Here is a 53,990-nt window from a genome sequence, read left to right on the forward strand (position 1 = left end):
CCGGTGCCATGCACCGCGCTGCCTGCTTCGCGGGTGAACCCGCTCCCACAGTATGAGGGGGGGGGTGGGCCTTGGTTTGTTCAGGCCCTGGCCTCTAACGGTGCAGCACGTACTGGCCGCTGAAAAGTACTGCGGCTTCATCACTCCCCACGTTGCTGACGGTCGTTTCCAGCGTCAGGCGCGCTCTGCCGCGGCGCTGGTAGAGCGTCAGGAACCGTGCCCAGGCTTTTTCATCCGGGGCCGCGCAGCGCGCTACCGCCGCGCCAGTTACCGGTAGCGGGTAGCTGATCTGGCCTTCCTGAATGACGATATGCCCGTCATCGATACCCAGCTCACGCAAACGCAGGTGCAGCCACCCCCAACCCGCCAACACCGCTGCGCAATAAAGGCTGCCACCGAACATGGTGCTCTTGTGGTTGACGTTGGCCGCCAGCGGCAATTGCAGCTGCAGCACCTGCTGCTGCCAGCCCACCACCTCCAGGCCCATCTCCTGCGTCAGCGGAATATCGCGGTGCAGCACCGCCTGCAGGTACTGGCTCTCGTTACTCATCAACGGGTTTCCTCATGGTCGTCATGGCCACCGCTGCCGCCTTCGAAATGCAGGCCATGCTTGCGCAGCTTGTCGTGCAGGGTTTTGCGCGGGATGCCCAAGGCTTCGGCCAGGCTGCGCATCGAGCTGTGGGGCTTGGCCAGCTCGGCAGTGATCAGCGAGCGCTCGAAGTGCTCCACCTGTTCACTCAGGTTACCCGTGACCACGCTGGGTGCAGCAGCGGCCGAAGGCGCGGCCTGGCCGTCCAGGGCCAATTCCAGGCCAAGGGCAAAGCGCTCGGCGGCATTCTGCAGTTCGCGCACGTTGCCCGGCCAGTCATGGCGTAGCAGCAAGGCGCGCTGTGCAGGTTGCAGTGCGTGTGGGCCCAGGCCGTGGCGCTGGGTAGCGGCGTCGGCGTAGTGCTGGAACAGCAACAGAATGTCGTCGCCCCGCTCGCGCAGTGGCGGAATGCGCAGCGGTGCCACATTCAGGCGGTAATACAGGTCGGCGCGGAAGCGGCCCTGGTCGGCAGCCTGGCGCAGGTCTTCCTTGGTGGCGGCGATGATGCGGATATCCAGCGGTATAAGCTGGTTGCCGCCCACGCGCTCTACCACCCGTTCCTGCAGCATGCGCAGCAGTTTCACCTGCACATCCAGGCTCATGCTCTCGATTTCGTCGAGGAACAGCGTGCCGCCATTGGCGAATTCGAACTTGCCGATACGGCGCTTCTGCGCGCCGGTGAAGGCGCCGGGCTCGTGGCCAAACAGCTCGCTCTCCACCACCGACTCCGCCAGTGCGCCGGCGTTGATGGCCACGAACGGGCCGTCCCGGCGGCTGGAAAGGTCGTGCAGTGCGCGGGCTACCACCTCCTTGCCAGCCCCGGTTTCGCCCAGGATCAGTACGTCTGCGCGGGTGGCGGCCAGCGCTGCGATCTGCTCGCGCAGGCGCAGCATGGAGGGGGACTGGCCCACCAGCCGGGTAGCCAGTTGCTGGCGATCGCTCAGGGCCAGGCGCAGGCTGCGGTTATCCAGCACCAGGCGGCGCAGCGCCAGGGCACGGCGCACGCTGTCCAGCAGGGCATCGCTGGCAAAGGGTTTTTCCAGAAAATCGTAGGCGCCGGCGCGCATGGCCTGCACCGCCAGCGGCACATCACCGTGGCCGGTGATCAGCAGCACCGGCAACTCGCTGTCCAGGCCGCGCAATTGCTCAAGCAGTTGCAGGCCATCGATACCGGGCATGCGGATGTCGCTGACCACCACGCCCGGCCAGTCGGCCTCGATACGCTCGGCCAGGCCCTGGGCCTCGGCCAGGGTCACCACCTTCAGCCCGGCCAGGTCGAGGGTCTGGCTCAGGGCCTGGCGCAGGTGCGGGTCATCATCGACCAGGATCACCTGAGCGTGGGTATCGATCTGTGTCTCGGGGCTCATGCCGAGGAATCCTCCGAATTGGGCAAGGTCGCGCCAGGTGGGGCTACACGCATTTCCAAAGTGAGCAGTGCGCCGCCTTCAGGGTGGTTGGCCAGCAGCAGTTCCCCACCCAGGGCGCGCATCAGGCTTTCGCAGATGGCAAGGCCCAGGCCCAGGCCCTGGGTGCGTGTCTTGGTGGTGAAGAACGGCTCCTTGGCGTGCTCCAGGGCCTGGCGGCTGAACCCCGGGCCGTTGTCGCGAATGTACAGGTAGACGCAGTCATCGTGCTGTTCGGCACTTATCCACAGCCGGCGCGGGTTGGCTTTTTCGGTCAGGGCATCCAGGGCATTGGCCAGCAGGTTGCTGAGCACCTGGCGCAGGCGGGTTTCGCCGGCCTGTACCCACAGGGTGGCTTCTGGCAGGTCGCGGACCAGCTCCACCGCCATGGCCCGGCGGCGCTTGGCCAGCAGGGCCAGGGCATCATCCAGCGCCGGCTGCAGGGCCACGCTTTCCGGGGCATGCCGGTCGCGCCGGGCGAACGCGCGCAGGTGGGCGATGATCGAGGCCATGCGCCCGGTCAGTTCGCCGATCAGCTTGAGGTTGCCACGGGCGTCCTCGATGCGTTGGTGGTCCAGCAAGATTTCGGCGTTTTCGGCGTAGCTGCGGATAGCCGCCAGGGGCTGGTTCAGCTCATGGCTGATGCTGGCCGACATGGTGCCCAGCACCGACAGCTTGCCGGCCTGCACCAGTTCATCCTGCGCACGCACCGCCTCCTGCTGGGCATTCTCGCGCTCCAGCACCGCACTTTTCAGCCGCGTGTTGAGGCCTTCCAGGTCGGCGGTACGCTCGGCTACGCGCTTTTCCAGCTGCTGGCGGCCATGCGCCTCGATGTCGATACGGTCGATGTAGTGGCGGCGGCGCTGCATCACCAGGCCGGTCAGCAGCATCACCACCAGTAGGGCGCCAGCGCCGATGGCGGTTACCGTTTGCACCGAGCGGTCCACCAGAATGCGTGGGGCGAGGATGCTGACCTGCCAGCCGGTTTGCGTGATGTCGCGGGTTTGCGTGATCCACGCATCAGGGTTGATCACCAACGGCTGTGGCGCCTGGGTGGGGTAGGGCTGGATGGCGATGATGGCCTGGCGTTCTGCTTCGGTCAGCGGCCGGGTGGCACGGAACCGCCAGTCGGGGCGCGAGGTGAGAATGACCACGCCGTTGTGGTCGGTTAGCAGCAGTTGCTCGGGGGTACGGCCCCAAAGGGTTTCGGTGTGGTCCAGGTCCACTTTCACCACCAGCACCCCAACGATGCGCTCGCCATCGCGCACGGCGGCGGCAAAGAAGTAGCCGCGTTTGGCCGAGGTGGTGCCCTGGCCGAAGAAGCGCCCCAGGTGCCCGGCCATGGCTTCGTTGAAGTACGGGCGGAAGGCGAAATTGCGGCCGACGAAGCTGTCTTGCTTGTCCCAGTTCGACGCCGCCAGGGTGTTGCCGCTCACGTCCATCAGGTACATCACTTCGGCGCCGGTCTGCTGCACGATGTTCTTCAGCAGCCGGTTGGCATTGGTGACGGCCTCCAGGCGGAACGGGTCGGCCAGCACGCCGCGCAGTGCGGGCAGGTCGCCGAGTATCTGCGGCAGGGTTTCGTAGCGGTGCAGGGTGCCCAGCAGGTTGGCCACGTACAGGTCCAGGGTCTGGCGGTTTTGCGATGCCAGCTCCTGCTGGTAGTACCGCTCGGCCAGGTGATGCAGGGGCCACAGCAGTGGCACCAGGCACAGGGCCAGCAGGGCCAGGCTGCGCCAGCGGGGACGACGAGGGGGCGTGGGCTTTGCAATCATCGGGTAAGTGCGCCAGATAAGTCTGACGCAATTATGCGCTACTTAAGGCAGCAGTTCCGCCTCGGTCAGCGACACCCCCAGCTTGTCCTTTTCGGAAAGCACCGGTGGTTGCTTCAAGCCCCAGTCGATGGCCAGGGTGGGGTCGTCCCAGCGGATGCAGCGGTCGGCGCCGGGGTTGTAGTAGTCGGTGGTCTTGTAAAGGAACTCCACCGACTCGCTCATCACCGCAAACCCATGGGCGAACCCTGCAGGTATCCAGAGCTGGCGATGGTTTTCGGCAGAAAGGTGCACGGCCACCCAGCGGCCGAAGGTAGGGGAGTGCTTGCGCACATCAACGGCTACGTCACGGATCTCCCCCTGCACCACGCGCACCAGCTTACCCTGGGTGTTCTGCACTTGGTAATGCAGGCCGCGCAGCACCCCGGCCACCGAGCGGGAATGGTTGTCCTGGACGAACTCGACGTTCGTGCCAGTGTGGCGGGCAAACTCGCGCGCGTTGAACGATTCGAAAAAAAAGCCGCGGCTGTCACCGAAGACCTTGGGCTCGATGATCAGTACCTCGGGGATTGCAGTGGGAATGATGTTCATCGGGGGCGCCCTGGCTGCTGTTCAGTAATGACCCTAGCTGGCGTGCGTGCTTTTTTCTCATGAAACAATCTTGGGTGGATGCCTGGGGGAGCCTTGTGCTAGATGTGATGGCTTGGACAGCACAGCGCTTACCGATTCTTATCGGTTATAGTGTTCGTTAAGGCGATGTAATGATCTATTTCCCGCTTCAATTATAGATATATATCGGTTATAAATTCCCCGACGCCCGCCTCGTTCGGTCAGGGCCATTGACAGAGGTCAACGATGAAAACCCTCAATTCCACGCCCCGTGCCGATGGTTTCCACATGCCCGCCGAATGGGCCCCGCAAACCCAGGTATGGATGGTTTGGCCAGAGCGCCCCGACAACTGGCGTTTGGGTGGCAAGCCTGTTCAGGCAGCCCATGTGACCTTGGCCAAGGCCATCGCCCGCTTCGAGCCCGTCACCGTTGCCGTGTCTGCCGGCCAGTACGAAAACGCCCGTCGCCAGCTGGACCAGCCGAACATCCGGGTCGTGGAAATGAGCAGCGATGACGCCTGGATGCGCGATACCGGCCCAACCTTCGTTATCAACGACCAGGGCGAAGTGCGGGGCGTGGACTGGGGCTTCAACGCCTGGGGCGGCTTCGACGGCGGCCTGTACGCGCCGTGGAACCGTGATGAAGAGCTGGCCACCAAGGTGCTTGAAATGGAGCGCTGCCAGCGCTACCGCACCGAAGGGTTCGTGCTGGAGGGTGGGTCTATTCACGTGGACGGTGAAGGCACCGTGATTACCACCGAAGAGTGCCTGCTCAACCGTAACCGCAACCCGCACCTGAACCGCGAGCAGGTCGAAGCGGTGCTGCGCGACAACCTGGCTGTCGACACCGTGGTATGGCTGCCGGATGGCCTGTACAACGATGAAACGGATGGCCACGTCGACAATTTCTGCTGTTACGTGCGGCCGGGTGAAGTGTTACTGGCCTGGACCGATGATTCCAACGACCCCAACTATGCACGTTGCCATGCCGCGCTGCAGGTGCTGCAAAACACCCGCGATGCCAAGGGCCGTGAATTCATCGTGCACAAGATGCCGATCCCGGGGCCGCTGTATGCCACCGCTGAAGAATGCGCAGGCGTCGACCAGGTGGCTGGCAGCCAGGAGCGCGACCCTTCGGTGCGCTTGGCGGGCTCGTACGTGAACTTCCTGATCGTCAACGGCGGCATCATTGCACCGAGTTTCGATGACCCGGCAGATGCCGAGGCCAAGGCCATTCTGGCGAAGATCTTCCCGGACCACGAAGTGGTGATGATCCCGGGCCGTGAATTGCTGCTGGGCGGGGGCAACATTCATTGCCTGACGCAGCAGCAGCCTGCGCCTCTGCACCGCTAGGGTTCTGCACCGCCCGACGCCCGGCGCGGTGGCTGGCATACGTTTTGTATTGTTTATCAAGCAGATAGCCCGGCTGGGTTGGGTTATCCGTTTGTAACAATACCTACGTAAGTTAGCTGCTCACGGGCCAGGAGTACGTGCAGACATGAATGCAGCAAGTGAGTCGGCTTTGCGCCCAATGGCAGTGGATCACTCAGCGCTGAAGGTGTTGGCGAGGTGGTTGAAACACCATGGAAGCATCAGGGTCAGGACGACCGACCCACGACGTCTACTTGCCGGGCGCTACCCCCAGGGGCTGATCAGCGATGCAGAGATGCAGGCGTTGATGGCGGTGTGGCACTGATCGTCAGCCTTTGAGGGCATGCGCCACCCCACCCCATATGCTCTGAATGCAGGGCTATGGGGTGGGGTTTTTCGCGGGTTAAACTGGGCAATTACAGCGGCCCCTTCAGAAACTGTAACTCCCTGTCACCACCAGGCTACGCGGGTCACCCACCTGAATCTGCGCAGCACTGGTTGCCGAACTGTAGTAGGTCTTGTCGGCAATGTTGCTCAACGCAGCGCGCACGTCCCAGTCATGGGTGCGATACCCCGCCAATGCATCCCAGCGGCCATACCCCGGCAATACCGTGGTGTTCTGGTTGTCTGCATCACGCTCGCCCACCAGCGTTAGGCCGGTTTCGGCGTACCAGCCCAGCTCCGGCTTCCAGGTGACGAACAGGCTGGCGTTGCGCTTGGCCACATCATTGATGCGGTTGCCTTCCAGGCCATTGTTGTCCTTGACCACGGTGGCGTCCTGCAGGCCGACACCCCCGCGCACGTACCAGTTGCCGATCACATTCCCCGTGGCAGTCAGCTCAATGCCCCGTGAACGCTGCAGGCCGCTGAGCAGGGTGATTTCCGGGTTGATCGGGTCGCGGGTGCGACGGTTGTACAGCTCCAGCTCATACACCGCCAGGGTGGTGGTCAGGCGCTGATCAAACCAGTCGCTTTTTACACCGATCTCTTTCTGCCGGGTCAGCTCCGGGCCGGTATCGTTGGTGTTGCCCGCCGCGCCTGGGGTAATGCCGATCAGCCCTCCACCCACAGGTGCAAACGTCTTGCTCCACGAGGCATAGAACGAGTGATCCCGCCACGGCGTGTACACCACGCCCAGGCGCGGGCTGGTGGTGCGGCTGTCCTGCTTCTCAGCCAGGTTGCGCACCTTGTTGGTGGTCTCCACTTCGAACTGGTCGAAGCGCACGCCGGCCAACACCTGCCATTGGTCATTTAGGCGAACCTGGTCCTGCAGGTACACCCCCCGGCTATCGACCACGGTGTGGTTGTTGCTCGACACCACCATGCGGCCGTTGTGCTGCCGGCTGCGATCCGGGTTGTTCAGGGACAGCGCCGGCACCGGCCTGCCGCCGGCAGACACCGCTGCGGCGGTGTACAGGGTGGGGTCGCGGCGCTGGTTGCCGAACTCCAGGCCCAGCAGCAATTTATGCTCCAGGCCCAGCGTGTCGAAGTCACCCTCGGCTTCCAGGTTGTTGAACAGGTTGCGGGTGTTCAGGTCCTGCTGCCAGCGCTGGCGGGTCACCGTTGCCGTGGTGGCGTTGTAGGCGGTGGGGTAGGTGTTGTCGAACTCGCTGTCCAGCTTGAACAGGCCCAGGGTGTGGCGCAGCTGCCAGGTTTCGTTCAGCTGGTAGTTGAGGCGCGAGCGCAGCGACTGGGCGCGGTCGTCAATGTAGTCACGTTGGGTATCGCCGTACGTGGTGCTGCGGTTCACATCGGCCGGGCGGCCGTTGACACCCGGGATGCCGCGGTCGGGGGTGCGGTTGAAGCGGCTGTATTCGTACTGCACCAGCCAGTTCAGGTCGGGGGTGACCTGCCAGCTTATCGAGGGCGCGAACAGCTGGCGGCTGCCATCGATGCCGTCTCGGAAGCTGTTGTTGTCCTGGTTACCCATGTTCAACCGCAGGCTCACGGTGTCGCTGGGGTCGGCGCTCAAGTCTGCATAGAGGCTGCGCAGGTCTTCGCTGCCGGCCTGCGCCTCGATGGTGGAGCGCCGGCCGGCCTCCGGTGCCTTGCTCACCCGGTTGACGATGCCGCCCTGGCTGCCGCGCCCGTACAGCACCGCCGCCGGCCCCTTCAGCACCTCGACCCGTTCGATATTGTGCAGGTCGCGGATGTACTGGCTGTCATCGCGAATGCCATCGAGGTAGAAGTCGTTGCTGGCCTCGAAACCGCGAATGCGCACGCTGTCGAAGCGCGTATCGGCGCCGCTGCTCACGTTGGGGATGCCTTCCAGTGCCTTGCCCAAGGTATTGCTGCCGTAATCCAGCACCTGCGCAGCCTTCACCGTATCGATCGCCTGGGGCACATAGCGCACGGGCGTAGCGGTACGGGTGGCCGTGCTCACCTCCTTCACACGGGGGTTGTCTTTTTCGCGCTCGCTGTCGGCGGTCACCGACAGCTCAGGCAGGGTGGTGGTCGCAGCGCTGGCAAAGCCTGCAGTGAACAGCAATGAGAGGGAAAGCGAGAGGGGAGACAGACGTTTGGGGGCAAGCATGGAGCGTATCCAGACCAGGCATTAATGGAGGTGCGAATGGTAATGCCTACCATTTGCTATTGCCTGGCTATTTGTAAAGAGTTCCCGTTACATATGTATCACTTTGTAACTAATCCATCCGTCTCACGGGCTCATAGAGAATTGTCCTAATGGTCAGGTTGGCTAATCCCCGCTTGAGATGGAATCACTGCCTATAGCCCAAACCCGTAGAAAAATGCCTCGTTCCAAACCTGCTTTTTGGTTATATCGACCTGCATTTCACGTTTTTTTGACATTCGCGCTCACCCACCGCTAGGATTCGGCCAACGCCTGCTGGCCAATCCCATTGGCCGTGCTGTTGCCTCAAGCCGCCGTGTACTTACCGGCATGGCTCCCAGGCTGGACCCGCATAGCGTCGAACCTACGAAGGGGCGTTGGTTCCTGGCGCCATATTGCAGAGCGTTCTTGATCTAGAAATAAGGAAAACAACATGTTGAATACCAGGATCAGCCTGGTCGCCCTGGCGATGATCGCCGCGACCCAGGCACAGGCCAATGACCAGGCCGCCAGCAAGGGCTTCATCGAGGACAGCCACGCCAACGTCCTTCTGCGCAACGCCTATATCAACCGCGACAAGAAGCACGGCACCGACGATCAGATCGAATGGGGCCAGGCTTTCATCGGTAACTTCTCCTCCGGCTTCACCCAAGGCACCGTGGGTGTCGGCGTGGACGCATTTGGCCTGTATGCCTTGCGCCTGGATGGCGGCAAAGGCCACAACGGTGGCGGTGGCGTGGACTTCTTCAAGCCACACGACACCACCAACGCCGATGGCAACGCCAGCTCGCCGCACAACCTGACCCGCGCCGGTGCCGCCGTTAAATTCCGCATCTCCAACACCGTGCTCAAGTACGGTGACCAGATGCCAGCCCTGCCCGTGCTGCAGTACGACGACGCGCGCCTGCTGCCAGAAAGCTTCACCGGCACCTTGATCACTTCCAAGGAAATCGAAGGCCTGGAGCTGAACGCCGGTCGCTTCACCCAGGAAGCCCGCAAGAGCGCCGAGCGCCGTGACGGCGGCGGCCTGAAGTCGATCAACGTGTTCGGCGGCAGCTACAAGTTCACCGACAACTTCACCGCGTCGCTGTACACCGCCGACAACGAAGACGTGATGAAGAAGCACTACCTGGGCCTGAACTACGTTCATGCCATCGCCAATGACCAGTCCCTGACCCTGGACTTCAACGGCTACAAGTCGAACATCGACAACAAGTACGTGCAGGCAGCCGGCCTTAACGGCGACTCCAACACCATCTGGAGCCTGGCCGCCACCTACGCCTATGGCGCCCACTCGTTCACCATCGCCCACCAGCGCAGCACTGGCAGCACCGGCTACAACTACGGCTGGTACCAGAACAAGGGCGGCGTGGGTGACGGTGGTTCCACCATCTTCCTGGCCAACTCCTACTGGTCGGACTTCAACGCCGAAGACGAGCGTTCGTGGCAGCTGGGCTACGGCCTGGACTTCAGCGCCTACGGCATCCCGGGCCTGACCTACAAGCTGGCCTACGTGGTGGGTGACAACATCAACACCCGCACCGTCGCCAACCCGCAAGGCTACGGCGAAGGCAAGGAGCGCGAGATCTTCAACCAGGTCCGTTACGTGGTGCAGGAAGGCCCGGCCAAGGACCTGTCGATCAAGCTGCGCAGCTCGTTCGTGCGTACCAACGACGCCGTGCGCCAGAACGGCTACAACGACGACGGCAACGAAGTGCGCGTGTTCGTCGAATACCCGATCAGCATCTTCTGATCCGCTGCTGAGCCGAAGGCTACCCCCCATGTCATTGGGGGTGCCTTGCGCAGCCAGGGTTGCCCGCCGTCAGGCCGGCAACCCGATACTCACCCGCAGCCCGCCCCCCTCGCGGTTTACCACCGTCAGCTCGCCCCCATGGCTGTTGGCGATGCGCTGGGCAATGCTCATGCCCAACCCATACCCGCCAGAGCCTTGGTTGCGCGAGCCTTCACCCCGCACGAACGGCTCGGTGATGGTTACCAGCAGTTCAGGCGCAATGCCAGGCCCCCGGTCATCCACCTGAATCACCACCCGTGATCCCACACGCTCCAGTGTGACGCTTACCCCATTGGCGTAACGCAGTGCATTCACCAGCAGGTTCTGCAGGCAACGCTGCAGCAGCAAGGCATCCACCTTCACACTGCCTACCTGGCCGTGCACCGGGAGAGGCTCCTCAACGGTGGCCAGCTCTGCGCACTGGCGTGCAACCAGCCGGTCGATGTCCACGTGTTGCAGGTTCAGCTGTTCACCCGCCCGCAGGTAGTCCAGTACCTGGCCGATCATGTCGTCCATCTGGGCGATGTTCTGCCGCAGCCGCTGGCGGTGTTCGTCGTCGGGCATGCGCTCCAGGCGCAGGCGCATGCGCGTCAGCGGAGTGCGCAGGTCGTGGGACACGGCGGCCAGAAAGTACGCCTTGTCGTTGACCATGGCGATCAGGCGCTGCTGCATGGCGTTGAAGGCCTGGGCCGCCTGGCGTACTTCTTCGGGCCCGTCCAGTGCCAGCGGTGGTTGCTCCAGGTTGCCACCCAACCCCCGCGCCGCATCGGCCAGGCGGCGCAGCGGGCGCAGGCACAGGCGTACGGCAATCAGGCACACCAGCAGCACGGCGACGATGCGCAGCGCATACACCCGCAGCAAATAGTCGCTGATCAGCAACCAGGCCGACTCGCCGCTCCAGCCCTGCAGTTCCTGGCCGTCGATGGTCAGCCAGTGCCCATCGGCCAGCGGCACTGCAAACTGGATATGCGCCTGGGCGGTACGCAGCCCGAACAGGCTGCGCCAGACGATGGGCCGCCCGAGTTCGTCGGTCAGTTGCACCTTCATCAGGCGCACGTTCGGCTCGCGCCCCAGCTCGTACTTCAGGGCCTGGTGCAGTAGCAGTTCCACGCGCTTGCGCCCGCGTCGTTCGTCCGCTTCCAGCGGCGGCAGCTGTTCTGCGCAGCGCAGTTGATAGTGGGCGGGTACCTTCACGGCACCGGCATGGCACTGCGCCTGGGCGATCAAGGGGGCGCTGCGGGCGGCAATCAGGCGCACCGGGGCTTCTAGCACCTGGGCGAAGCGCACGTCGAACCAGATGCTGCTGGACATCAACTGAATGGCCAGCGTGCCGCCCACCATGATCAGCAGCAGCTGGCCGAACAGCGTGCGCGGCCACAGCCGACGGGCCCAGCGCATCTCAGGCATCGGCCTGGGGGCTGGTAATGCTCAGCAGGTAGCCTTCGTTGCGGATGGTGAGTATCTGCGCAACGCCCCCCGGTGCATGGCGCAGGTGCTGGCGCAGGCGGCTGACGCACATGTCCACCGAGCGGTCGTCGGGCAGGTGATCGCGGCTGAAGGCACTGCGGGTGAGCTGGTCGCGCGACACCACACGGTTGTTGGCTTCCAGCAACTCACGCAGCACGCGGTAATCGGAGCGGGGCAGGGTGAGGGTTTCGCCATCGGGGCGGGTGAGCAGCCGTTTCACGTGCTCCAGGCGAAAGCCCGCAAAGGCATGGGCCTCCACCTGGGCAGGTTCCTGCACGGCGGTGTGCAGCCGGTGCGGCCTGCGCAGCACGGCCTTGATGCGGGCGATCAGTTCACGGGGTTCGAAGGGTTTGGCCAGGTAATCGTCGGCGCCCACCTCCAGGCCGATGATGCGGTCCAGCGCGCTGCCCTTGGCCGACAGCATGATCACTGCCAGCCCCGGGGTGGCTTGCAACTGGCGGCACAGGCTCAAGCCGTCTTCGCCGGGCAGCATCAGGTCCAGCACCACCAGTGCCACCTGATGGCGGGCCAGCTGTTCGCGCATCTGCTTGCCATCGGCGGCGGCCAGTACGGTGTAGCCAGCGTCCTTGAGGTAGTCGCAGAGAAGTTCGCGAATCTCGTCGTCATCGTCGACAACCAGCAGGGTTGTGCTCATGTGCAGGACACCTTTCAGGTGAGGGCCAGCGGCGCTCATTACGTTCAATTACAACCCCATACATGTCGGGTGTAGAGCCCGGAGGGCCGATCCCTAGAATCCTAACAAAAAATCATCTGCAAATACGAAGCCTTCCCAAATGAATCCCTTGAGCACACCGAAAACCTTCACCTCGTTCACCTGCGCCGGCACCCGCATTACCCCTGTCGCACTGCTGGTCGCCCTGGCCATCAGTGGCAGCGCCATGGCCGCCGACAGCGCCCCACTGGTGCTGGACGCCACCAACATCGAAGACAGCGCCATGCTGCCCGGCGATGAAGCGGGCCAGCTGGGTTACACCGTCGAGAGCACCCGCAGCTCCACCGGCCTGGACTTGACCCCGCGGCAGACCCCGCAATCGGTCACCACCATCACCCGCCAGCAAATGGATGACCGCGCCATCCACAGCATCGAGCAGGCACTGGAAACCACGCCCGGCGTTACCGCCAGCAAGCTTGAAGTGGGTGGCCGCACCGAATACCGCGCCCGTGGCTACGCCATCACCAACTGGAAAATCGACGGCCTGCAAACGCCCGGCGCCTCCGACTTCAGCGGCAGCGGCAACGCCCTGAACATGGACCTGTACGAGCGCATCGACATCGTGCGCGGCGCCAACGGCCTGCTGGGCGGCACCGGCGACCCCTCGGCCACGGTCAACCTGATCCGCAAGGCGCCCACCAAAACCTTTGGCGGCAGCGCCTACGCCACCTACGGCAGCTGGGACAAACGCCGCCTGGGCGCCGACCTGAACCTGCCGCTGTCGGAAGACGGCCGCTTGCGTTCACGCTTTGTGATGACTCAGCAGGACGCCAACTCGTTCCGCGACAACCAGTCCGAGCGCTCCCGCGCCGCCCTGGCCAATTTCGAGTTCGACCTGGACGACGCCACCACATTGGGTGCCGGCTACCAGTACGAGTACAACAAGGTGGTGGGTGGCGGCTGGGGCGCGAACATCCCTATCTGGTACCGCGACGGCAGCAAAACCGACCTGCCGCGCAGCAACAACCTGGTACCCAGCTGGAGCTTTGGCGAATACACCACCCGCACCGCGTTCGGCTCGCTGGCACACCGCTTCGACAACGACTGGGCGCTGGACCTGAAAGTTGCCCAGAGCACCACCGACGCCCTTAACCACCGCGGCCTGGGCAAGGTGAACTCTGCGGGGCGCGGCCGCTTTGGCGGCTACTGGGACCAGGACGGCAGCGGCGCAGTGCTCAACGGCCTGCACAGCTCCAGCGACACCACCCAGCAGTCTGCGCAGATCGACCTCTCTGGCCCGTTCCAGCTGTTTGGCCGCACCCACCAGGCCATGGTGGGCTACAACGACAGCCGCACCGTGGCCTGGTCGCCCGAGTACCGCTGCAACATGGTCGGCAACGGCCGAATCGGCGCCCCGGTGGTCGGCTGCCTGTTCCGCGCCAACAACGGCCTGCCGATCAGCGACTGGCGTAACGGCGTGAACGCCGACTACGACATGCTCGCCTCGCAAACCGGCCGCCACACCAAAACCACCACCCGCCTGCAGGGGCTGTACGCCGCCACCCGCCTGAGCATCACCGACCCCCTGTCGGTCATCGTCGGGGTGCGCACCACCGACTATTCGGCCATCACCCGCAGCGTCAACGGCGCCCGCACCAGCCAGGAAGAAAGCGGCATCGTCACCCCCTACCTGGGCGCGGTGTACGACCTGAACGAAAACTACTCGCTGTACGCCAGCTACACCGACGTCTTCACCCCGCAAACCCAGGAAACCAGCAGCGGAGCCAAGGTGGAGCCGATCCGTGGGCAAAGCTACGAGACGGGCATCAAGGGTGAGTGGTTCGACGGCCGCCTGAACGCCTCGGCGGCGTACTTCCGCAACAAGCAGGAAAACAAGGCAGTGCTTGATGGCGGCGTGTCCACGCCAACCGGCAACGACGCTTACAAGGCCGGCTCTGGCCAGGAAACCGACGGCATCGACCTTGAAATCGCCGGCGCGCTCACCCCGGACTGGAACGTGTATGCCGGCTACACCTACCTGCACTTCCGCCGCGTGGACAGCGACGGCCGCAGCGACCCGTCGCACCTGTTCAAGGCCTCCACCACCTACCACCTCAGCGGCCCACTCGACCGCCTGACCGTAGGTGCCGGCGTAACCGCGCAAACCAACATCCGCGCCATCTCCACCCCGGCCGGCCAGCCCGCCAACGGCGTAAGCACCGGCGCTACCGACGTTAACTGGTCGGGCTACGCCATCTGGAATGCCATGGCCAAGTACCAGGTTACCGATGACACCAGCGTCACGCTGAACGCGAACAACCTGTTCGACAAGCATTACTACACCCGCTACGGGTTCTACGCCGGTGCCATTTATGGCGACCCACGCAGCCTGTCACTGACCGTTAGCACCAACTTCTAACCCCGGCAGCCCGCTCCCATAGCCCCTGTGGGAGCGGGTTCACCCGCGAATGGGCTGCCCGGCAGCCTCATCTTCTTCCCCCTTCACCGCGTCCCAACTGTCCCAGTCCTCCCCGAACAGTTCCACCGGGTGCATGGTCCGGTCTGCGCCATTGCCGCAGGCGAGCGCCTTGGCCGGGCAGTACACATCACACCCCCAGCAGATACGCTCGGGGTGGCTTGGGTTCTTGGGAAATTTCTTGGCCATGGTGAGGGTCCTGGGTCCGGTTGGCAGACCTCAGCCTATGCCTGCCCATGGCCGACGCGTTGACCGGGGTCAAACTCAGGCTTTGGTGGCGTACCAGAGCGTCCACCTGTCTTGCTCTTCCATCGGCAAGGCATCACCCACTTGCGTGCTGATAAACCCGATCAGATCTGCCAGTTCCGCGTCGTTCAACTCGTGCAGAATGGAACGCCCGGTACGCTGCGCCAGGTCTTGTTGCAGGGCCTCGAGGTGGGTGTACGTTTTGCGTGTTTCCCAGAGTTGCATCGAACGGACATGGATAAAGCCCGCTCCCGTCAGGGCCCGCACTACCTCGTCGTGTCTCGGCCGGCGAGCCAGTTCGACTTCCAGTAAACGAGGGAAGCGTTCGAAGAAGTAGCCGCGAATATGCTCAGGTGAGCCGGCGAGTGTTACATCTTCAGGGGTACGGTCTTGAATCAATACGTGGCCGTTGTCTCGCAGAACCCTGAAGGCCTCGGCGAAGCAGGCGTCATAGGTGGGCAGGTGGTGAATGAGTGCCCGTTCGAAAACGATATCTACGCAGGCGTCTGGCAGGCCGGTGGCCGTCGCTTCGCCGGCCTGGAACGCGACTCCCTCCAGGCCTTCTGTATTACTGCGTGCTGCCTCCAGCATCTGTGCCGAGAAATCCACACCGGTGACGCGCTCGGCGCCTAGGCGGTGCCAGGCAACCGAATAGATCCCGCCCCCGCAGCCAATGTCGGCTACCCGCTTGTTTACCGGGTTGACGATAGCCTTTATAGCCGCAGCCCAGCCGCTATCGGCTTCACGGCTGGCGTAGGTGTTGCGGTTGTCTTCAGAATGAAAATCGATGGCCATATTTCCCCCAGATCCAACACCCGTAGGAGCGACCGAAGGTCGCGATGGGCTGCCCCGCAGCCCCAATAACCCCACACCCCTGCAACGCTAGATCACTTCGGTGAACATACAACCTGTATGGGTCAATCGATTGCTCGCTCAAACACCTCATAACCCTGCGGCCCGATTCCAGTAACCACGAACCCAGCTCTCGAATACATGAATCGTGCGGGGTTATCGGGCCTTACGCTCAGTCGCAGTCTTGCAAAGCGCAGTGATCTTGCGGTTGAGATGTAGGCATCTAACAGCGCAGAGCCCACACCGCTGCGCCTACGGGTTTCCAACACGTTAATGGTGCACAACTCTGCACAGTCACCGTCCGGCATCCACAGCGAATACCCCGCGAAATCTGTGCTTATGGTTGCGACAGTGAACTTGTCGAAATGAGTTACCCAACGGGTCAGATGACGGCTGAAATCTGCTCGCCAGGCTGCTTCGTGGGCGGGCTCCCAGGTGCGGATATAGTCTTGTTCGCCCAGGTAGATTGCTGGCAGGTCGGTAACTGATGCGCTTCTCAGATTGAGGTTCATGGGTGTCAGCCGGTGATTTGGTGAGCGGCCTTTATGGCAGTGTTGCTCAAGGGGGCTTGGTGTCCGCGTTGGTTGTGAGCTGTCCGATCATAGCTGGTGGAACACCATGGCATGGGAGCGGATACTGGATCTGGTGGCAATAGAAACATGGGTTACAGGGTCTAGCTACCGTGTACTTGCGAGATAACAATCTGCGGTAGGGCCCCAGCATCGTTCGAGGGCAAGACAAGGCTGATGCGGAAGCCGAGCTTGTCGAGCATATCCATCATGGCGTACAGCGTGAATTTCTCGATCTTGCCGTTTGCCAGCTCGGATACCCGGGACCGGGTCGCGTTGAGCAGGGCAGCAGCCTCGTGCTGCTTGAGGCCCATCTGCTTTATGCAGCCAGTGATGAAAATGGACAGGTCCATCTTCAAAGCCATCTTGCTGGCTGTGTCCTCATCGTAGGTGGTGTGGAGGGGCTCTCGTAGAATTGAAGGGCCATTGCTTCACCTCGGAAGGACTATCTGAGATTTACAATAAAACCGGACGCAGATCGCTTTGGGTTCAAGGCGTCTGGGACACGAACAAAAAAGGCCTACCTTTCGGTGAGCCTTTTTTGATCCTGGGTATGGTGCGGCACCAGGAGTCGAACTTGAAGAAAAATTCAGTGAAAACAGCAGTTTAAGCCTTTAGGTATTTTTTCTATCCCTATTGCTATCCTTAACGAATCACAGCGCGAAGTGTTAGTTTTCACCGTTTTCTGATGAAAAGTGATTGTCCGCGCTGCTAAGCGTGCTGAGTGCATGCTGGCACAATAATGATCTCAATAGTATCATTGTGCCGCTATTCAGTTGTAGTGCGGTCGGAAGCATGCTTATCCTCAATCAGAACGGCTGAGGGCTTGTATGGAGTCAGTGAACTCGACGTTGGGTGTGGGAAATGGAAGACTATGCTCGTGCTGTATTAACTTTAGATGATGCTCAGTTGGAGCTATTTGTTAGAGACTGGGTGTCTAACAAGTTGGGTGCTTATGTTGAGGTGTGCAGATTCTCAGGCGCGAAAGATCTCGGGCGAGATGTGGTAGGTTTTTTGACTGAAAGTAAGCATGAAGGTGATTGGGAAAACTATCAATGTAAGCAATATGCCAAGCGCCTGCCGACTGATACAGCAATTTGTGAACTTGGTAAGATTTTGTACTATTCTTGGAAGGGGGATTTCACGCCCCCGTCCAAGTATTTTTTTGTTGCACCAAAAGGCTTGAACAGAAATCTAGAAACGTTGATATTTAATCCGAGCAAGCTGAAATCAGCAGTTGTCGATGAGTGGGATAAATACTGCCGTTATAAAATTATTGAAAATGGCGACATTCCTCTTTCTGATGAGTTAAGGCGGGTGCTGGAACGCTTTAACTATTCAAGCGTAACGCGGATAGCTCTTGAAGATATGCTGTCTGATCCAGCAGCAAAGAAAGTGCTGTTCAAATACTTTGGTGCTGATCCGGGTATGTCGCCGAGAGGGATTGTGCCCCCGGCTATTTTAGATTCTGAATCGGAATACATAAGACAGCTTGTTGGTGTCTATGCAGAAAAAGAAAGTGTGATCATTAACAATCATGAAGAACTGGATGCATTCCCTCAGTACAAAAAAAATCTAACGCTTCAGCGAGAACGCTTTTTTGATGCTGATGCGTTCAAAAGATATTATCGAGACAATACCGATGCTGAAGTGATTGACGGCTTTGAGGAAGACATCTATCACGGTGTAGTGGATGTCTTTGAAATGGCCCATCCAAATGGCATGGATAAAGTTCAGTCTGTTATGACTCAGGCTGCTGCTATTCAAACTTCTGGAACCACTGCAAAATATGCGAGAGTGCCAGTAAAGCAAGGGATCTGTCACCACTTTGTGAATGATGGGAAGTTCAAATGGATAAGTTGAATGACTCTGGCACGCGCTCGTTGTTTAATGGGCCAATAGAGACTGGTGTTCGGACTGTTGTGATCCTGAATGCCTCCTATCCTTCCGCTTATGATATAAATGAGTTGGTTTGGCTTGACCACCTTATTGTCCACAGTGCTGATGTAGGAGGCCCACCAAGCTTGCATCCAAAACTTCCCCAGCGAAGTGGCGAGATACTCGTTCGTCGGGAATTAGTAAAAAATGGCTTAGGCTTGATGCAACAGTTCGGGCTTGTTTCGGTTGTGCCTTCAGCTAGTGGCTTCTGTTATCAAGCTACAGAAACTGCCTATCCGTTGGTTCAGTTGTTATCTTCAGAGTATTCGATGAGTCTCAAAAGTAGAGCTGAGTGGCTTGCCGAAATGATAGGTGGCATGTCTAGGCTCCAACTGCAAGATTTGATTACGTCTAAGATAGGCAATTGGACAGTAGAATTCCAGAATGATTTTTCGGATTTGAGTGATAATGGAATATAAAGGCATAAAAATTCGGACGCTTGAGTTCATAGGGCCTCAGGTTGAGCCAATCAAACTTGAGTTCGGTAGCGGCTTAAACCTGGTTTATGGTGCGTCTAACACAGGAAAATCATTTGCATTGAAGGCAATTGATTTCATGCTTGGTGGAGAAAATACCCTACCTGATCTCCCCGAACGGAAAGGGTTTGATACGGTATTGATGGGGTTCGATTTAATTGGTTCCGGCGTACATACAGTTCAGCGCTCACTTTCTGGTGGCGCTTACAAATTTTATGATGGCCTGTACGAGTTTGCACAGCTTCCACAGGAGAATAGAGTTCTCCAACCTAGTCAGAGATCTAAAAGTAAAGAAAGTCTCCCAGGGCTATTGTTAGATTATCTAGAGTTGTCCGGTAGGCAATTAGCTAAAAATCAATCTGGTGAAAAAGAAAATTTTAGTTTTAGGGAGTTGATCCCATATGTCCTCGTCGACGAGACAAGCATCCAAGCTGAACGGTCCCCTGTAGAGAGTGACCTAGGACCCGTAGCCAGGCCAAAAGAGCGTAGCGTTTTTAGATCCTTGTTAACCGGTTTGGATGACAAGTCTATTATTCCTGTCCTTGATTCGAAAAAATTCCAGGCATCCAAAGCTGTAAAAATTGAAGTTATTCAGAGCCTGCTTGGCGATGTCGAGTCGGAATTAGAGTCAGAGTACACAGATACATCGGACTTGTATGCGCAAAAGGAAAGGTTGGACGCTAGTTTAGAGAAAATCCGATTGCAGTTGCAGTCATATAGATCGCTATCATCAGATTTGATTTCTGAGAAAAGAGTTGTTTCTCAGGATTTATCCCAGTCACTAGAACGTGCAGAGGATATACGCCTACACCTTCAAAGATTCTATCAGTTGAATAGCATATATGATTCTGATATCGCGAGGCTTGCGTCTATAGAAGAGGCGAGTTTTTTGCTTTCACTAGAGGATGCTGATTGCTCTGTTTGTGGTGCTCCTGCTGAAGCGCAAAGTATAAAAAATCAGATGGATAAGGTAAGAGATGAGCAGTATTCGGCGTTGGTTGAGATTGAAAAAGTAAAGACACTTCAGTCTGAGTTAGAGGATACAATTGGTTCTTTGCGTGTTGAGCTATATAAGATTGAAGAGACAATTCCTACATTGGAGGAGCGGATTGTCGAAATAGAGAAAATCTTAGAGGCTCAAGTGCCAGAAAAGGATGAGCGTCAATTATCACTTGATGAGATTCTTCTCAAGAAAGATCACGTGCTAAGAGGAGTTTCTCTTCTGGATCGGAGGGAAAGTTATCTCAGAAAAATTAAAGAGTATGAAGAGTTAAAGGCCCCTAGTAAATCGGACCGACCCGATCTAACTGTGCCAGGAGACGTAATTCACGAATTTTGCAAGGTCGTTACCTATGTTTTAAATGAGTGGGGCTTCCCTGGGGAGAAAGTAGTCTCTTTTGATAAGGATAAGTACGAGGTTGTAATTGACGGAAAATTGCGCATCGATAATGGTAAAGGGGTTCGGGCAATAACTCATGCGGCATTTAAGGTTGCATTGCTGATTTATTGCCGACAGCAGAATCTTCCACATCCAGGATTTATCATCCTTGACTCACCGTTATTAACATATCGAGATCCCCTAAAGAATCCTCGGCAAGGTGCACTTACCGAAGATGAAATTAAGCTGGCGAAGACATCTGTTAAGGTGAATTTTTTCGATCATCTGTCAAAAATTAGTAATCTAGGTCAATTCATAGTCCTGGAGAATATTGATCCTCCTGCGGGTATACAGGATATTGCGCATGTTGAGGTGTTTTATGGAAGTTCCGGGGGTGGTCGTTACGGGCTATTTCCGATGATCCCTTCTATAGAAACTCAATAAAAGAAGGCTGATTTGTGATGTTCGCTGTTGCTGTATATTAATTGGTTCTTGGCCGCAACTTCGAATTTCATGTAAAAAATCAGAGTGGAAGTCTTTGCTGTTAGGGGGATAGTTTCAGGCCGCGATAATCACGACCTGAAACTATTAAATCAGACTATAGCTTAGATTTATTGGGTCTATCTGCTTTTCTTGGTCTTGGCAAGCGACTTCTTAATTCGGTATTTTTTTTCTTTTATGAAAATGTCACTTTCCTTCAAGACTTCACTAAGGAAATTTTCAACATCGGAGTAGTAGGCTCTTAATGATGGCAACATTACATCTCTACCAAATTCTTCAAAGGACTTGTTTCCATGCGCAAGGGCGTTACGCCCATTTTTTACGGCTAGTAGTTTCGAGCCATAGGATTCGGAAATCGTAATTCCGTATTTGCTCATGACCTTTCGTATGATTTTTGCATCTAAGTTTCCACTATAAAGCTGATAGCTCTCAGTCATCTCTTCATAGTCTACAGAGAAGTAGCCCTTTCCTCTTAAAAGGTCTACTGTATGATGCAGTACATCTAGCGAGTCGTGAATGCTTGCTCTTTTTTCCTTGTGCTTGTAGAAATAAACTAAGGCAAGGTCTTTTAGGTTTTTGTTTAGGTTGTTGTAGTTTACTTTGCTTGTGTTTATTTCGTCGTGCAATCTGGTTAGCGTCTGAGTGATAGTCGCTTCAACGATGTTGTATAGTGATAGTATAACGGTTGCCCTCAAGGCGGGAGTATTGATTCTCCTAGGGCTTGTTATGTGGCCATCTTCTATGGATGAAATAAGATTCAATAGGTCTGTCGTTTCCGACAGCCTTAGGTTCATGTCTTGCTTTATCGAGTACATATGTCAAGCCTCGATAAGCATGTCGCGGATATAATTTACACGGTCTGTAAGTTTCTGCTTTCTGTGCAGTTGATTTGGTACATGGGTGTTCTTTTTGAATTCATCATTCTGTAGCATTGTTTCAATTTGGCGGGATGTTAAACCATGATTGATTTTATTGCTTTGAAGAGCTTTCAGCGTCCCAATAGATATGGCTTCAAATACGGAGCGCTTAGTCTGTGGATTCGATTTATGCCTGTACCCAAAAGGGAACATTTCCTTGACAACTTTGTTGACGCTATCAATTTTATCTGTGTACGATTGTATTTCTGATTTTGCGTCTTCTGGACTAAGTCTAGACAACTCAATATTTTTTCTTTCGATATATTTGTCTAGGAAGTCAGAAAGACTGCCCGGTACACCTTGTATATAAGCATCGTTTTCTGATAGTGCAAAGAAACGTAAAAGTAACTCTTGTCGCTCTTGCCTATTTTCCAGCCATTTATCAATTAGGAGTAGTTCTCGGAATAGCGTACTATTCTCAACATACTCATAAATGAAGGATGTGAACGGACCGGTATATATGCCTTTGCGTTTCTCCATTGGTTTGAGAAGGTCACTTCCACGGTTTATGCGCTCAAACATATCTTTTTTTACATCGTCTGTGGTTTCTTCAGACAATATGATTAACCTAAGGGCGGTATCGAGAAACTTCCCCTGTCGCCCCTTCTCTAATTGTTGGAATGTGAGCCCATTAGCTTGGCTGAGTGACTCAAGACCGGAGAGTACAAGCTTGTTTTCAGTGAAATAATGAATCGCTCTAATGCGTTGTGAGCCGTCTACGATTTCCCACGCACCGTCACGATTTTCAGCGACAAATATAAATGGGATAGGTAAGCCCAATAGGATTGATTCAATTAGCTTTGAGGAACGTCTTTCATCCCAAGTAAAGTCACGTTGATAATCCGGAATGAAAAGAACATTTCTTTTAATGTCGACGGCACCTCGTTCATCTTCATCTGCACTAGAATACTCTATGCCATCTCTGTACTTATCTGATATGTACTCAACAGTGAGATCGCGCATGTCATATCTGACTTCGCGTCTCTTAGCATAAATCTGTTCTTCAAGTTTAATTATGTCTGACATTTTAAAATTCCTTTTTCAATTTTTATAAATGGTGCTGTCAAAAAACCAACGCGAGAATCTTGCAGGCTGGCATTGCCCAATACATTACTTCATTCGTCGCCCTAGCGCTACAATGAAAGCATGGCAAATGTTTTTTGGTTTTTAGTGACGCTAGCCCACTGTATGAATACCGCTTATCATTGTCAAAGTCGGTTCGCCACTGCGAATCAGAACATCCATGGCCGTTCTAGGCGGGCAGCAAGTAACTGTGCAGTCAAACGGTAGTAGTATCGTGTCGCATCACTGCGCTCGCTTAAATGGTGGTCAAGGAACCAAACTACATGCTTTCTCTGCCAAGCCCAAGGACTACATCGCTGCCAGCGTCTTGTGATTTCAACTTGAATAGTTTTCGCTTGGCGCAAATGACGTTGCCGTGTCGCGTGTGACCCGGTCAGCACGCCAGCTAGGAACATCTCCATATCGAATGGCTTACACACGCTGGCCCCCAATGTAGGCAGCGACCACGTCGATCCGGCCATGCCCCAGCTCATAGCTGATTTGCCTCCGGGCCTCATGATCGAGGTTCCTATCTATCTGACAACATTGGCCGCGGTTGATTGGTGCGGGGTGTTGGGTGATTTGCTCATAGCGTTCACATGCATACGCCGCTCGTAGCTCATGGAAGCCTTTGAGCTTGTGTGCATGCAGCACGTCCCGTGCTGGGCGGATGCTTTCCTGCAGAACATTCAGATAGCTTTCGTCTGGCGCAATCAGGTTGCGGCTACTCGCAGGCGACACCTGCTGTGCAAACCCAAGTGCGTCTTGAACATGGTGGTCCACCGCAATCCATCGTGGCGCCGAGGCGCCGGCGCGGCCGCCTTTGGTGCCTTCCTGAATATTGATCCTGCCTAGGTCGTTAGCCTCACGGCTTAGTCGTGGCAGATCAGCCAAGATGGCCTCACGCAAGCGCATGCCGGTGGTTCGTGCCAATAGAACGATCGCTGCGGCTCGCAGCTGATCACGACTACAAAGTGCGTCGACGATCTGCTTAATCTGTTCGCGGTCTTGGCCCTGCGGAACCGAGTGACGAACCCCGGTGCGCTGCATAGCCAACGCCTTGCTCGGACTTGGCAGTTTCACATGCTGATCACCGCGAAGCGCAGCCATGGTCCTGTTAACACTGGATAGGCGGTTTTGTGCGGTGCTGATGGCAAGGTCACCGCGCTCAACCGCACCGCGCAGATAAGCCGCATAGGCGGCCAACACCTTTCGATCGATTTGTCGCGCGTCATTGATACCGGGCCCATGTTCGGAGCGGCACCACTTCACGAATGCCTGCCATCGATCACAGTGCGCCTTGACCGTGCCGTAGTGGCCTCCGCCGAACATGTCTTTCAGCGCTTGTGGCCCTGCGTAGCTCAGTTGCCTGCCATACCCAAAATTGCGGCCATCCCGCCTACCTACCAATGCCATGTCGGTCACCTCATCTTCCGATTTCCAATCCTCGCCCCACGTCATCCCGCCAAGAATGTTGAGTGTTATCAGGGATCAAGGCCCCTGCGACCTGTGGGGAATGTCCACTACGCGGGACTGGCGGCTCCTTACATCCGGGAGCAAGGGCATCTCATGATCTGGCCTCCTGAACACCGTTGCCGGTGGGCGGGTGGAGGCAGTGCTGGCTGACTAAACCAGCGCCTGAAGATCCTGAGCCGGGTGAACGCAGCAGTGCGATGACCGGGGCATGCCTGACTGTCAGTCAGGTGCAGTCCATTCCTTGGTCTCCGGCACCATCATCTACAGCGCTGTTGCTGGTGACATCGGCGTTTGTCACGCCGATTGTCACGAGGGGGAATGCCGCAAAGCCTTGTGCGATCAGGGCTGCAGCAGTGGTAGAAGTGCCCGTCTCTTTCCAGAAGAAAGAGACGAGCACAGGTTGGCGCAATAGTCGGCCAAGCGGATAGGTTGCTGCAGGGCAGCGAGGTACGGTGTATCTGGCACACGAACGCCATATGTGTAAGAGCATCCATCACCTGGGTAGTGACCGGGCGAGCTGCCGGATGCGAATCGCCCTTGGGGAGAACCACCGCCAGAGCGGCGTGACCTTTAAGGTTCGGGTCACCTGGGTTGCTGTCATCGACAGCTCTTGCGACTTCCGGTCTACGCCTGTGGACAATATTCGTCAAGCAAAGCCATTTCAGGGATTTAGCGCCTGTGGATAAAACTATCCCCTGGTGGACATCTGTGGTTTTCCACAGACGTACGCTGTGCCAGCAGTTTTTTCTTAGGTATGGTCCTTTCAAACGGGGCGGCTTTGCAGCCCCGTTTGAAAGGACCCGCGTGGAGGAGCTTCATGCGGTGCTGTGGGTAACTTCACAGCGAGTTTGAGGTGGTGGTGCGGCGGGTTACTCGGTCCTCTTGGCACTGCGAAGGCGCGTGACGTTCTCGCCCGTCTGCTTGGCAAACTCATGCGGCGTCACATGGTCCTCGCGGTTCGCCTCCAGAAACCGGCTCCATCAGGTCATGATCATCCGCCGCTCTTCGAGGAACTCGGCCTTGTGGGTATAAGCGGCGCGCACGTTGTTGCGTTCCTTGTGGCTCATCTGCCGTTCGATAGCCGTCTCCGACCATAGGCCAGACTCGACCAGCGCACTGCACGCCATGGTGCGGAACCCGTGGCCGCAGATATCCACCTTGGTGTCGTAGCCCATCGTCCTGAGCGCGGCGTTCACCGTGTTCTCGGACATCGGCTTCCACGGTTTGGCATCCCCCGCGAACACCAGCTCGAACTTGCCGGTGATCGCGTGGATCTGCTCAAGCAAGGCCACTGCCTGCGGCGATAAGGGTACAACGTGGATGTCCCCGGCCATCTTCGTACCCCTTGTGGAAAAGGGCACTCCGTCCAGCGCAGGGCGGGTGTCGGGGATCTCCCAGATGCCGTGCTTGAGGTCGAACTCGTTCCAACGGGCGAAGCGCAGTTCACTGGAGCGTACGAATACATGCAGCGACAGCATCACCGTGAGGCGCGTGAGCGGACGACCTCAGTAGTCCTCAATGCATGCCAGTAGCTCCGGCAGCCGCGATAAGGGTAGTGCGGGTCTGTGAGTTACCCGTGGTGTCTTGATCGAGCCATCGAGGTCGTGAGCTGGGTTCGCGGTAATCAGTCGCAGCCGTTTGGCTTCACGCATGATGCTTTGCAGGTAGTTCTTGATCCTGAGCGCCACGTCGATGGTGCCGCGCTTCGTCACGGCTTCCAGTGGCTGCATGAGGTCGTGGGTGTCCAACTCAACGATTGCTCTGGCACCGATCAAAGGGAATACGTGAGTCTTCAAACGGCTGAGCACTGTCTTGGCGTGGCCGGGCGCCCACTTGGGCACCATGCTCGCGTGCCAGTCGAGCGCAACGCTTTCAAAGGTGCGGCCGTTGATCACGGCCTGGGTCTTGTTTTGTTGCTTGTACTGAATGGGGTCTATGCCGTTGGCGAGCTGCTGCTTGATCTCAAAGCGCTTGCGGCGTGCGTCGCCTAGCCCGACCACCGGATAACTGCCGAGAGCGGTCAGGCCTTCGCGGCCATCCGGTTTCACGTACCTGAGCCGCCAGCCTTTGCGGCCGTTGGGTTGCACAAGCAGGTAAAGACCGTCGCCGTCGAAGAGCTTGTACTCGCGCTCTCTGGGCTTTGCCGTGCGACAGGCGGTGTCTGTAAGCGGGGCAGTGGTGCGGGCCATAAGGGTAGTCTCCGATATCGAAACGGACCTCTATCCTTAAAACTACCCTTATTAGCGCTGGCTACCCTCGGAATCCGACGGAACGCCAAAACGAAAAAACCCGCCAGAAGGCGGGTTTTTCGGGGGTTCCAGAGATTTTGAAAGCTTTCTGTGGAACCTTGAATGGTGCCGGCACCAGGAATCGAACCCGGGACCTACTGATTACAAGACACTTGCACACAACAATTAAATCAATGACTTACGTGCTTTTCTTGTTACGTGTAGATCACTGTAAAGCCTGCGTTTTCGGGGGGCAGTGATGGCTTGTTACGCGTGAGGTTTGGCCTCGCACGCAGAAGAAGGCACCCATGCATGGTGCTCAATCGGCTTGGACTTGGCACGCATTTCTGGCTCTCCAGGCGACTTTTCGCACCCTTTTTGGATAAGCTATCAATGGGCAGTTGACTATTATCGAGAGGGATGTCTTGGACTACATATATCTGTTTCTTCATCTGATTTTGCCAATAGCTTTGCCAATATTTTTTATGCTCCTTTCCGCTAATGGTGATTTTCAGGAAAGAATTAATAAATTATTTGTTTTGAAATCCAATGAGAGCTTGATAAGGCAAAATCTCTTCTGGCTCAGTTTAATCGTGCCTGTTGGGCTGTTTGTGTCCTTTGGTGCGGTTTGCTGGAAAGGATATCGGCTGGACCTAAGCCAAGAAGGCGTCTCGCTGTTTCTTAGCATAAGCACATTTCCACTTGCACTTCTCTCCGCAGCGATTCCTTTAGGAGTGGTTGTTGCAAGCTTTCATTCAACCCAGCAAACGGCTGAGCAAATTAGACAAGCCAGCATAAAGAATAATCTTGAAGCATACTATCTTCACCGGACTGAATTTTTTAAACACTTCGAGCGACATGAAACCGTTAACTATTTAGGCGCGCTGGAAGGGAAATTTGTTCCGCACCCTCTGCTATATAACAACTGCTCTCCAGGCGCACCGGAAGAAGGCGTTCCAAAGCGTAGCGAAGGGTATTTTCACCAGATTGATGCTGCCTTCAGCTCGGCAGCGACTTTCATGCATATAGTATTTACTCATCAATATTCAGAGAAGGTGTTTAACATTTATTTGTGTAACGCTTGCGTGTCGATGCATGCTGTATCTAATCTGCTTGGCCTGCCGGAAATTTATCGAGATATGGCAGCAAATAGCTTGTTGGTAGAACCGCCAGCTCAACCTGGCAAGGAAGTTGAGAAATATTTGACTGTTGGGGTCAAGGCCTCAGACATTGTTGCTGCTTTTAGATATGCAAGAGACTTTTATGTGAACTTGGCGGCATTTTATGGGTACGAACATCCTGATCTTCCTGAGGATGTCAAGTATCTGGGGACAGGTGGGAAAGTTTTCAGCCTGCCCGGGTGGGCGAACGTTGCTAAGTTTAAGGAAGATTTGTTTGAGAATTATGTCAAGCGATATGGTTTTAAAGTGACTAAGCCCTCTGAGATAGTTCCGTATGAAACTGATGATGCTGAGGGGATGGCCTAGCTGGAGTGGAATTTAGCACTGCAATCGAAGACGTTGGTGGGGAGAGTGTTAGGACTTCGAAGTGCAGCGCAAACATCAAACTTAGGCCGAGAATATCAGTTAGCGGGAGCTGGCGGCTTGGCGGAATCAGACGGGTCGACCAGAGGCAGGCTAAGGTCGTAGATATCTAGCATGGCTTGGTCACGATGGCCGCTGGCCTCCTGCTTGTCTGCTCGCGTACCTGGCGTGTCGGTGATGCCGCGGCGCTTGAGGTCGTGCAGGCCATAGCGCTCCTCCTCGAGGAGCACTCCGGCTTCTACGGCCTTCGTCATGAACCGCTGCCAAGCGGTGTCCAAACCTGACTTGCTCAAGGCCATGCCCTGGCTACCGACGATGAGCGGGCGCCGTTCCGGGCGCAGGGGAGTAGGAAACTTGCGAGCAGTCCAGATCTTAAGCCGGTAGGTCTTGGCCTCATCCCACACGGCGCGCAGGCGGGGTGTCCAGCGCACAATGTTGTCCCTGCTGCCCTTCCGGCGGTTTGTCTGAACACCCTCCTCGAGCTCGTTGGCGTCGGTCAGGGTCACGACCTCAATGCCGCGCAGCCTGCAAAGGTAAGCCAGTTCCATCGCGATGCTTAAATAGACTGGGCAGCTGCTGGGCTCGTTGCGATGAAGGCGGCCGAGCGCCTTGGCCCGATCGATCATTTCTTCCATCACCTTGACAGACGGCAGGCGGCGCTTACGGCGTTCCTTCGGCGCCTCAATGCCTTGGGCGGGGTTGCTGTCCAGATAGCCGCGATTGCGCCCCCACATCATGACGCGGCGGAGGTATCGCAGAACATGAGCAGCTTTCGACGGGGTGCCCTCGCCTGAGATCTTGTCGACCAGGCGCTGCACAAGGGCGGGAGAGAATCGTCGGACTGCCAGATCACCGAGAGACTTGCCCATCCTGGTCGGCTGGCTCACCAGAACGTCCCGGCAGTAGACATAGTCGGCTTTGGTACGAGGGGTCAGATCATCTTTGAATTGTGGGCTTAAGTGGAACTGATCGCACAGGTAGCGCAGGGTTTCCCGGTCAGCGTTGCTGACCTCGTCCATGATGCGATGCAGCTCGACCATGGTGGCGTCCGCCGGCGCAACGTTGCGCCGGCACTGTTTGCCATGTTCGTCGCGGTGGGAGGTGTACCAGACGCCGGAGCCACGGTGGTCAAAGTAAATAGCCGCGGGGAGCGCGGCTTGGTCGATGTGACTTGGGATGTGCGGATTGTGCTTCCGCTTGCGGGCCTTCTTCATAAGATGTTGGCGTCGTATCGCTCCGGTTGGCCAGGGCCAACGCCGCCGGCACGGTTGATAAGGTCAATGGTAGTCCAGGGCCCGCACTTGCCGCGGAACATGCGAATGCCCTGCTGGACCAGGGTGCGCTCGACATCCGATCGCCGCTGGTAGCCTGTGATGCGCTGGAGGTCCTCAAAGCTGAGAACGTCGCTGATTCCATTCCCCATACTATGTCTCGCAAAAGCGCCCGCCGGCATTGTGATCGAATGTCGGCGGGGTGGTTATTAGAAGTTGTGAGCAGAGTTTCTAGAGCTGTTACGTCATGTATTTGGCCGGCACTTGAAGGCGAGCCATATGTAGTGGCGACCTTTGGCGGTGACCTTTATCTTGTCGGCTTGCCTGTTCCAACTGATCAGACGCAGGGCCTCAAGAATGCAGGTGATGGTATGGCCCTGGTGCCAGCCGGCCAGCGCTTTGATGCAACCTTGTGCCAGCAGGCCTCTGTAGTCGTTGTGGCCGAAGTTCGTGCCATTGAAGCAGGCCTGCATCTCCTCGTCGGTCACAAGGTCGGTGACGACGTTGATGTTCGGGTCGCGGCGGTAGCAGGTATGTGTCATGGCTTTTGCCCCAGTGCAGCGCGGGCTTTCCAGGCCTGCCACTCAGGATTTACGCCCCAGTCTTCGTAGTTCCCATCAGCTCTTTGCTTGAGCTGGTGAACGAGCCATCCTTTTTTAATCGCGTAGGCCTCGAACTCCGCACGCTCATCGATCTCAATCTCGCCAGAATCGGCGTTGATGTAGAGCGGACCAAGCTTTGTGACTTCTTCCAGGCAGGCTTTCCAGCCATCGGAGTAGCCTTGGTCCCAGTCGTGAGAGCTGCTCAGCTTGGCCTCGCAGGCCGGAAGAGTCACCGGCCTTTTCTGCAAGTGATGGGCTGGTGGTTTCGGCGCAGCTGCCGTCATCGCTTCGTAAATCACCCAAAGATTATTGCTGCCGGTACGCTTCAAGTACTCGCGTGCTGCATCTGCGCCGGCCTGTTCCATGTCCTGGTTGGCTTTGGTCGGAAGAACCTTCCACTGGACTCTGTCGTTGCAGAAGTACTCGTCGATATAGGCGCGGCCGTGGTTGCCCTGAGCTGAAACTTTGTTGGTCATCTTGTTTATCCCTCAGCTGCTGAGCTGTGCAGTGAATTGAACGTGCGCATCGGTGCTGCAGCGGTTAGCCGCGAACAGATCTGGCTGTGCCATTTGTGCCCCGAGCTTGTTGGCCAAAGCGCGTGCAGCCGCATCGGCGCTGATGGTGCTGCTGGCAGTGGCCTTTTCGCCGCGCGCCCGGGCGGTGTATGTGCCGGCGCTGAGCCGAACGCTGATGACCAGGTCGCGGGTTGCTGGTTGGTTAGCGTGCATGTCGGCGCCCCTGCTGTGCTCTCTTGGCTTCGACGTTGCCCATGTAGGTTTCCCATTCAACAGATTTCCGCTGCTGGCGGATCTGGCTGCAGCGCTGGTGCTTCCTCGTGGAGCGGGCCTTGTTGCAGATGTCGCAGTGGTTGGGCAGGTCCAGCGAGTGGCTGGCAAGGCGTGGTCGAGTCTGTTGGCTCACGCATTCACCTCCGAAACGGCGACATCTTCGAAGCAGGGGAGATCAACCTCTGCACCCACAACCCGGATTCCGCACCACCCAAAGCTGTCACCCTCGGCGCGGCCACCCCAGCCCTCGCTGTCATGGAGCATCTGGCTGGTCTTCTCGCAGTACCAGCGGTCGGCATCACCAAAGTCGGCGCCACGGTCCTCAAGGATCTCGCACATCACCTCAAGCCCAGCCAGCCGAATCACTGTTCGGACAACATCGCCGTCTTCCTCGTCCAGCCTGTCCTCGGCGCTGGTCCAGAAACTGTTGATCTGCTGGGCCCGTTCGACGGTCAGACGGTCGAGGTCGACCTCGAGCACGACCTCGAAATCCTTCCAGGTGTCCTTAACCTTGAAGCGCTTGATGTTTGTTGAAGTGGTCATTCGGCATCCCCCTGAGTAGGGGCGCAGGCCGGCTCAAATGCCAGAAGCAGCCCGGCCATGTAATCAATGGCTTGCATGGCGTTATCGTCTTCCTCGCCGAACACCTCGCGGGCCATCGCTTCGGCGCGGGTAACAGCCGATTGCCAGTCTGCTGGTGGCTCCTCCGCGATAACGTCGGCGTCCCAGCCGGTGGCTCGGCGCCGGCGCATCAGGTTGAGGGCATCTGCAGCGCCTTTCGCCAGCCCGTGATAGCTGCCGTCTGCCAGGTCGCCTACGAAGTCCTCCAGAGCATCCATGGCTGCAAGCCCGTGGCCTTGGCTCCAAGCGACAACCTCGCCGCCATCCACTTCCTGCGGGACCGTTTTGCCTGAGGCACCACGGATTACCAGGGTGTCGTAGCGCATTGTGTTAGCCTTCTTTGTGCCGAATTCGGGGGTTTCTACTTGCATGTGGTTCTCCTTGGGTTTGGCTGGTGCCCGGGAGCTGCAACTCCTTGGCACCACTTCGTTTTCAAATCAGTTCCGGCGGGCCAGGTGTACGACCAGATCGTCGAACTGGGCGTCGTCCTCTACTGCCGACTGCCATGCCAGCACGTTGTGGATCTGGGCCCTGGTGCAGTCATCGACCAGGATCTCGCGCTGGCCACCGTTCACCCGGACTTCCAGGATCGTGAGCAAGCCGTCCTCGGCGTATGCGCCGGCGTTGATGACGGGGTAGTTGTGGCCGGCCTGCACCAGACGGTCTTGCTCCTGCTGCAGCTGGCTGCGGCCGCAGGCGCTGGCGTTTCCGATCAGCACGCGAATTTGCATAACGACTCCTTGCTCAGGCCTGGAACATCCAGCACTTGACGATGGGTTGTTTGGAAATGGTGTAGTTGCCGGTCTTGGCCTGGTGGGCGCGTACCGCGCTATCGACGGCCTTGTTGACCTCGATGAGCTTGTGGGAGCGGGAATCCTTGAGCCGATCGCGCAGCTCGTTGATGTCGGCCAACTTCTGCCGGTGCTCGGCCGCACACTTGACGAAGTCGTTGAGGTTGATGGCGATGAGGTGGTCTTTTTTGCTGTGATTGACCACTGGGCCGTCAGCGTCCAGGCCTTGCAGGTACTCGTACACCTCCCAGAATTCGGCCACGACAGGGTGATCAGAGCTGATCGAGGCCTGGCGCTCGATTGCCATCCGTACCAGCTGGGCGCGGGTGTGGCTCACCTGGTCATCGTTGAGGGGAAGCACCAGGCGCAGGCAGTCGAGCAGGGCCAGCATTTGCGCGTGGTTGTAGATGATCCGCTCTACGCGGATGTAACCGCTGAGCTTGTTGCCGCAGTGGCTACAGTGGTTTTCCTCGCCCTGGAACTGAGTGCCGCAGGCGAAGCAGTGCGAATGCAGTGCACGCAGCTTGGCCTCATAGACCGGCAGGCGATCTGCGAACAGCTCCAGGACCTCAGCCTCTTTCCGTACTGCCCGCAGCAGGAAGTTGCTGAGCAGCGCGCCGTCCAGTCCATTCAGCCGATCGGCTGCGGCACGGCTTTCAACCGTCACCTGGGGGCGAACGAAGTGCAGCTTGACGATACGGGTCATGATCGCCTCGGAAGCTACAACTGGGGCGTTCTGGCTGATCGCGATGGTGCCGCGGAAGGGCGGCTCATAGGTTTCGTTGCCGGCAGTCTTGACGCCCTTGGTCGCCAGCGTGCCGCCGCCGAAGTAGTCCTTCAGCTCGTCCCACTCGAAGGTCTTCGCGTGGCTCTTGTCATCGCCGCTGCGATCGGATTCGAGCAGAACTACCGGCATGCCGGATACCTGCCCCATCAGGCGGCTGCGGCCTGCCTTGGTCGACTTGGCAGGGTCGAAACCCTCGTAGCCTTCGCGGCCGAACAGCTTCCACAGCAGGGTGAGCAAGGTGGTCTTGCCGGCGCCGGCCTCGCCGGTGGCCTCCAGGAAGGGGAAGGACTGATACCGGTGGCGGATCTGCTCGGCGAACAGGGACCCGAACCAGAAATTGAGAGCTACGATGCCCTGTGCGCCGAAACAGGTCCACAGCAGGTCCAGCCATTCCGGGCTATAGCGCTTGTCGTCCCGCTGCAGCGCCATCTTCACGCCCTTCTGCAAGCTCTTGAGCTTGAGCTTGCCCATCTCGAAGAATTCCTCTTCGTTCACGCCCACGATCTGGCCATCGCGGACGGCTACTTCGTTGAACACGTAGCAGCTGTATTCCCGGCTGTAGCCGATGTAGTCGATGGTCTGGACGGTTTTAATGCCGAAAAGCTGGTCTTTCATGATCTTGTCCAATTGCTGTCCACTACCGGTGAACACGGCTCCGGCACCCATGCCGAGAAGTCTTTTCTTGAATTCGCTCGCGGTGGCCACCTGGCTGCCGGTGAAGGTGTTCTTCACGGCCGCGCCGTCGTGGGGGAAGTCGACGCGGAAGAAGTACCAGGACTCGTCGGTGATCTCGTTCCGCTGGTAGTACAGGGCCTTCGGGTAGCAGTTCGCGATCTCGACCACGCAGCCAGACATGCGCAGAGCCTTGGCCCGGCGAGCTTTGTCGTTGAGTTGCTGGTCTTCCTGGCTCTCGCTGGAGTCCAGTGCCTGCATGGCGCTGTTGAACTTGGAAATGTCGAGACGCCACCAGTAGAGGCGGGAGTCGAAGCCGAAGTGGAATTCCTCGCGCTCACGCCACTGGTACAGCAGCAACGCCTTTTCCACCGCGCTCTCAGCGATCAGCAGAGCGCCGTGGTGCTTGGCTTCGTCCAGGTCGTGCTTGATTCGGTCGGCCCGTGCTTCGTCGTCGTCCAGGAACGCCCAGCGCTGGTGCAGATCGTTCCAGTCGACCTTGCGGGCGTCTGGTTGAGGGATCTGGGCCGCTTCGCAGGTGAACCCCAGCGCCCTTGCCTGCTTGACCCAAGTCTTCGTGTACTTGTGTGCACCTGGTTCGTTGTCGAGCGCCCAAACCAGCTTTGGGGTTTTGCCCTCGCAAGTAGCGATGAGGGCCTTGAGCGACTCTTCGGGGTATGCGTTCGAAGACAGAGCGGCCACGGCGGCAATGCCGTTGTGCAGCAAAGCGATGGCGTCGAAGATGCCCTCGACGATCCACAGCTCTTTCACCTCCTGCAGGTCGATGCAGGGCGGGCACCACCAGTGGCCTTTGTAGCTTTTACCTGGCTGAAAGCGCGCCTTCTTCTTTCCGAACCGCGCCGGCTGGTCGATCAGTCGCTCCCAGTAGCCGCCGTGTGTGAGCGGAAAGCGCACGGTGGCCGAGCCAATTTCTAGGTCACGGTCGTAATAGTTCTCCTGGGTGTACCAGCCCTTTATCAGGTCCAGATTGAAACCGCGGGCGAACGTGAGGTACGCAATCGCGCTTGCGGCCGGCTCCTTGTCGGTAGCCGGGGCGCGCTTGCTCCAGTCATCGAACAGATCCGGATAGATCTCCTTGACCGGTGCCATGTAACGGCACTTTTCCTCACGACCACAGCGGATGAACCAGGGGTTATCGTGCCGGGAGAACAGGCGTTTCTGGCTGCACTGCGGGCAGGTGCCCTTGCGCATGTAATCGGTGCCCGCCATGTGCTGCAGGCCGAAGTCGCTTTCCAGGCGCTGCAATACGTCTGCGCGCAGCTGGACTTCCATGGGCTGTCGAATCACCGCGAACGCTCCACGGCCGAGCCCAGCTTTCGTTCAAGCGCCTTGCGAGTACGGCAAATGCCCTGCAAGTGAGGTACGTCAGCGAGCACCTTCGGGCCGCGCTCCCCTGCGGGCACGTTGCGGTACCGGTCGGAGTACCAAACTTCAGCCATCGTCAGGGTGTACTGGCTGTCGAGCCATTGCAGGTAGTGCTTCGCCTGCTGCTCGTCCAGCTCGATTTGAAGGTTGATCTTGCTCATTTCTGCCACCAGTGGAATGCAGTTTCCCCTTACCCACGCAGAACGGGGCACCGGGAAGGGGGTTGTTCGGGGTTACGTCAGATTTCGCGGTGTTGAAGCATGCGGCGCGGCAGGTAGCGTGCCGGCACCTGATAGCGGTGCTGGGTGATGGTGTCCAACAAGATGAGCTGAGGGCGGAAGATCCCGCTGGATGGGGAGACTCCAATCATCTGCAAGCGCTTGGTGGTCTTGCTCTCGAACTCAGCAACGGCAAGTTCGGCAATGCGCTGTACCAGGTGAGGTGGGACCTCCAGCGACTGGCCCAGATATACGCGGCAGCTCTCCAGCACCTGGTTATCACCAGAAAGGTGAAGGCCTTCACGGCGGAACAGGTAGGCCACAGCGGCCCGCTGCATAGCGTCCCGGTAGTCGGTTTCGTGGTCGATGATCAGGGCGATGGCATTCATGCGGTTGCTTCCTCCATGTCCAGCTGGTCGAGCAGGTCGGGTTGGTTGTCCTGTGAAGCGGATTTCATGGCCTGACGACGAATTGCCACCGGCGCAACAGGAAGGCGAACTGAGGGGTTCGGCATGCCGCTGGGGCTCATTTCGTGGGTCATTTCGAACTCGGCGCGAACGGACCAGCCACACGCCTCGTTCACGCACTGCAGGTAGGCGATGCGCAGGAAAATGTGGGTGCCTTCGCTGGTGCGGATGCGCATCTTGCTGGTGCAGTGGGGGCACACGAGTTTGTAGGCGCTGCTCATTTGTTGCGCCCCCGCTTCTTCGGCTTGCCGTACAGCTGGATGGTCGCTGCCACCTCTGCAGTGCGTGCTGCCATGTAGCAGGTGAGCGCCTGGATGATGGCCATCGCTTCGTGAGGCTCGATGACGCCATCCTCGATCGACGCCGCAATTAGCTGATCGATGTGTCCAAGCTTCGCGTCGGTTTTGAGAGAACGCTGGTACAGCTCGACGTTGTCCAGATCTTCCGGTCTGGTCAGGGGCACGAACATGCCGCCATACAGCCTGGCAACGAATTCCGGCAGGTGAGTGGTGTTGGTGTCCTGCTCCAGCTGGTGAATCTGGTCATAGCTCAGCGGGCGGCTACCGGCGTTCTCGTACACGCGGTTGTCGAACTGCTTGAGCTGGAGACCAAGGCGTTGGGAGGCGCATTCGCGACCGCCTGGGTAAGCGCAAACAACGGCGCTCACTACCTGGCGCAGGGTCTCTAGAACGGGGGATTTCATGTTCTGGTTTCTTCCTTGGGCCAGGTTGGCTAGTTTTTGCTTTCGCTGCGCTTGGGTTTAGGCATCCGCTTGATCCCGAGCAATACAGCCGCTCGGTGCGCTTCACCCCGAAGACACTTCTTCTGTCCGAGTAGGACGGCATAGACGGTGCTGGGGTGAAGCCCATGCTTGATGGCGAACTCTTTTACGGAGATACCCTGCTTTTCTAAGCGTTGTCGGGCTCTCTCGCATGCTTGCTCGGTTACAGGGCTGGCGTGCATAGTGGCAATCGTGCAATTTCGTGTAGTGGTACGCGAAGGATGATGCACATTTGTTCATTTGTAAATATAGAGAAGGAACGTTTGTGCATCTTCTTGAAGAAATAGGTGCGCGCCTCCAAGCCGAGCGCAAGCGGCTCGACCTAACTCAGGACCAGATGGCCGCGCTCGTGGGGGTGTCCAAGCGGACGCTGGCAAGCTATGAAGCAGGTACGCGGGAAGCCGGCGCCGCCCTGCTTCACCTTGCTGCCGGTGCGGGCGTCGATGTTCTTTTCGTGTTGACAGGGGTCCCATCGCCGCACGCGACCGAAAGCCTCAGTGCTGATGAAGCAGAATTTGTGGCTCTACTTCGGGGTATTGCAGACGGTGATAAGGCAGTGCTGAATCGCACCGCTCATGCTTTCGCGAAAGCAAATTCTTGGAAGTAGAAAGCAGCTGAGAGCTACCGGCTGAATGGAATGCAGTTGCCGGCCATGGGGGCCGGTATTTTGTCGAGGACGATGTATGGATGGCTTGATTGGGGTCTTGTGCCTTGGCGTAGGGGCGGGTACTTGGTGGTGGCTTTCGGGTCGTATGAAGAATCGCGGCAGCGGCTGGTTAACAAGGCAGGTGGCAGGAAGTTTCGCTTGCTGTTTTATGGTCGTGGTTGCGGTTGGTATTGCTGTATCTATGGGGCTTGTCGAAAGTAAAGCCCCTGAACCAGCAACTGCAGCAGTTGTAGAAGAGCAGAGAGCTGAACCTATCAAGAATAAAGCTAAAACCTTGGGGATGACGCCTTCTGATTATGCAGCACGCATTAATTCATTGCTTGAGAAATACGAAAAACCATATCGAGTTGATCCAGCAGATATCACCATTGGCGAAGTTCAAGATGTCCTCAAAGCCAGTCTGGGCCCATACGCTTCGCTAATTGCTGCAGTGTCAAAGGACACAGGTGAATTGGTTGATGTCACGTTGGTGGGTGCAGGGAACGGTACGCCAGCTTCTGGCATAGAAGTCATGTTCATTGCTTGCGCAGCTCTCGCAGCAGCCGCAACAGAGGCCGATCATCGCGAAGTTTTCAAAAAGCTTCCGGCTCTCATGGATGGAGAAAAGCAAACCTATGGAGGGGTTCAGCTGAGTGTGAAGTCAACTGAGATAATGGGGCACTGGTTTATGGCTGCCCCGATCTAGCCCGTAGTGATTTGGGGTTTCCAAATTTCCAATCGGTTGTGTGCAGCATCTTCGATGCTGCATATGTCTTATGGAAATGGAGTACCTATGATGGAAAACCTTACCCAGTTGGAACGCCTCTTTATCGAACTTCTGCGCGACCTGGACGAGCAGGGAAAAGAAGACTTGATGAGGATGTTGGAGGTGCTTTCGCAGTCGGCTGAGTAATGGAGAAGTAAGAGAAACCCGGCATTTTTGCCGGGTTTCTTTTTGGTTATGTCGCTTTTTCCTGCATCTTTTTCCACTCCCGATCAGCTGCTTTCTGAGCAGCCTCCTTGTTATCAAAGACACGCTTGATTCGCTTCGGCCTGGTCGCATCGCCAGCTGTCACTGAGGCCTCTTTACCCGTGGTCTTGTCGCGATAGAACGCCACCACTCCCGTGTACGTCCCGCCTTTTTCCTCTTCGTACAGCCCATCAACGGAGTCTTCCGGCAATTTGCTCTCCAGCTCCAGGCTGGTGGTATAGCCGCTATCTGCCGTTAGGCTGTGGCGAACGTTGCCCCCGTACCAGACGATGCCGTCGATCTCGGTCTTGATCCCCCGAAGGCTGTAGGTCAGCTCTGGTATCAGGTCAGCACGCCCTTTGGCCAGGTTGTAGCTGAGCGTGGCGCTACCCCGTTGCAGGCGGTTGAGTTCGGAGCGTGCTGCTCGCAGGGCTGAGTCTCGATCACTGAAGGTGTGACGCAGCTCTTTGACCTTCTCTCCGCCGCCGGCAATCGCTTCCTGTTTCTTGGTACTGCCGACATCGTAGTAATAGGCCTTCACTGAGTCGTAACTGTCCCGATCGGCCTGTAGGAAGCGATGGCCATCACCATCGGCCCTGGTGAGCGTGATGTGTGGCAAGGCGGTGCCACTGGCAGTCTTTCCACCGCCGGCCTGCAGGCAGATAAGGCAGCCGGCCTTCACACTGATCACCGCGTCGTGCAACTCGCCCAGGCGTGTGAGCATGTTGGCATCCGACTCATTGGCCTGGTCGAGGTGATTAACCGTGCGTGCTGCGACCTCCGGCGCAATTTTCGGGGTGAGCCCGTACGCGCTGGCAATCTCGGTGAGGACGGCGCCCAGAGTGACTTCGCTCCAACTGCGCTCACGTTTGGTTTTCAGCGACCCACGCAGGTCGGCGGATCGGGCACGGATGCTGAGGATGTCGGGTGCACCACTATGCTCGGTTTCGTCGACGGTGTAGGAGCCTTTATCGACAAGCCCTGTGTCGCTCCAGCCCAGCCACAGCTTCACCACGGCGCCCTTCGGGGGTATTTCCAGCAGGCCATCGTGGTCGCTCAGGGTGATGCTCAACTGATCAGCCTCCAGGCCACGATTGTCGGTGAGCTCAAGTGACATCAACCGAGGACTGATGACCTTGGCGATGTCCTTGCCATCAACGGTCAAACGGAAGGCAGGCACGCCGTAGGCGCTGTCACGCTGCAGCCCTTGCACCGCATCGGTGAGATACCCGGTCAGTTGGTCAGCTCCGGTCACAGCAGCGCCCTCAATATGTTGGAGGACGTTGCAACGACAGCCCCCATCAGGTCGACACGGCCGTCATCGACTCGCTTCAGCGTCAGGCTGAACTCGATGCGGCGTGCGGTACCGTCTTGGAAGAAAACGGATCGTGTCTCGCTGAGGCTCTCGATAATAAACAGTCCGTAGACCCTGCCGGTGCCTTCCACCAGTGCCCAGGCTTTGCCGGTGTTCGCCATGGCCCGGATTTCGTCGAGGCTCATCATCGAGCCGGCCAGCTCGGGCAGCAGCACGCCCGGGAGCGTGATGTCGTCTTCCCCGCGGCCGAGATACTGCCGCGCAGGCTGTGCGCCGATGCGCGAATTGGCGGCATGGCGCCAGTCGGTTTGGCGCTGCAGCTGCTGATACGCAAGTGTGGGCAGGCTAAAAATGAACATGCCCAGGGCAAGCATCATGTGGTTTTACTCCAGGTCGGTCAGGCTGCTGCGCTGACGTGCGGATTTCGCTCTATCCCGTCGATCTAGCTCGGCACTGACCGCTCGAGCAATGACCTGAGGATCCATTCCAGGGCTGGTTGGGATTGAAATGTGGATGATGTCGTGGCTGTCATACGTGACGGGCGGCGCCGCCGCGATTGGAGGCCGGCGGTCCACGGTTACCGTCACCGGGGTGATTGACTGCGGATCAGCGCTCGCAGCCTGTACTGTCGGGGGTGGTGGTACCACTGGCCGCGCATCAACGCCGCCGGCATGAGCCAGTTGCAATGTAACGGCAGTCAACGCACCGACCAATGACTTGGTCCCCACGGTCAAGCCAAGGGCAAGGTTGGCCGATAATCCCGCAGTCGGATCGGGATAGGATGGCTGTACCGCTTGCGTTTGCTGATCAGCAGGCAGTGAACGCACCTCCTGGACGGGGGCTGGCCAGAGGTTCCGCGGCGCAAGGGCGTCGGTCAACGCGCGCAGGCCTTCAGTAAAGCTGGAGCCGGCATTGGTAGCATCCCCGACCTCGCTTGCAGTCTGTACTTGCGCCACTGGTGTCTGCTGCGCTACCGGCTTGGCCTCGACCCCTCGTGTTTTGTCCAACATACGGCTCAGGGCCGTCAGGCTGGCGTCCTGCGAATCGGCATGTGTAGGCACTTTGAAAACAGTGGGCTTAGGCGCGTTTTGTGAATCATCGCCTTTGTGTCCCTCGGGGACCAACTGATGTGATGTGTCTGGCCTGGCGGTGTCCAAGCCTCGAACGAGCATGCGGCCTACCGAGGTCAGTGCTGCGATGACCCAGCTTGGTTCGGTCTCCTGGATTGGACCATTGGTCCTTGGCCCCCTCGGGAACTCTCCTGCAGCCAGGGGCTGGACTACGGGGAGCTGGGGTACTGATGGGGTGTTCCCGCTGCCGCTGGCCAGGACGCGATTGATGCCGGCCAGAGCGGCGGTCAATTCACTCTGCTCGGGGGCCGGCTCACGCTCACCAGGTGCGATTGATGACGCAGTCACAGCCAGTGGCAGGGTGACTGGCGGCCTTTGATCACCTCCAGTGGCATCCGTCCGGGTAAGGGTGTGATTCATGCCCACCAGTGCGGCAACCAGCGGAGCAGTATCGGCCGGTGACGCTGGGTCACTCGCTATAGGTGCAACAGGTGGAATTTCCACCGACAACGGCAGGGGCACCGACGTTCGCGGCGCTTGCTCCCGGGCTTCGATCGCGGGGGCCTGCGCTGCCTTGGTGCTTTTGAGTGATTCGCGAACTGAGTCGGTTGGCTCGGCGTTGTCCACCTGGAGCGCCGCAGCCTTCAGCTTAAACGACCCAGCTTGACTCAACTGCTGGCCCATTTTCGCCACCGCGTCGATAGGCTCCTGAGCGCCGTTATTCAGGCCCTGAGCGAGCCCCTCGGTGGTAAAGCCACCAAGCTCAGCAAATACCCTCGACGGACTGTGTATCCCGAGCTTTTCCTTGAACCAGCCAATGGCTGAGCTGCCGATGCTGGTGACTGCATCCTTCACCGCCCCCAGACCGGCTGTCAGCCCGTTGACCAGACCATTGACGATCATGCCGCCGAACTCGGTGAAGCGTGACGGTAGGTCGATGCCCAGATAACTGAGCACCCCGGCGAAGGCCTGGTAGATCAGTCCGATCGGGCTGAAGTTGGCCAGGACCGTGAGAATCCCGGCAACTCCACCGCTGAAGCCGGCTTTGATCTCGGTCCAGGCAGTCGAGAAGTAGGCCTTCACCTGATCCCAGTTCTGGTAGAGCAAGTAACCGGCGCCGGCAAACGCGGCTACAGCAGCTGCGATCGCCAGGGTCGCAGGGTTGGTGGCCAGCCCCCACAGGGCGATGGATACGCCCCGGATGGCGGTCAGTAGTGCTCCAGACAGTACGCCAACCAGCTTACCAATCACAGGCAGGATGGCGCCGCCCTTTATGGCGAACATGGCCATGCCGTATCGGGCCAGCGCAAACGGACCGAGAAGGCTCGCCATGGCTACGGTAAGCGTACCCATCCCAGTGACCATAACGGCCACGACCGCAGCGCCTTTGGCCAAGCCGGCGGCCAGTTCGGGGTTCGCCTCGATCCATGCGCGTGCCGCGCTCACTATGCCGGTGATGGTCTGGACGAGGTCCCGCATCGGACCGTTTTGGCCGTCCATAAGTGAGCCGACCAATGCCCCCCAGGCGCCTGTAAGCTTGTCGAGATCCCCGGACAGGTTGTCGCGTAGGGACTTCCCCATCTCCCCGGCGGCGCCTGCGAACTCGCCCATGCTATTGCTTCCGCCGTTCAGCTTCTCCAGGAAGGCGGGGATCTGATCGACGGCTAAGTCCTCAATCGGTGTGCCAAACAATGCAATGGCAGTATTGGCGCGCTCTGCTGGGTTCTTGATGCCCTTGAGCGCTTTCGCCGTCGTGAGGATGGCTTCCCGAGCGGCCGGCCCTCCTTTAGCGATCGCGGATGACATCTTCTCCGCGTTGAGACCAATAGAAGCGTAGGCCTCCCTGCTTGCCTTGGACAGATCTGACCCGCGGATCGAAAATTCCTTGATCGCATCACCAGTCTTATCCAGCGCGAATTTGCCTTGCTTCGCCATATCAACTAGCAGACCCATGGTTTCGCTGCCGCTATATCCCATGCTCCGGAAGTGTGTGGAATATTCGTGCAGAATTTCGGGAATTTCGCCACGCATCTGTTGTGGGATTTTTTGCAGACCAGCGGTCAGCAGGTCGAACGCCTCATTGCCATCCTTGGCCAGCCCGTTTTGCATCATGATGCCAACGGTCTGCATTGCTTCAGTTACATCAATACCCATCACTTTGGACAGGTCTAGAGCTTTCCGGGCTGCGGACTCCAGCTCTTTGTCGGCAACTGGGCCCAGCGCGGCCAGTGTGCTTTTGGCAGCACCCACAGCGGTTGCAATCTCTGCAATGTCAGTGCTTACGCCATCAGTGCGAATGTCCCTCACCATCGCGGCGTATTCATTGGCACGACCACCTGTCTCGCCGTTTTGTGCGGCGATCAACGAACCTTGCTGCCTAACCTCAAGCTGAGGCGCGAGCAGAGCGGCGCCCGCCATGCCGGCGCCTACGCCCGCGGCGATCCCTGCAGCACCGGCACCTGCCATCTTGCCGGCTCGGTCTTGGGCTTTCTCCAGCCGGCCTTTGGCCTCGGCAGCTTTCCGCTGGGCGGCCGCAAGCCGCTTCAGCTGGGCCTCCTGCTGCTCAATGGTGTTGTTGGTTTGGGCCATCTGCTGGCGAAGGGCGGCGTTGTGCTGGTTTAGCTTTCGGGTATCGATCCCGGCTTCACCGAGCCGCCGTTGGAGGCCTCGCAAAGTTTCCTGCTCGGCCTTTTGCTGCTGTTTAAGCTCATTGGTGGCGCGGATGGCGGCCTGAAATTCGGCCGTCATCTGCTTGGTCGGGGCGTTCACGGCTGACATCGCCCGGCCCATTTCCTTCACCTTGGCCCGGGCTGCGTCCAAGGCTTGGGTCGTCTGGCGTGCCTGGGCGTTCTGCTGACGCCAGGCGCCGACATCCTTCTGCTGAGCATTCAGCTCTTTCAGGCGATCGCGTGTCGCTTTGAGCGCGCGGGCGGTCTCCTGTCCGCCCTTGTTGATCTGTCGCAGCGGAGCGGTGGCTTTGTCCACGGTGTCCAGTAGCAATCTCAGCCGTAGATCATTTGCCATCGTTGCTGCTCCTAACCCGCGCTCGCTCGCGCCAATCCATCAAATCTCGGACGGTCAGCCGGTCCATGTCGGCTGGCGTCCAGTGGAAAACCACGGCCAGGTCGGCCATGGCGTCTTCTACGCAACCAGGGATGCGTCCTTCTTCGTCTGCTTCTGCAGCAAAAAACCGGTGACCTTGCCGCCCAGGGCAACCAGGTCAGCAGGGTCCAGCTGGGCCACTTCCTGCGCGTTCAGCTCACAGATCCGTGGCAGCAGCTTGATGAGGCTGGCCACATCCCAGTTCAGCAGCTCGGCCAGGTGCAGGCCGCGCAGCTCGCCGGAACTCGGCTTGCGCAGGGTCACGGTCTCGATGACGGTGTTGCCGCGTTTGACCGGGGTGTCCAGCTCGACGGTGTTTTCGCCCAGGGCAGCGGCCTTGGCTTCGACTTCGATGGTTGCTTCGTTGACTTTTTCCATGATGACTCCGGTTACCAGGTTCAGATGCCGAGGGCGCGGCGTTGCTCAGCGAGCAGGTCGACGCCGTTGACGATTTCGATGAAGTTGAGGATGTCGATCTCGACGATGACTTCCCCGTTGACGGTGAGCTTGTAGTAGGTGAGGGGAGAGGTGATCGAGTGCTCGGTGTCCTCACCGGGCGTGGCTTCGCCCATGTCGATGGTTTCGTGACGGCCACGGACCACCACTTCGACATTGGCGTACTCGCCGGTATCGTCCTGCTGATAGGTCCCGGTGAAGCGCAGCAGCACGCCGTCAGCTTTGACGGCGCCGAACTGGCGCATCGCAATAAGATCGAAGCCACCAAGCTTCCACTCCAGCTGCATGCCGTCGTCGGACAGGCCCAGATCAGCCTTGGCGGTACCGTTCATGCCGCCGCCGCGGTAGGCCTCCATTTTCCGGGCAAGGGTGGGCAGGGTGACGGACTTGCATACGCCCAGGTAGCTGTTGCCGTCGTTGAAGAGGTTCATGTTCTTGAGCTTGCGAGGCAATGCCATAGCAGCGGTCTCCGTCAGCTATTGATGCTGCTGGCGAAGTTCGCCAGGTAGCGGTCAGTGATGCGCTGGCGCAACGTCAGGTCTTCCAACGGCGGCACAGGCGTGTAGTCGTAATCGATGAACAGCTTGCCTTCCTTGAGCGTGGTGGCGCTGTTCGCCTCCTCGTCGTACCAGGCGCTGCCACCCAGGATGTAGCCGCCGGCGACCAGCTCGCGGAACTTGGCGTTGATGCCTTCCAGAATGTCCCGCACCAGGGAGCTGTGCATGGGCTTGTCCATTGCCCAGAGGTGGGCGTCGGCGATGCTGTCAGCCAGGACCTGCGCCGTGCGGGTGTAGTTTTCGAAGGCGAACAGCGGGTCGTCGGTGCAGGTGCGGCTACCCCAGAAGCGGAAACCGCTCTCGTTGATGAGGGTGGTCACCTCGTTGCCGTTCAGGTAGTTCGCATCGGTGGCGGGGTTCTGCAGGTCCCAGAAAACGTCGGCACTGATGCCGGTCACGCCATCGACCGGGATGTTGGAGAGGGTTTTGTGCCAGCCAATCTCTTGATCCAACTTCGCCCGCAGGCCCAGGGCGCGTGCTACTGCCGGTGCGGTGACGGTGGCGTTGGTGGTGGTGTTCCACTGCAGGAAGTCTGGCCAGATCACCATGGCTTCGCGGGCGCCGAAGTTCTCTCGATAGGCAGTGGCTTCTTCCTTGGTCTTGCACCCATTGGCACTGAGGTAGGCAAAGCCGCGGAGCTGTTGAGCGATGGAGACAAGGGCGGTGGCCACCGGCAGGGTATCCAGACCAGGTACGCCCAGAATCCGTGGCTTGACCTTCAGTTGAGACTGGGCCGCCAGCAGCGCCTTCATGCCGGTGTATTTGCCCGAGGCATTGGTGCCACCGATGATATTGCTGGTGGTCTCGGCAGCGGTCGTGCCGGTCGCCACGCGGACGACGATGGTGAGGGGCTTGGTCTGGTCCGCGATAGCTTGCAAGGTCGCCGCCAGGGTGCCCTTGGTGCCGGCCTTTGCGATGGCGCTCTGGACGTTGGTCAGCAGCACGGGGGTGTTGAGGGGGAACATCGTCGCATCGGCATCTTCTGCGGTGCAGACGACGCCGACAACGGCGGTGGAAATGGTGCGGATCGGCCTGGTGCCCTCGTTGATTTCGAGGACACGCACGCCGTGGTGGTATTCGCCGGCCATGGTAGGTGCCTGTGCAGTGGTGGGATGACACTGCACAGGCTGCCGCGCGCGACGAGGTGAAGCGATGAACAGAGCTTGTATTGAGCGACCCTACAGGATCATTGGGCGTTGCCGACACCGACGACGCTGGCGTTGATCGCGGCAATCGCCACGTCGGCAATGGCCTCGGCCTCGTCGTGACTAGCCGCCTTGAGCGCCTGCTGCTTGCCCTTCAGGCGGGCAGTGCGGATGGTGTACAGCGCGCCGTTCCAGGCAGCAGCCTCGGCCAGGATGTTCTCAGCGGCTTCCTGCGGCGACAGGCCGGCCGCATCGACCCAAGCCTGTACCGTAGCGGGCACTGCGCCCTCGAACCCTGCCGCCTGGAAGGCCTTGGCCTCTTGCTCAGCCAGCTGGTACTCGACAACGCGCAGGGAGTTGCCCACTACGCCGACACGCGCGTTATCGGCGGCCTCGTCGATCTGCTGGGCTGCATACAGACGCGCTGCGCCCAGAGGCAGGCGCTCATACTCGAAGCCTGCGTAGTTGTTGCCGTCGAAAGTGATGTTCAGGGTTTCTTTACGCATGGTGACCTCAGAGCTTGGCGATGTTGGTGATGACGTTAGGCAGGGTGCTTGGATCCTTGCCCGCTGCTACCCCGGTAACCAACGAGCCTTCGAGGGCGGCAGGAATGGTGGTGTTTACAGCAGACAACGCCAAGCATTGGACCCCGGCGCCGATGAACTTACCCGCGAACGTGCCGCGCAGCTCGAACGCGAAGTTGTAGAGCTTTACCGGCAAGAAGCCAGGCATCGAGTTACCGCCGGCGTAGATGAATGCGTAGTACGTGCTCAGGGCGCCGCTACCAGCATTCGAGTCCGGGAGAGAAAGCGTCATGTCCGTGAACTCGAACGAAACGTCCCCCTTACCCTGGAACTGGCCCATGGCTCGCACACCACCAGCGGTGTACTCCTCAATGATCAGCCTGGTTTCGCTGGCAACACCGCTCTCACCACGGATTACCAAACGTCGGTTGTTGAGGATATTGGAGTCCTTCAGGGTGTAGTTGCCCCGTAACAGCACCTCGCAGGTACCGCCTTTCGGGGTTGCGGAAATGGCGCGGAAAATGGTTTTGAACGGTGCATCGACCGTACCCAGCGCGTTATCGTCACCGTTCAACTGGCTGACATAGAAGGTGCGCGAGATAGCCGGGGCGGCGGCTACAGCGGCGGCGACCGCAGCCGCAATCGAGCTCTTGGCACCGGTGAAGTAGTCGATCAGGGCGGTTGCTTTGCTGGTGAGACCGGCAATTTCAGTTTCGAGACTCATAAGGTCTTATGCTCCGTGGATGATTTTTGTCAGTTGGGTTTGAGTGGAAATGACCGCTTCGGCTGTGCTGATACCCATGCTGCGCACGCCCTCGTGGTCGGTTGTGTGTTTCTGCTCCGCCGCAGTCAGCCGCTCGCTGATGCGAGTTACCTGCTCACCTGTTGAGGTCTGTCGGCGGGCCAAGTCAGTAATCTGCTCCTGCTGCTCCATGCCTCGCGTCTGCTCGCCGATTACCGCCTCAGCGGTGCTGATACCCATGCTCAGCAGTCCATCGTGGTCATCTGCCTGGCGCTTCTCGACCGACAGCAGGCGCTCAGTCAACTGATCGAGCAGCCTGGTCGTTTTCTCGCCGGTGATCTGCTGCTGCTTGGTCAGCGCATCAACCTGGTCCTGCTGCTGCAGGTTGCGCAGTTGCTCACCCAGTAAGGCGCTGGCCATCGCTGCCAGTGGCGCAGCCAAGGTCAGATTGAGCCCAGCGGCATTGCTGTTGATGGTGACGCTGTCTGCGGGTAACGCCGACAAGGACAGGTCATAGGCCAGCAGCAAGTCGGTGCCAGCGGCCTTGTAGGTCAGAATCTCGGTGGCGTGCGACCACACCGCCAAGAGCGTGCCGTCTGCCAGCAAAAAGCCGATTTCGCGGACCCAGAAAGCCGCGTTGCCGTCTGCCAGCGCCGTCAGGTGAATCAGCGTGTCACTTAGCCGCTCACCGCCTGAAATGGGGTACTTCGCCACCTGCGCGCGCAAGCTGGTTTGCTCGTTGCTTGGCGTGTAGCCGGCAGTGCCAAGCACGACATGGGTGATCTCAGCCGCCAGGCCGGTGTTGCTCAAGCTCCAGATCCCCGCCAGGCCGGCTTTGGTGATCACAGGTTGCAACGGGGTACTCATAAAACAGCCTCCATCGTGCCGCGCACGACGATACGGGCGCGGGCCGCATTGGCGACCTGCACATTTGCCTCAACATGGATCGGAACGCCCAGCGCCTCGACATAGCCCCGAGACACCGCGCGCGCTTGGGTTACGCTTGCCCACTGTAGGGTTTGAGCTGACTGCGGAATGGGGATCGGCTCGACTTCCAAGGTCGAGCGGTGCAGCGTCCGCCCCTGGGCAGCATTGACAAACTGCAGGGTCTGCGCCGAAGGATCGAGCGGTACCGCCTGCGCCTCGACGCTACGGCGATGCAGCAGCCAAGCCTGACTGGCGTTGGCCATGGTCAAACCGCCGTCGAAGCGGGCACCGAGCCGGAAGGTGTAGTGGCTTCGCTCGTTCTTGGCAGCATCGACCAGGGTACGCAGGCGTTGCTCCAGTTGCGGCGAGATGATCGAGCCTTCGCCCGGCCGGTTTTCGTTGGCCCAGGCCGTGACCTGGAACGTGTAGGGCGCCGCGTTGGGGATCTGGTGCCACTCTTTGAAATCCGCGTTGACCCGCACAGCCTTTAGCACCCTGCGGATCGCGCCGACCGTGCCCTTGGTACGATGTACCGGTATTGCCTCGCTGATCAGCTCCCGGCGCTGGTCGTCGGTGTACGCCGCTTCCCAGCCTTCGACCTTCAGTGCCCATCCCAGCCAGGGGAGGAAGTTCGCTGGGCAGCGCGCCGAGTCAGCGACTCCACGAATAATGTCCGGATCAAGGTCATGGTCGCGGGCAGCTTCTAACACTCGCTCCAGGAGCGTGGAATTCAATGGCAGAAGGCTCATGCGACCACCTTCGTGCTGAGAGAGATGGACACGCATTCGGGATAGTGGCGCTTATCGCACACGATTTCGTCGTTGGGCTTCTTGAGGTCCACCCGGCGTACGCCTTGTACATGCAAGGCTGCATAGACTGCTGACAGAGACATTTGCCCTTCCAGATTCCGTGCTGCAGCTATCGCCTTGTCCAGGCTGGCCCGTGATGCAGCCTGGACTACAGAAGGCTCTGGCCCGGGCTCCAGTTCCAGGGTCGCCAGCACTTCGAAGTTGACCGGCTGACCCAACTGCGCTCGTGGCCGATCGGTAACGGGCCGCACGCTCTCGGCGGAAAGGCCGGCCTGAACCTTGGCTACCAGATCCTCGGGGGGTTCTTGGCTATCGGCCCGTGGCAGTACGGCCAGGGATACGTCCCCCGGCAAAGGATCGGTCAGGCCGGCGGTGTAATCGCACACCAGGACGATGGCACCGGCCGGGAGCAGCGCTTTCAGCTCATCGGGCACCGCCAGGCCGCTGAATCGGGGGGAGTCCACTGATACGCTGGCGATATTGGCGGAGGCACTCAACCCATGAAACTCATACGCCCCGCGACTGCCGGCGCTGGAAAGGGCCTCAAGCGACAACCTGGTGCGGTATCGCAGCGCTTCGTCGCTTTCCATGATCGCAGGCACAGGTGGCACTGCGTCAGGGTCTGCCGGGCGCAGGATCAGCTTCTGCACGCCGTAGTCCGCCGCACGGTTCTCCAGATCAGCACCCGTGGCATAGGCCAGAAGACTGGCTTTGGCCGCATCATTCACGCGCTGCCGGAGTACCAGCTCGCGATAAGTGCTCTCCTCGAGCAGCTTGGTGACTGGATCCGACTTCAAGGCAAGCCGTGCTGCGATAGCTGGCTGCTCGGCCAGGGGATAGCTGCTGAGATACTGGGCCTTGCGGGTGACCAGGAGCGCTTCGAAGTCGAGCATCTCCACAACATCTGGCGGGGGCAACAGGCTCAGATCGATCATGCGGGTGGCAGTCATTGGGCAGCCCCCAGCTGGATTGGCGTTCGGATATTCAGGGCGGCATTGGTGTCGTTCTGCTTTGCCTCAATTTCCAGCGTGGCGCCACCGGACAGGGAATCGACGTCCAGGCGCACTGCTGCCAGGGTGATACGTGGCTCCCACTGCATGATGGCCACGGCTGAGGCGGCGTACAGCCGCAGACGGTTGGCCGCATTGAGGGGCTGGTCGATCAGTTCGGGGACAAGGCTGCCGTAGTCGCGGCGCATTACCCGGGTACCGATTCTCGTCGTCAGGATGTCCACGATGGACTGGGCAATGTGGGCCTCTTCCGAGATGGCCTCGCCGGTGTGTCTGTTCATTTCACTGGGCTCCCGGTCTGACCTGGTCCAGGCATCACACCCGCGTGCACATGCTCGACCAGGCTGACGCCGGCGGCGATGACGTCGATCGACACCTCCACCTTGCCGGTGACCTTCTGGTTGCCGGTCTGGGTGTAGTTCCCCTCATGCACGATGTCCCCGACGATACGGATCCCCCCGTCGCTGATGACTTCGGATGTGCCGCCGGACGGGAGGATCGCGCGTAGGTGGTGGGCGACGCTGTCGTACTCGACCACTGCGCCATCGACGTAGGTGCGGCGTTTGAGGCCTGCACGATCGCCATTTGCGGGGATTGCGTCACTGAACAGGCCGGTGATGACGATGCCGTTGGTCAGTTGTCCGCTGGGGGACAGCAGTATGACCTGCTCGTCTACTGTGGGCGGATCCCAATCCCGGTCGGCACCAGCTCGCAGGGCGAGCCAGGGCAACCAAGTGGTCAGGATGCCGCCAGTGCGAACCTGGACACGCGGCGGCGCGTGTTGCACCTCGGCAATCGTGCCAAGGCGGACGAGGTTTTCGAGCAGACGGTTGAGTTCGGCGATCGAGTTCATGGCGCGATGGTCGCGCCACGCACGCGCAAGCGCAGCACGCTGCGCTTGTAATGCGGGGGCCTACAGGCTGAGGTGGGAGAGAATGGCGTCTTTCAGGCTTTCCAGATCCGCGCTGCTGACGCCCAGCAATTGCCGTTCTTCGTACTGGGCCGTTGGCCCACGCGGGGCGATTCGGTCGCGCAAGCCGTACTGGTGCACGCGGGCAATGCGGCCGACTCGGCCGGAGAAACCGACCCCGATGCCTTTAGCATCACCGCTGGCCTTCAGATAGCTGGCCCGGCGCAGCTTCTGAAACATCTTGGCCTTGGCCTTCACACGGCCGACCTTCTCACGCAGTTTGTGGGGGCGACGGGGGGCAAACGGGGTGCCGTCTGGATTCCGCTGGCTTGCGATCCGCGTCTGTTGCTGCCGGCGCAGCTGCTGCGCAAGAGTGCGGGCCAGTTTGATGCGGCCAGCTGGTTCAAGTCGCTGTAGGAGTGGGCCGGCGAAGTCCTCCAGGTCGTTGAGGTTAGCCATGAGTTGGACGCCGCGGGTGCATTGCTGGAAGAGCCATGGTCTCTGCCGGGGCAGGTGGTTGCCACTCGGCCACCAGTTCGCCACCCGCATACAGGCTCACTGGGCCGTGTTCTACGAAAGGCTCATACGGCAGCTCGGGAGCGTGGGTTACCTGAAACGTCCCATCGTCCTGGCGCTTCACCACCACTCGCTCGGTCAGCGCCAGGGTGATGCTCATGTCCACTTTCGACCCATCCAGGATGTCGGCTTCGAACTTGATCCCTTCGGCGGACTTATCCAGGTTCGTCATCAGCTCGGACTGGTTAACCCGCGCCCAGCCCAGGATCGGCAGCATGACGCTGTCTGGGTCGCCGGCGAAGTCGGTGAGCATGATCTGCAGCGTGTAGCCGTATTCGAAGGACAGGCTTGCGGCGGCGGTGCACCGGACCTTGCCGGCATCGATGAACATGAGCAGTCGTTCGGGGTTGTTCTTCAATCCTGGTACTGCGGCGAGCAGATGCTCGCGAAGGCTATTTGGCTTGTCCATGGGTCACCTGGTGCTGGTAAACAAGATCGACCTGGGCGGCACATTCGGCCCAGGCCAGTTCGGTGCGCTCTTGGTCAGTCAGCAACTGCCCGTTGCGGCTCGGGGATGTCGCTTGCAGGGTGCACGGCACCACCACTGGACAACCACTGACCGTAAGCGTCGGCGCCGGTGATGGCGGGGCGCTGCCGCAGCCGGCGAGCAACATCAGGCAAAGGCCGGTCAGCCCATTCCTGCAGTTCCTTGATTTCATGCTTGAGGTCCTCGATCTGCTGCTCGCGCTTCGCCAGGCCTGTGCGCAGCTCACCCTGGAGCGTCAGCAGCTTTTTTTGGCCGTCACGAATGGTCGTCAGCGTGGCTATCAGTTCGTTGGTGTTGGCGAGATTGCGCTCTGCCGTGGTCTGCGCGGCTGCGATCTGCTCCTCGAGGAGCTTGGTCTTCGCATTGCTGGCATCGAGATACTGGTCGATACCCCAGACCGCCAGGCCGAGAACGAGCGGTATCGCAATGGCGCCGGCGAGCAGGAATGGGGCAGGGCGCAGGTCAATCATTTCCGGTACCAGCCCAATGCGTTCATGTCGGACTCGTCCAGCTTCTCCACATCACCGATGACAACCAGGCAAGGCGAGGCATTGAGCTGTTGCAGGGCTTTCCGAAGCTCTTCGAAATGGCCGTGGTCGAAATCATCCGGTAAGACCAGGACATCGTTTGGTTGGAGGCGGTGTACCGCGAGACCTTCGAGCAGCTCTTTGTAGTTCATGCGGCCCCCTGAGCGAGTGCACGGTCCTGGTGGCGCTCGAAGGAACGCTGAAGCTTCACGTCGTACAGGTTTCGCTGGTAGTTGGGGCCGTTGTAGAGCTTGGCCACCGTCGCCCATTTCAACGCTTTGAGCGCCTTGTGCAGCGCCTGGTCGGTCTCGATGAATCGCACGAAGGCGTCCAGCTGGTCCGCTTCGCTGCGTTTCATGGCCGTCACAAAGTCTTGGACGCTGGTGTAGCCAAGCCTTTTCCAGTGGTAGCCCATCACCTGGAAGCCGCCCCAGCTGGCCGACTCCAGCGCGGCTTGCTCGTCAAACTGGCTCGCCTGGGCGAGGCGCTGATGCTCTGCAGTACCACCGATGTAACCGCCGGCCTTCGGGCTGACCAGATTAGGCACCTGCTGGGCCAGTTCGGCAGCGCGCAGGTTCAGCTGTTCCTGATCATCTGCCGGATCCCGTGCTACCTGCAGCCGTTCGTACATGACGTGGCGTTCAAACAGGATGACGGGTTTGCCGTTGTCGAAGAATCCGCAACCTTGGGATTCAACCTCGTTCAAGGCATAGACCGCGGCTACCGGTACGCCAAGCCGCTGGGAGGCTTTGACCAGGTCCGAGTGTTTCAGCAGCTTCCGAACGTCCAGGCCCATCAGGCTGGCCTGAGTTTTTGGCCCGGCCACCCCATCCGATACCAGGCCAGCCTTGAGCTGATAGGCGCGTACAGCGTCTTCGGTAGCGTCACCGTAGTCGCCATCGGTCGCAAGCTTGGCTCCCTTGGCATTCAGCTTGCGCTGCAGGTCGCGAACTGCTTGAGAGCGATCGCCGTGGCGAAGTGTGATCATGTGGCGGTTTCCTCTTTGCGTGTGAAGAACTTCTTCGCGGTGGCACGGGTGAACTCGACGCCCAGCAAGCCGATGACGCCGCCGAAAAACGGGGCTGCACTGATCGGTATGCCGATCAAGGACAGGCCATGGCTTGCCGATAGGGCCAGAGCGCCGCACAGAGGCGCCTCAACCGCCACGCGGCGGATCCCTCCACCGCCATAGATCACCCGAAGGGCGGCGATGACGATGGCCAAGCCACCCGCGTACAGGCCGGGCCAGTTGTGTTCAAGCCAGGCAGCGAGCCAAGCCCAACTTTCGGGGCGGTCAGGCATTTTTTTCCTTCCTTGGTGAAGTGGGGCGCACGATCAGTCCCATAGGCTCACCGTCTGGCGCTCGGGCGCTGTTATCTGGACTTCTGGAAGCGTGACCAGCAGGCCGGCGGGCAGCACCGGGCCGTGGCTAGCAAGGCCAGGATTTGCTTTGAGGACGGCTTCGGCCACACCGGCGGTGCGACCGTAGTGACGCCAGCACAGTGCATCGACGGTGTCGTTTTGCTGGGTGCGCTTCTGCTCGGTCATCACAGCAGCTCCACGGTGGTGCGCGATTTGCCCAGGAAGTCACGGATGGCCCAGCGTTGATCGCGGCGGTAGTCATCGATGGTCGGCGCCGATTCGTCGGCGTTCTTGCTGCCGCTGGCGGTAGTGTCGTAACCGCGGTACCGCTCGCAGACCTCGGCGCCGGCGGCACACTCGACGGCGCGTTCGTACAGGTGTGTGCGCTCCAAGTTGCTGAGGAACTCGTCACCTGGGACAGTGGCCAGGGTGGTGAAGCCTTCGGCCTGTCTGGTGAGCCGCCACTTGGCCAAGTCTCGATTGACGCTGATGATCGCTGCGACCACGGCAGTTTCGACACGGGCAGGGGTGACGCTGGAATCAATGCGCAGGGTTTGCCGCAG

61 protein-coding genes and 3 pseudogenes (1 of these 64 running past the window's edge) are annotated in these 53,990 nt (G+C 58.9%); 10 read left to right on the forward strand and 54 right to left on the reverse strand.

The window, feature by feature from the left end:
- Window positions 1-94 precede the first annotated feature (94 nt).
- Genes IAE36_RS15275 through rfbC form a run of 4 tightly spaced genes read right to left on the reverse strand, consistent with a single transcriptional unit; the run spans window position 95 to window position 4,355 of the window.
- A complete protein-coding gene (locus IAE36_RS15275; protein ID WP_201213253.1) occupies window positions 95-550 on the reverse strand; it encodes a YiiD C-terminal domain-containing protein in 456 nt (151 codons plus the stop codon).
- Window positions 550-1,956 carry a sigma-54-dependent transcriptional regulator gene (locus tag IAE36_RS15280; RefSeq protein ID WP_201213254.1) on the reverse strand — a complete coding sequence of 469 codons (1,407 nt, stop codon included), beginning with the start codon at window positions 1,954-1,956 and terminating at the stop codon, window positions 550-552. The genes IAE36_RS15275 and IAE36_RS15280 overlap by 1 nt, the downstream gene beginning before the upstream one ends.
- On the reverse strand, window positions 1,953-3,767 hold the full coding sequence (locus IAE36_RS15285) for a sensor histidine kinase (RefSeq protein WP_201165099.1): 1,815 nt from the start codon (window positions 3,765-3,767) through the stop codon (window positions 1,953-1,955). Before IAE36_RS15285 ends, IAE36_RS15280 begins: the two co-directional genes overlap by 4 nt.
- Window positions 3,768-3,809: 42 nt before the next feature.
- The gene (rfbC, locus tag IAE36_RS15290) at window positions 3,810-4,355 is read right to left on the reverse strand and encodes a dTDP-4-dehydrorhamnose 3,5-epimerase (protein ID WP_060482807.1); all 546 of its coding nucleotides are present in this window, start codon (window positions 4,353-4,355) and stop codon (window positions 3,810-3,812) included.
- 264 nt (window positions 4,356-4,619) lie between these two features.
- Between rfbC and aguA the strand changes: the two genes are divergently transcribed.
- Together aguA and IAE36_RS23695 are read left to right on the forward strand one after the other, a co-directional pair.
- Complete coding sequence (gene aguA, locus IAE36_RS15295) at window positions 4,620-5,726, forward strand: agmatine deiminase (RefSeq protein ID WP_201213255.1); 1,107 nt, start codon at window positions 4,620-4,622, stop codon at window positions 5,724-5,726.
- Between the two features lie 145 nt (window positions 5,727-5,871).
- Complete coding sequence (locus IAE36_RS23695; RefSeq protein WP_060482809.1) at window positions 5,872-6,069, forward strand: hypothetical protein; 198 nt, start codon at window positions 5,872-5,874, stop codon at window positions 6,067-6,069.
- Window positions 6,070-6,174: 105 nt separating this feature from the next.
- Here IAE36_RS23695 and IAE36_RS15300 read toward each other — a convergent pair whose 3' ends face one another.
- Window positions 6,175-8,277, reverse strand: coding sequence for a TonB-dependent receptor (locus IAE36_RS15300; protein ID WP_201213257.1), 2,103 nt, complete (start codon window positions 8,275-8,277; stop codon window positions 6,175-6,177).
- Window positions 8,278-8,746: 469 nt separating this feature from the next.
- On the opposite strand from IAE36_RS15300, the gene IAE36_RS15305 reads away from it, so the two are divergent.
- Window positions 8,747-10,066 carry an OprD family porin gene (locus IAE36_RS15305; RefSeq protein ID WP_028635332.1) on the forward strand — a complete coding sequence of 440 codons (1,320 nt, stop codon included), beginning with the start codon at window positions 8,747-8,749 and terminating at the stop codon, window positions 10,064-10,066.
- A gap of 69 nt (window positions 10,067-10,135) precedes the next feature.
- On the opposite strand, the gene IAE36_RS15310 is transcribed toward IAE36_RS15305, so the two are convergent.
- Entirely contained in the window at window positions 10,136-11,503 is a 1,368-nt protein-coding gene (locus tag IAE36_RS15310; RefSeq protein ID WP_201213259.1) for an ATP-binding protein, read from the reverse strand.
- A gap of 1 nt (window position 11,504) precedes the next feature.
- Window positions 11,505-12,227: a response regulator gene (locus IAE36_RS15315; protein ID WP_201213261.1), complete on the reverse strand. Its 723-nt coding sequence runs from the start codon at window positions 12,225-12,227 to the stop codon at window positions 11,505-11,507.
- 139 nt (window positions 12,228-12,366) lie between these two features.
- On the opposite strand from IAE36_RS15315, the gene IAE36_RS15320 reads away from it, so the two are divergent.
- Window positions 12,367-14,664, forward strand: a complete 2,298-nt coding sequence (locus tag IAE36_RS15320) for a TonB-dependent siderophore receptor (protein ID WP_201213263.1) — start codon at window positions 12,367-12,369, stop codon at window positions 14,662-14,664.
- Between the two features lie 39 nt (window positions 14,665-14,703).
- On the opposite strand, the gene IAE36_RS15325 is transcribed toward IAE36_RS15320, so the two are convergent.
- The 4 genes and pseudogenes from IAE36_RS15325 to IAE36_RS15340 all read right to left on the reverse strand — a co-directional run bounded on the left by IAE36_RS15325 (window position 14,704) and on the right by IAE36_RS15340 (window position 16,815).
- Complete coding sequence (locus IAE36_RS15325) at window positions 14,704-14,910, reverse strand: DUF3079 domain-containing protein (RefSeq protein ID WP_201213265.1); 207 nt, start codon at window positions 14,908-14,910, stop codon at window positions 14,704-14,706.
- A 75-nt stretch (window positions 14,911-14,985) separates the two neighbouring features.
- Window positions 14,986-15,762 carry a class I SAM-dependent methyltransferase gene (locus IAE36_RS15330; protein ID WP_201213267.1) on the reverse strand — a complete coding sequence of 259 codons (777 nt, stop codon included), beginning with the start codon at window positions 15,760-15,762 and terminating at the stop codon, window positions 14,986-14,988.
- Window positions 15,763-15,884: 122 nt separating this feature from the next.
- Window positions 15,885-16,331 (reverse strand): GNAT family N-acetyltransferase, encoded by a 447-nt coding sequence (locus IAE36_RS15335; RefSeq protein WP_201213269.1) that lies wholly within the window; start codon window positions 16,329-16,331, stop codon window positions 15,885-15,887.
- A 161-nt stretch (window positions 16,332-16,492) separates the two neighbouring features.
- A pseudogene (locus IAE36_RS15340) lies at window positions 16,493-16,815 on the reverse strand (helix-turn-helix domain-containing protein).
- A 437-nt stretch (window positions 16,816-17,252) separates the two neighbouring features.
- On the opposite strand from IAE36_RS15340, the gene IAE36_RS15345 reads away from it, so the two are divergent.
- The 3 genes from IAE36_RS15345 to IAE36_RS15355 are packed head-to-tail and all read left to right on the forward strand — an operon-like array spanning window position 17,253 to window position 20,624.
- A complete protein-coding gene (locus IAE36_RS15345) occupies window positions 17,253-18,251 on the forward strand; it encodes an ABC-three component system protein (protein WP_201213271.1) in 999 nt (332 codons plus the stop codon).
- The gene (locus tag IAE36_RS15350) at window positions 18,239-18,745 is read left to right on the forward strand and encodes an ABC-three component system middle component 2 (RefSeq protein WP_201213273.1); all 507 of its coding nucleotides are present in this window, start codon (window positions 18,239-18,241) and stop codon (window positions 18,743-18,745) included. Before IAE36_RS15345 ends, IAE36_RS15350 begins: the two co-directional genes overlap by 13 nt.
- Window positions 18,735-20,624 carry an AAA family ATPase gene (locus tag IAE36_RS15355; protein ID WP_201213274.1) on the forward strand — a complete coding sequence of 630 codons (1,890 nt, stop codon included), beginning with the start codon at window positions 18,735-18,737 and terminating at the stop codon, window positions 20,622-20,624. Before IAE36_RS15350 ends, IAE36_RS15355 begins: the two co-directional genes overlap by 11 nt.
- A 176-nt stretch (window positions 20,625-20,800) precedes the next feature.
- Here the strand turns inward: IAE36_RS15355 and IAE36_RS15360 are convergent, their stop codons facing one another.
- The 5 genes and pseudogenes from IAE36_RS15360 to IAE36_RS15375 form a co-directional block, all read right to left on the reverse strand.
- Window positions 20,801-21,496: an MAE_28990/MAE_18760 family HEPN-like nuclease gene (locus tag IAE36_RS15360; RefSeq protein WP_201213275.1), complete on the reverse strand. Its 696-nt coding sequence runs from the start codon at window positions 21,494-21,496 to the stop codon at window positions 20,801-20,803.
- A 3-nt stretch (window positions 21,497-21,499) separates the two neighbouring features.
- Complete coding sequence (locus IAE36_RS15365; RefSeq protein WP_201213276.1) at window positions 21,500-22,624, reverse strand: DUF262 domain-containing protein; 1,125 nt, start codon at window positions 22,622-22,624, stop codon at window positions 21,500-21,502.
- A gap of 206 nt (window positions 22,625-22,830) precedes the next feature.
- The gene (locus IAE36_RS23700) at window positions 22,831-23,100 is read right to left on the reverse strand and encodes a hypothetical protein (protein ID WP_328822869.1); all 270 of its coding nucleotides are present in this window, start codon (window positions 23,098-23,100) and stop codon (window positions 22,831-22,833) included.
- A complete protein-coding gene (locus IAE36_RS15370; RefSeq protein ID WP_201213277.1) occupies window positions 23,093-24,076 on the reverse strand; it encodes an integrase domain-containing protein in 984 nt (327 codons plus the stop codon). The genes IAE36_RS23700 and IAE36_RS15370 overlap by 8 nt, the downstream gene beginning before the upstream one ends.
- Before the next feature lie 929 nt (window positions 24,077-25,005).
- Window positions 25,006-26,325, reverse strand: a pseudogene (locus IAE36_RS15375) (tyrosine-type recombinase/integrase).
- Between the two features lie 464 nt (window positions 26,326-26,789).
- On the opposite strand from IAE36_RS15375, the gene IAE36_RS15380 reads away from it, so the two are divergent.
- Window positions 26,790-27,851 carry a hypothetical protein gene (locus tag IAE36_RS15380; protein ID WP_201213278.1) on the forward strand — a complete coding sequence of 354 codons (1,062 nt, stop codon included), beginning with the start codon at window positions 26,790-26,792 and terminating at the stop codon, window positions 27,849-27,851.
- 95 nt (window positions 27,852-27,946) lie between these two features.
- On the opposite strand, the gene IAE36_RS15385 is transcribed toward IAE36_RS15380, so the two are convergent.
- From IAE36_RS15385 to IAE36_RS15450, 15 genes are all read right to left on the reverse strand, one after another.
- The gene (locus IAE36_RS15385; protein ID WP_201213279.1) at window positions 27,947-29,122 is read right to left on the reverse strand and encodes a site-specific integrase; all 1,176 of its coding nucleotides are present in this window, start codon (window positions 29,120-29,122) and stop codon (window positions 27,947-27,949) included.
- Complete coding sequence (locus tag IAE36_RS23705) at window positions 29,119-29,331, reverse strand: DUF4224 domain-containing protein (RefSeq protein ID WP_103517919.1); 213 nt, start codon at window positions 29,329-29,331, stop codon at window positions 29,119-29,121. The genes IAE36_RS15385 and IAE36_RS23705 overlap by 4 nt, the downstream gene beginning before the upstream one ends.
- A 93-nt stretch (window positions 29,332-29,424) precedes the next feature.
- Complete coding sequence (locus IAE36_RS15390) at window positions 29,425-29,721, reverse strand: hypothetical protein (protein ID WP_201213280.1); 297 nt, start codon at window positions 29,719-29,721, stop codon at window positions 29,425-29,427.
- Window positions 29,718-30,257, reverse strand: a complete 540-nt coding sequence (locus IAE36_RS15395) for a hypothetical protein (RefSeq protein WP_201213282.1) — start codon at window positions 30,255-30,257, stop codon at window positions 29,718-29,720. Before IAE36_RS15395 ends, IAE36_RS15390 begins: the two co-directional genes overlap by 4 nt.
- Window positions 30,258-30,269: 12 nt before the next feature.
- Window positions 30,270-30,509: a hypothetical protein gene (locus tag IAE36_RS15400; protein WP_103517922.1), complete on the reverse strand. Its 240-nt coding sequence runs from the start codon at window positions 30,507-30,509 to the stop codon at window positions 30,270-30,272.
- On the reverse strand, window positions 30,499-30,702 hold the full coding sequence (locus IAE36_RS15405) for a hypothetical protein (protein WP_201213284.1): 204 nt from the start codon (window positions 30,700-30,702) through the stop codon (window positions 30,499-30,501). Before IAE36_RS15405 ends, IAE36_RS15400 begins: the two co-directional genes overlap by 11 nt.
- A complete protein-coding gene (locus IAE36_RS15410) occupies window positions 30,699-31,112 on the reverse strand; it encodes a DUF2528 family protein (RefSeq protein WP_103517924.1) in 414 nt (137 codons plus the stop codon). The genes IAE36_RS15405 and IAE36_RS15410 overlap by 4 nt, the downstream gene beginning before the upstream one ends.
- Window positions 31,109-31,561 carry a hypothetical protein gene (locus tag IAE36_RS15415; protein WP_201213286.1) on the reverse strand — a complete coding sequence of 151 codons (453 nt, stop codon included), beginning with the start codon at window positions 31,559-31,561 and terminating at the stop codon, window positions 31,109-31,111. Before IAE36_RS15415 ends, IAE36_RS15410 begins: the two co-directional genes overlap by 4 nt.
- 66 nt (window positions 31,562-31,627) lie before the next feature.
- A complete protein-coding gene (locus tag IAE36_RS15420) occupies window positions 31,628-31,921 on the reverse strand; it encodes a hypothetical protein (protein WP_103517926.1) in 294 nt (97 codons plus the stop codon).
- 13 nt (window positions 31,922-31,934) lie between these two features.
- The gene (locus tag IAE36_RS15425) at window positions 31,935-34,733 is read right to left on the reverse strand and encodes a toprim domain-containing protein (protein WP_201213344.1); all 2,799 of its coding nucleotides are present in this window, start codon (window positions 34,731-34,733) and stop codon (window positions 31,935-31,937) included.
- Window positions 34,734-34,744: 11 nt separating this feature from the next.
- The gene (locus IAE36_RS15430; RefSeq protein WP_029885331.1) at window positions 34,745-34,987 is read right to left on the reverse strand and encodes a hypothetical protein; all 243 of its coding nucleotides are present in this window, start codon (window positions 34,985-34,987) and stop codon (window positions 34,745-34,747) included.
- Between the two features lie 77 nt (window positions 34,988-35,064).
- The gene (locus IAE36_RS15435) at window positions 35,065-35,433 is read right to left on the reverse strand and encodes a hypothetical protein (RefSeq protein ID WP_201213288.1); all 369 of its coding nucleotides are present in this window, start codon (window positions 35,431-35,433) and stop codon (window positions 35,065-35,067) included.
- Complete coding sequence (locus tag IAE36_RS15440; protein ID WP_029885329.1) at window positions 35,430-35,732, reverse strand: ogr/Delta-like zinc finger family protein; 303 nt, start codon at window positions 35,730-35,732, stop codon at window positions 35,430-35,432. The genes IAE36_RS15435 and IAE36_RS15440 overlap by 4 nt, the downstream gene beginning before the upstream one ends.
- The gene (locus IAE36_RS15445; protein ID WP_103517929.1) at window positions 35,729-36,214 is read right to left on the reverse strand and encodes a YmfL family putative regulatory protein; all 486 of its coding nucleotides are present in this window, start codon (window positions 36,212-36,214) and stop codon (window positions 35,729-35,731) included. Before IAE36_RS15445 ends, IAE36_RS15440 begins: the two co-directional genes overlap by 4 nt.
- 29 nt (window positions 36,215-36,243) lie before the next feature.
- Window positions 36,244-36,474, reverse strand: a complete 231-nt coding sequence (locus tag IAE36_RS15450; RefSeq protein WP_201213290.1) for a DNA-binding protein — start codon at window positions 36,472-36,474, stop codon at window positions 36,244-36,246.
- A gap of 83 nt (window positions 36,475-36,557) precedes the next feature.
- Here IAE36_RS15450 and IAE36_RS15455 point away from each other — a divergent pair, with 83 nt between their 5' ends.
- Both IAE36_RS15455 and IAE36_RS15460 read left to right on the forward strand, forming a co-directional pair.
- On the forward strand, window positions 36,558-36,899 hold the full coding sequence (locus tag IAE36_RS15455) for a helix-turn-helix transcriptional regulator (RefSeq protein ID WP_201213292.1): 342 nt from the start codon (window positions 36,558-36,560) through the stop codon (window positions 36,897-36,899).
- 76 nt (window positions 36,900-36,975) lie between these two features.
- Window positions 36,976-37,644, forward strand: coding sequence for a hypothetical protein (locus tag IAE36_RS15460; protein WP_201213295.1), 669 nt, complete (start codon window positions 36,976-36,978; stop codon window positions 37,642-37,644).
- Between the two features lie 253 nt (window positions 37,645-37,897).
- On the opposite strand, the gene IAE36_RS15465 is transcribed toward IAE36_RS15460, so the two are convergent.
- The 23 genes and pseudogenes from IAE36_RS15465 to IAE36_RS15570 form a co-directional block, all read right to left on the reverse strand.
- Entirely contained in the window at window positions 37,898-39,163 is a 1,266-nt protein-coding gene (locus IAE36_RS15465) for a phage late control D family protein (protein WP_201213297.1), read from the reverse strand.
- Window positions 39,160-39,600: a phage tail protein gene (locus tag IAE36_RS15470; RefSeq protein ID WP_029885323.1), complete on the reverse strand. Its 441-nt coding sequence runs from the start codon at window positions 39,598-39,600 to the stop codon at window positions 39,160-39,162. Before IAE36_RS15470 ends, IAE36_RS15465 begins: the two co-directional genes overlap by 4 nt.
- A 6-nt stretch (window positions 39,601-39,606) precedes the next feature.
- On the reverse strand, window positions 39,607-43,317 hold the full coding sequence (locus tag IAE36_RS15475) for a phage tail tape measure protein (protein ID WP_201213299.1): 3,711 nt from the start codon (window positions 43,315-43,317) through the stop codon (window positions 39,607-39,609).
- On the reverse strand, window positions 43,307-43,426 hold the full coding sequence (locus tag IAE36_RS15480) for a GpE family phage tail protein (protein WP_016484463.1): 120 nt from the start codon (window positions 43,424-43,426) through the stop codon (window positions 43,307-43,309). Before IAE36_RS15480 ends, IAE36_RS15475 begins: the two co-directional genes overlap by 11 nt.
- 8 nt (window positions 43,427-43,434) lie before the next feature.
- A complete protein-coding gene (locus tag IAE36_RS15485) occupies window positions 43,435-43,773 on the reverse strand; it encodes a phage tail assembly protein (RefSeq protein WP_016484464.1) in 339 nt (112 codons plus the stop codon).
- Between the two features lie 20 nt (window positions 43,774-43,793).
- Window positions 43,794-44,309, reverse strand: coding sequence for a phage major tail tube protein (locus IAE36_RS15490; RefSeq protein WP_016484465.1), 516 nt, complete (start codon window positions 44,307-44,309; stop codon window positions 43,794-43,796).
- Window positions 44,310-44,323: 14 nt separating this feature from the next.
- A complete protein-coding gene (locus tag IAE36_RS15495) occupies window positions 44,324-45,496 on the reverse strand; it encodes a phage tail sheath protein (RefSeq protein ID WP_201213301.1) in 1,173 nt (390 codons plus the stop codon).
- Between the two features lie 98 nt (window positions 45,497-45,594).
- Complete coding sequence (locus tag IAE36_RS15500) at window positions 45,595-46,059, reverse strand: hypothetical protein (protein ID WP_201213304.1); 465 nt, start codon at window positions 46,057-46,059, stop codon at window positions 45,595-45,597.
- Between the two features lie 7 nt (window positions 46,060-46,066).
- Window positions 46,067-46,801, reverse strand: a complete 735-nt coding sequence (locus IAE36_RS15505) for a hypothetical protein (protein WP_201213306.1) — start codon at window positions 46,799-46,801, stop codon at window positions 46,067-46,069.
- A 6-nt stretch (window positions 46,802-46,807) separates the two neighbouring features.
- The gene (locus tag IAE36_RS15510; protein WP_201213308.1) at window positions 46,808-47,686 is read right to left on the reverse strand and encodes a phage tail-collar fiber domain-containing protein; all 879 of its coding nucleotides are present in this window, start codon (window positions 47,684-47,686) and stop codon (window positions 46,808-46,810) included.
- Entirely contained in the window at window positions 47,683-48,495 is an 813-nt protein-coding gene (locus IAE36_RS15515) for a phage tail protein I (protein WP_201213310.1), read from the reverse strand. Before IAE36_RS15515 ends, IAE36_RS15510 begins: the two co-directional genes overlap by 4 nt.
- Entirely contained in the window at window positions 48,492-49,505 is a 1,014-nt protein-coding gene (locus tag IAE36_RS15520; RefSeq protein WP_442967461.1) for a baseplate assembly protein, read from the reverse strand. The genes IAE36_RS15515 and IAE36_RS15520 overlap by 4 nt, the downstream gene beginning before the upstream one ends.
- Window positions 49,502-49,846, reverse strand: a complete 345-nt coding sequence (locus IAE36_RS15525) for a GPW/gp25 family protein (RefSeq protein ID WP_201213314.1) — start codon at window positions 49,844-49,846, stop codon at window positions 49,502-49,504. The genes IAE36_RS15520 and IAE36_RS15525 overlap by 4 nt, the downstream gene beginning before the upstream one ends.
- Window positions 49,843-50,418, reverse strand: coding sequence for a phage baseplate assembly protein V (locus IAE36_RS15530; protein ID WP_201213317.1), 576 nt, complete (start codon window positions 50,416-50,418; stop codon window positions 49,843-49,845). The genes IAE36_RS15525 and IAE36_RS15530 overlap by 4 nt, the downstream gene beginning before the upstream one ends.
- A 60-nt stretch (window positions 50,419-50,478) precedes the next feature.
- Window positions 50,479-50,934, reverse strand: a complete 456-nt coding sequence (locus tag IAE36_RS15535; protein ID WP_103517940.1) for a phage virion morphogenesis protein — start codon at window positions 50,932-50,934, stop codon at window positions 50,479-50,481.
- A complete protein-coding gene (locus tag IAE36_RS15540) occupies window positions 50,927-51,460 on the reverse strand; it encodes a phage tail protein (protein ID WP_201213319.1) in 534 nt (177 codons plus the stop codon). The genes IAE36_RS15535 and IAE36_RS15540 overlap by 8 nt, the downstream gene beginning before the upstream one ends.
- Complete coding sequence (gene lysC, locus IAE36_RS23710; protein WP_236408950.1) at window positions 51,444-51,710, reverse strand: Rz1-like lysis system protein LysC; 267 nt, start codon at window positions 51,708-51,710, stop codon at window positions 51,444-51,446. The genes IAE36_RS15540 and lysC overlap by 17 nt, the downstream gene beginning before the upstream one ends.
- Window positions 51,634-52,008: pseudogene (locus tag IAE36_RS15545) on the reverse strand (hypothetical protein); the annotation flags it as partial. The pseudogene IAE36_RS15545 and the gene lysC, both read right to left, overlap by 77 nt.
- On the reverse strand, window positions 52,005-52,217 hold the full coding sequence (locus IAE36_RS15550) for a hypothetical protein (protein WP_201213322.1): 213 nt from the start codon (window positions 52,215-52,217) through the stop codon (window positions 52,005-52,007). The pseudogene IAE36_RS15545 and the gene IAE36_RS15550, both read right to left, overlap by 4 nt.
- Window positions 52,214-53,053, reverse strand: a complete 840-nt coding sequence (locus IAE36_RS15555) for an N-acetylmuramidase domain-containing protein (RefSeq protein WP_201213324.1) — start codon at window positions 53,051-53,053, stop codon at window positions 52,214-52,216. The genes IAE36_RS15550 and IAE36_RS15555 overlap by 4 nt, the downstream gene beginning before the upstream one ends.
- Window positions 53,050-53,367 carry a phage holin, lambda family gene (locus IAE36_RS15560; RefSeq protein WP_181098177.1) on the reverse strand — a complete coding sequence of 106 codons (318 nt, stop codon included), beginning with the start codon at window positions 53,365-53,367 and terminating at the stop codon, window positions 53,050-53,052. The genes IAE36_RS15555 and IAE36_RS15560 overlap by 4 nt, the downstream gene beginning before the upstream one ends.
- Window positions 53,368-53,400: 33 nt before the next feature.
- A complete protein-coding gene (locus IAE36_RS15565) occupies window positions 53,401-53,613 on the reverse strand; it encodes a tail protein X (RefSeq protein ID WP_201213326.1) in 213 nt (70 codons plus the stop codon).
- Window positions 53,613-53,990, reverse strand: the 3' portion of a protein-coding gene (locus tag IAE36_RS15570; RefSeq protein WP_201213328.1) for a head completion/stabilization protein. It continues 99 nt past the right edge of the window; the window shows 378 of its 477 coding nt (coding positions 100-477); its start codon lies off the right edge, out of view; its stop codon occupies window positions 53,613-53,615. Before IAE36_RS15570 ends, IAE36_RS15565 begins: the two co-directional genes overlap by 1 nt.

Source organism: Pseudomonas sp. S36 (assembly GCF_016647875.1).
Taxonomy (GTDB): Bacteria; Pseudomonadota; Gammaproteobacteria; order Pseudomonadales; family Pseudomonadaceae; genus Aquipseudomonas; species Aquipseudomonas parafulva.

Bases quoted from the DNA above. Each gene is read 5' to 3' on its own strand.
- IAE36_RS15350 (WP_201213273.1), top strand. From the start codon at position 18,239: ATGGATAAGTTGAATGACTCTGGCACGCGCTCGTTGTTTAATGGGCCA.
- IAE36_RS15435 (WP_201213288.1), bottom strand. From the start codon at position 35,433: ATGAATGCCATCGCCCTGATCATCGACCACGAAACCGACTACCGGGAC.
- rfbC (WP_060482807.1), bottom strand. From the start codon at position 4,355: ATGAACATCATTCCCACTGCAATCCCCGAGGTACTGATCATCGAGCCC.
- IAE36_RS15430 (WP_029885331.1), bottom strand. From the start codon at position 34,987: ATGAGCAAGATCAACCTTCAAATCGAGCTGGACGAGCAGCAGGCGAAG.
- IAE36_RS15450 (WP_201213290.1), bottom strand. From the start codon at position 36,474: ATGCACGCCAGCCCTGTAACCGAGCAAGCATGCGAGAGAGCCCGACAA.
- IAE36_RS15300 (WP_201213257.1), bottom strand. From the start codon at position 8,277: ATGCTTGCCCCCAAACGTCTGTCTCCCCTCTCGCTTTCCCTCTCATTG.
- IAE36_RS15390 (WP_201213280.1), bottom strand. From the start codon at position 29,721: ATGACACATACCTGCTACCGCCGCGACCCGAACATCAACGTCGTCACC.
- IAE36_RS15305 (WP_028635332.1), top strand. From the start codon at position 8,747: ATGTTGAATACCAGGATCAGCCTGGTCGCCCTGGCGATGATCGCCGCG.
- lysC (WP_236408950.1), bottom strand. From the start codon at position 51,710: ATGAAATCAAGGAACTGCAGGAATGGGCTGACCGGCCTTTGCCTGATG.
- IAE36_RS15440 (WP_029885329.1), bottom strand. From the start codon at position 35,732: ATGAGCAGCGCCTACAAACTCGTGTGCCCCCACTGCACCAGCAAGATG.
- IAE36_RS15345 (WP_201213271.1), top strand. From the start codon at position 17,253: ATGGAAGACTATGCTCGTGCTGTATTAACTTTAGATGATGCTCAGTTG.
- IAE36_RS15490 (WP_016484465.1), bottom strand. From the start codon at position 44,309: ATGGCATTGCCTCGCAAGCTCAAGAACATGAACCTCTTCAACGACGGC.
- IAE36_RS15515 (WP_201213310.1), bottom strand. From the start codon at position 48,495: ATGAGCCTTCTGCCATTGAATTCCACGCTCCTGGAGCGAGTGTTAGAA.
- IAE36_RS15555 (WP_201213324.1), bottom strand. From the start codon at position 53,053: ATGATCACACTTCGCCACGGCGATCGCTCTCAAGCAGTTCGCGACCTG.
- IAE36_RS15420 (WP_103517926.1), bottom strand. From the start codon at position 31,921: ATGCAAATTCGCGTGCTGATCGGAAACGCCAGCGCCTGCGGCCGCAGC.
- IAE36_RS15275 (WP_201213253.1), bottom strand. From the start codon at position 550: ATGAGTAACGAGAGCCAGTACCTGCAGGCGGTGCTGCACCGCGATATT.
- IAE36_RS15560 (WP_181098177.1), bottom strand. From the start codon at position 53,367: ATGCCTGACCGCCCCGAAAGTTGGGCTTGGCTCGCTGCCTGGCTTGAA.
- IAE36_RS15330 (WP_201213267.1), bottom strand. From the start codon at position 15,762: ATGGCCATCGATTTTCATTCTGAAGACAACCGCAACACCTACGCCAGC.
- IAE36_RS23705 (WP_103517919.1), bottom strand. From the start codon at position 29,331: ATGGGGAATGGAATCAGCGACGTTCTCAGCTTTGAGGACCTCCAGCGC.
- IAE36_RS15475 (WP_201213299.1), bottom strand. From the start codon at position 43,317: ATGGCAAATGATCTACGGCTGAGATTGCTACTGGACACCGTGGACAAA.
- IAE36_RS15370 (WP_201213277.1), bottom strand. From the start codon at position 24,076: ATGGCATTGGTAGGTAGGCGGGATGGCCGCAATTTTGGGTATGGCAGG.
- IAE36_RS15395 (WP_201213282.1), bottom strand. From the start codon at position 30,257: ATGACCAACAAAGTTTCAGCTCAGGGCAACCACGGCCGCGCCTATATC.
- IAE36_RS15360 (WP_201213275.1), bottom strand. From the start codon at position 21,496: ATGTACTCGATAAAGCAAGACATGAACCTAAGGCTGTCGGAAACGACA.
- IAE36_RS15470 (WP_029885323.1), bottom strand. From the start codon at position 39,600: ATGATGCTTGCCCTGGGCATGTTCATTTTTAGCCTGCCCACACTTGCG.
- IAE36_RS15325 (WP_201213265.1), bottom strand. From the start codon at position 14,910: ATGGCCAAGAAATTTCCCAAGAACCCAAGCCACCCCGAGCGTATCTGC.
- IAE36_RS15310 (WP_201213259.1), bottom strand. From the start codon at position 11,503: ATGCGCTGGGCCCGTCGGCTGTGGCCGCGCACGCTGTTCGGCCAGCTG.
- IAE36_RS15315 (WP_201213261.1), bottom strand. From the start codon at position 12,227: ATGAGCACAACCCTGCTGGTTGTCGACGATGACGACGAGATTCGCGAA.
- IAE36_RS15485 (WP_016484464.1), bottom strand. From the start codon at position 43,773: ATGGAAAAAGTCAACGAAGCAACCATCGAAGTCGAAGCCAAGGCCGCT.
- IAE36_RS15530 (WP_201213317.1), bottom strand. From the start codon at position 50,418: ATGAACTCGATCGCCGAACTCAACCGTCTGCTCGAAAACCTCGTCCGC.
- IAE36_RS15525 (WP_201213314.1), bottom strand. From the start codon at position 49,846: ATGAACAGACACACCGGCGAGGCCATCTCGGAAGAGGCCCACATTGCC.
- IAE36_RS15505 (WP_201213306.1), bottom strand. From the start codon at position 46,801: ATGAGTCTCGAAACTGAAATTGCCGGTCTCACCAGCAAAGCAACCGCC.
- aguA (WP_201213255.1), top strand. From the start codon at position 4,620: ATGAAAACCCTCAATTCCACGCCCCGTGCCGATGGTTTCCACATGCCC.
- IAE36_RS15500 (WP_201213304.1), bottom strand. From the start codon at position 46,059: ATGCGTAAAGAAACCCTGAACATCACTTTCGACGGCAACAACTACGCA.
- IAE36_RS15355 (WP_201213274.1), top strand. From the start codon at position 18,735: ATGGAATATAAAGGCATAAAAATTCGGACGCTTGAGTTCATAGGGCCT.
- IAE36_RS15510 (WP_201213308.1), bottom strand. From the start codon at position 47,686: ATGAGTACCCCGTTGCAACCTGTGATCACCAAAGCCGGCCTGGCGGGG.
- IAE36_RS15565 (WP_201213326.1), bottom strand. From the start codon at position 53,613: ATGACCGAGCAGAAGCGCACCCAGCAAAACGACACCGTCGATGCACTG.
- IAE36_RS15520 (WP_442967461.1), bottom strand. From the start codon at position 49,505: ATGACTGCCACCCGCATGATCGATCTGAGCCTGTTGCCCCCGCCAGAT.
- IAE36_RS15335 (WP_201213269.1), bottom strand. From the start codon at position 16,331: ATGAACCTCAATCTGAGAAGCGCATCAGTTACCGACCTGCCAGCAATC.
- IAE36_RS15550 (WP_201213322.1), bottom strand. From the start codon at position 52,217: ATGAACTACAAAGAGCTGCTCGAAGGTCTCGCGGTACACCGCCTCCAA.
- IAE36_RS15425 (WP_201213344.1), bottom strand. From the start codon at position 34,733: ATGGAAGTCCAGCTGCGCGCAGACGTATTGCAGCGCCTGGAAAGCGAC.
- IAE36_RS15480 (WP_016484463.1), bottom strand. From the start codon at position 43,426: ATGGCCGACCTGGCCGTGGTTTTCCACTGGACGCCAGCCGACATGGAC.
- IAE36_RS15285 (WP_201165099.1), bottom strand. From the start codon at position 3,767: ATGATTGCAAAGCCCACGCCCCCTCGTCGTCCCCGCTGGCGCAGCCTG.
- IAE36_RS15460 (WP_201213295.1), top strand. From the start codon at position 36,976: ATGGATGGCTTGATTGGGGTCTTGTGCCTTGGCGTAGGGGCGGGTACT.
- IAE36_RS15400 (WP_103517922.1), bottom strand. From the start codon at position 30,509: ATGCACGCTAACCAACCAGCAACCCGCGACCTGGTCATCAGCGTTCGG.
- IAE36_RS15535 (WP_103517940.1), bottom strand. From the start codon at position 50,934: ATGGCTAACCTCAACGACCTGGAGGACTTCGCCGGCCCACTCCTACAG.
- IAE36_RS15410 (WP_103517924.1), bottom strand. From the start codon at position 31,112: ATGACCACTTCAACAAACATCAAGCGCTTCAAGGTTAAGGACACCTGG.
- IAE36_RS15385 (WP_201213279.1), bottom strand. From the start codon at position 29,122: ATGAAGAAGGCCCGCAAGCGGAAGCACAATCCGCACATCCCAAGTCAC.
- IAE36_RS15280 (WP_201213254.1), bottom strand. From the start codon at position 1,956: ATGAGCCCCGAGACACAGATCGATACCCACGCTCAGGTGATCCTGGTC.
- IAE36_RS15365 (WP_201213276.1), bottom strand. From the start codon at position 22,624: ATGTCAGACATAATTAAACTTGAAGAACAGATTTATGCTAAGAGACGC.
- IAE36_RS23695 (WP_060482809.1), top strand. From the start codon at position 5,872: ATGAATGCAGCAAGTGAGTCGGCTTTGCGCCCAATGGCAGTGGATCAC.
- IAE36_RS15320 (WP_201213263.1), top strand. From the start codon at position 12,367: ATGAATCCCTTGAGCACACCGAAAACCTTCACCTCGTTCACCTGCGCC.
- IAE36_RS15495 (WP_201213301.1), bottom strand. From the start codon at position 45,496: ATGGCCGGCGAATACCACCACGGCGTGCGTGTCCTCGAAATCAACGAG.
- IAE36_RS15415 (WP_201213286.1), bottom strand. From the start codon at position 31,561: ATGCAAGTAGAAACCCCCGAATTCGGCACAAAGAAGGCTAACACAATG.
- IAE36_RS15445 (WP_103517929.1), bottom strand. From the start codon at position 36,214: ATGAAATCCCCCGTTCTAGAGACCCTGCGCCAGGTAGTGAGCGCCGTT.
- IAE36_RS15540 (WP_201213319.1), bottom strand. From the start codon at position 51,460: ATGGACAAGCCAAATAGCCTTCGCGAGCATCTGCTCGCCGCAGTACCA.